Annotated in this window: 58 protein-coding genes and 1 riboswitch (2 of these 59 cut by a window edge); of the genes, 22 read left to right on the top strand and 36 right to left on the bottom strand. The window is 71.2% G+C overall.

Annotation, left to right across the window (positions count from 1 at the left end; genetic code table 11):
• The 5 genes from HS041_RS27090 to HS041_RS27070 all read right to left on the bottom strand — a co-directional run.
• Positions 1 to 141, bottom strand: partial view of an acyl-CoA dehydrogenase family protein gene (locus HS041_RS27090; protein WP_196443681.1) — the 5' portion only. 1,011 nt of this gene lie to the left of the window's left edge; the window shows 141 of its 1,152 coding nt (coding positions 1–141); it begins with the start codon at positions 139 to 141; its stop codon lies beyond the left edge, outside the window.
• A complete protein-coding gene (locus HS041_RS27085) occupies positions 138 to 3,251 on the bottom strand; it encodes a non-ribosomal peptide synthetase (protein WP_196443680.1) in 3,114 nt (1,037 codons plus the stop codon). Before HS041_RS27085 ends, HS041_RS27090 begins: the two co-directional genes overlap by 4 nt.
• Positions 3,252 to 3,339: 88 nt before the next feature.
• The gene (locus HS041_RS27080) at positions 3,340 to 4,584 is read right to left on the bottom strand and encodes a condensation domain-containing protein (protein ID WP_196443679.1); all 1,245 of its coding nucleotides are present in this window, start codon (positions 4,582 to 4,584) and stop codon (positions 3,340 to 3,342) included.
• Between the two features lie 32 nt (positions 4,585 to 4,616).
• Positions 4,617 to 5,900 (bottom strand): MFS transporter, encoded by a 1,284-nt coding sequence (locus HS041_RS27075; protein WP_307845487.1) that lies wholly within the window; start codon positions 5,898 to 5,900, stop codon positions 4,617 to 4,619.
• A 660-nt stretch (positions 5,901 to 6,560) separates the two neighbouring features.
• A complete protein-coding gene (locus HS041_RS27070; protein ID WP_196443677.1) occupies positions 6,561 to 7,442 on the bottom strand; it encodes a helix-turn-helix transcriptional regulator in 882 nt (293 codons plus the stop codon).
• 124 nt (positions 7,443 to 7,566) lie between these two features.
• Here HS041_RS27070 and HS041_RS27065 point away from each other — a divergent pair, with 124 nt between their 5' ends.
• Complete coding sequence (locus HS041_RS27065) at positions 7,567 to 8,988, top strand: MFS transporter (protein ID WP_230879814.1); 1,422 nt, start codon at positions 7,567 to 7,569, stop codon at positions 8,986 to 8,988.
• 304 nt (positions 8,989 to 9,292) lie between these two features.
• Here the strand turns inward: HS041_RS27065 and HS041_RS27060 are convergent, their stop codons facing one another.
• Entirely contained in the window at positions 9,293 to 9,658 is a 366-nt protein-coding gene (locus tag HS041_RS27060) for a cupin domain-containing protein (protein ID WP_196443676.1), read from the bottom strand.
• Between the two features lie 205 nt (positions 9,659 to 9,863).
• On the opposite strand from HS041_RS27060, the gene HS041_RS27055 reads away from it, so the two are divergent.
• A complete protein-coding gene (locus tag HS041_RS27055) occupies positions 9,864 to 10,505 on the top strand; it encodes a response regulator transcription factor (protein WP_196443675.1) in 642 nt (213 codons plus the stop codon).
• On the opposite strand, the gene HS041_RS27050 is transcribed toward HS041_RS27055, so the two are convergent.
• Entirely contained in the window at positions 10,475 to 11,374 is a 900-nt protein-coding gene (locus HS041_RS27050; protein WP_196443674.1) for a DUF2268 domain-containing putative Zn-dependent protease, read from the bottom strand. The genes HS041_RS27055 and HS041_RS27050 overlap by 31 nt on opposite strands.
• A gap of 92 nt (positions 11,375 to 11,466) precedes the next feature.
• Positions 11,467 to 12,228 carry a hypothetical protein gene (locus tag HS041_RS27045; protein WP_196443673.1) on the bottom strand — a complete coding sequence of 254 codons (762 nt, stop codon included), beginning with the start codon at positions 12,226 to 12,228 and terminating at the stop codon, positions 11,467 to 11,469.
• A gap of 104 nt (positions 12,229 to 12,332) precedes the next feature.
• On the opposite strand from HS041_RS27045, the gene HS041_RS27040 reads away from it, so the two are divergent.
• The 6 genes from HS041_RS27040 to HS041_RS27015 all read left to right on the top strand — a co-directional run bounded on the left by HS041_RS27040 (position 12,333) and on the right by HS041_RS27015 (position 17,525).
• Positions 12,333 to 13,337: an AAA family ATPase gene (locus tag HS041_RS27040; protein ID WP_196443672.1), complete on the top strand. Its 1,005-nt coding sequence runs from the start codon at positions 12,333 to 12,335 to the stop codon at positions 13,335 to 13,337.
• Entirely contained in the window at positions 13,334 to 14,323 is a 990-nt protein-coding gene (locus tag HS041_RS27035) for a DUF58 domain-containing protein (RefSeq protein ID WP_196443671.1), read from the top strand. The genes HS041_RS27040 and HS041_RS27035 overlap by 4 nt, the downstream gene beginning before the upstream one ends.
• Positions 14,320 to 15,267 (top strand): VWA domain-containing protein, encoded by a 948-nt coding sequence (locus tag HS041_RS27030; protein ID WP_196443670.1) that lies wholly within the window; start codon positions 14,320 to 14,322, stop codon positions 15,265 to 15,267. The genes HS041_RS27035 and HS041_RS27030 overlap by 4 nt, the downstream gene beginning before the upstream one ends.
• 217 nt (positions 15,268 to 15,484) lie before the next feature.
• Positions 15,485 to 16,096 carry a class I SAM-dependent methyltransferase gene (locus tag HS041_RS27025; protein WP_196443669.1) on the top strand — a complete coding sequence of 204 codons (612 nt, stop codon included), beginning with the start codon at positions 15,485 to 15,487 and terminating at the stop codon, positions 16,094 to 16,096.
• A gap of 70 nt (positions 16,097 to 16,166) precedes the next feature.
• Positions 16,167 to 16,736, top strand: a complete 570-nt coding sequence (locus HS041_RS27020) for a TrmH family RNA methyltransferase (protein ID WP_196443668.1) — start codon at positions 16,167 to 16,169, stop codon at positions 16,734 to 16,736.
• 24 nt (positions 16,737 to 16,760) lie between these two features.
• Positions 16,761 to 17,525 carry a methyltransferase domain-containing protein gene (locus HS041_RS27015; RefSeq protein WP_196443667.1) on the top strand — a complete coding sequence of 255 codons (765 nt, stop codon included), beginning with the start codon at positions 16,761 to 16,763 and terminating at the stop codon, positions 17,523 to 17,525.
• 32 nt (positions 17,526 to 17,557) lie between these two features.
• Here the strand turns inward: HS041_RS27015 and HS041_RS27010 are convergent, their stop codons facing one another.
• Both HS041_RS27010 and HS041_RS27005 read right to left on the bottom strand, forming a co-directional pair.
• Complete coding sequence (locus HS041_RS27010) at positions 17,558 to 17,731, bottom strand: hypothetical protein (RefSeq protein ID WP_196443666.1); 174 nt, start codon at positions 17,729 to 17,731, stop codon at positions 17,558 to 17,560.
• A gap of 138 nt (positions 17,732 to 17,869) precedes the next feature.
• Positions 17,870 to 18,748: a LysR family transcriptional regulator gene (locus HS041_RS27005; protein ID WP_230879813.1), complete on the bottom strand. Its 879-nt coding sequence runs from the start codon at positions 18,746 to 18,748 to the stop codon at positions 17,870 to 17,872.
• A 143-nt stretch (positions 18,749 to 18,891) separates the two neighbouring features.
• On the opposite strand from HS041_RS27005, the gene HS041_RS27000 reads away from it, so the two are divergent.
• Positions 18,892 to 19,674 (top strand): amidohydrolase family protein, encoded by a 783-nt coding sequence (locus HS041_RS27000; RefSeq protein WP_196443664.1) that lies wholly within the window; start codon positions 18,892 to 18,894, stop codon positions 19,672 to 19,674.
• Here the strand turns inward: HS041_RS27000 and HS041_RS26995 are convergent.
• From HS041_RS26995 to HS041_RS26970, 6 genes are all read right to left on the bottom strand, one after another.
• Complete coding sequence (locus tag HS041_RS26995) at positions 19,667 to 20,230, bottom strand: hypothetical protein (protein WP_196443663.1); 564 nt, start codon at positions 20,228 to 20,230, stop codon at positions 19,667 to 19,669. The genes HS041_RS27000 and HS041_RS26995 overlap by 8 nt on opposite strands.
• 55 nt (positions 20,231 to 20,285) lie before the next feature.
• Complete coding sequence (locus HS041_RS40175; RefSeq protein WP_196443662.1) at positions 20,286 to 21,533, bottom strand: DUF58 domain-containing protein; 1,248 nt, start codon at positions 21,531 to 21,533, stop codon at positions 20,286 to 20,288.
• Positions 21,530 to 22,510: an AAA family ATPase gene (locus HS041_RS26985; RefSeq protein ID WP_196443661.1), complete on the bottom strand. Its 981-nt coding sequence runs from the start codon at positions 22,508 to 22,510 to the stop codon at positions 21,530 to 21,532. Before HS041_RS26985 ends, HS041_RS40175 begins: the two co-directional genes overlap by 4 nt.
• Positions 22,511 to 22,512: 2 nt before the next feature.
• Positions 22,513 to 22,905 (bottom strand): hypothetical protein, encoded by a 393-nt coding sequence (locus HS041_RS26980; RefSeq protein ID WP_196443660.1) that lies wholly within the window; start codon positions 22,903 to 22,905, stop codon positions 22,513 to 22,515.
• A complete protein-coding gene (locus HS041_RS26975; protein ID WP_196443659.1) occupies positions 22,902 to 23,657 on the bottom strand; it encodes a DUF4129 domain-containing protein in 756 nt (251 codons plus the stop codon). The genes HS041_RS26980 and HS041_RS26975 overlap by 4 nt, the downstream gene beginning before the upstream one ends.
• 149 nt (positions 23,658 to 23,806) lie before the next feature.
• Positions 23,807 to 25,810 carry a Xaa-Pro dipeptidyl-peptidase gene (locus tag HS041_RS26970; RefSeq protein WP_196443658.1) on the bottom strand — a complete coding sequence of 668 codons (2,004 nt, stop codon included), beginning with the start codon at positions 25,808 to 25,810 and terminating at the stop codon, positions 23,807 to 23,809.
• 336 nt (positions 25,811 to 26,146) lie between these two features.
• Here HS041_RS26970 and HS041_RS26965 point away from each other — a divergent pair, with 336 nt between their 5' ends.
• Complete coding sequence (locus HS041_RS26965) at positions 26,147 to 26,974, top strand: hypothetical protein (RefSeq protein WP_196443657.1); 828 nt, start codon at positions 26,147 to 26,149, stop codon at positions 26,972 to 26,974.
• Positions 26,975 to 27,063: 89 nt separating this feature from the next.
• Here HS041_RS26965 and HS041_RS26960 read toward each other — a convergent pair whose 3' ends face one another.
• Complete coding sequence (locus HS041_RS26960) at positions 27,064 to 27,297, bottom strand: hypothetical protein (RefSeq protein WP_196443656.1); 234 nt, start codon at positions 27,295 to 27,297, stop codon at positions 27,064 to 27,066.
• Positions 27,298 to 27,537: 240 nt separating this feature from the next.
• Here HS041_RS26960 and HS041_RS26955 point away from each other — a divergent pair, with 240 nt between their 5' ends.
• Together HS041_RS26955 and HS041_RS26950 are read left to right on the top strand one after the other, a co-directional pair.
• Entirely contained in the window at positions 27,538 to 28,494 is a 957-nt protein-coding gene (locus HS041_RS26955) for a cyclase family protein (RefSeq protein ID WP_230879812.1), read from the top strand.
• 510 nt (positions 28,495 to 29,004) lie between these two features.
• Positions 29,005 to 30,252 (top strand): GAF domain-containing sensor histidine kinase, encoded by a 1,248-nt coding sequence (locus tag HS041_RS26950; protein ID WP_196443655.1) that lies wholly within the window; start codon positions 29,005 to 29,007, stop codon positions 30,250 to 30,252.
• A gap of 112 nt (positions 30,253 to 30,364) precedes the next feature.
• On the opposite strand, the gene HS041_RS26945 is transcribed toward HS041_RS26950, so the two are convergent.
• Positions 30,365 to 31,039 carry a TetR/AcrR family transcriptional regulator gene (locus HS041_RS26945; protein ID WP_196443654.1) on the bottom strand — a complete coding sequence of 225 codons (675 nt, stop codon included), beginning with the start codon at positions 31,037 to 31,039 and terminating at the stop codon, positions 30,365 to 30,367.
• A gap of 139 nt (positions 31,040 to 31,178) precedes the next feature.
• On the opposite strand from HS041_RS26945, the gene HS041_RS26940 reads away from it, so the two are divergent.
• Complete coding sequence (locus HS041_RS26940; protein ID WP_196443653.1) at positions 31,179 to 31,883, top strand: DUF4386 domain-containing protein; 705 nt, start codon at positions 31,179 to 31,181, stop codon at positions 31,881 to 31,883.
• 60 nt (positions 31,884 to 31,943) lie between these two features.
• Here the strand turns inward: HS041_RS26940 and HS041_RS26935 are convergent, their stop codons facing one another.
• The 4 genes from HS041_RS26935 to HS041_RS26920 form a co-directional block, all read right to left on the bottom strand.
• A complete protein-coding gene (locus tag HS041_RS26935; RefSeq protein WP_196443652.1) occupies positions 31,944 to 32,402 on the bottom strand; it encodes a TSCPD domain-containing protein in 459 nt (152 codons plus the stop codon).
• 216 nt (positions 32,403 to 32,618) lie between these two features.
• Complete coding sequence (locus HS041_RS26930; RefSeq protein ID WP_196443651.1) at positions 32,619 to 33,212, bottom strand: dihydrofolate reductase family protein; 594 nt, start codon at positions 33,210 to 33,212, stop codon at positions 32,619 to 32,621.
• 369 nt (positions 33,213 to 33,581) lie between these two features.
• Positions 33,582 to 34,118 carry a hypothetical protein gene (locus HS041_RS26925; protein WP_196443650.1) on the bottom strand — a complete coding sequence of 179 codons (537 nt, stop codon included), beginning with the start codon at positions 34,116 to 34,118 and terminating at the stop codon, positions 33,582 to 33,584.
• Between the two features lie 187 nt (positions 34,119 to 34,305).
• Positions 34,306 to 34,638 carry an ArsR/SmtB family transcription factor gene (locus tag HS041_RS26920; protein ID WP_196443649.1) on the bottom strand — a complete coding sequence of 111 codons (333 nt, stop codon included), beginning with the start codon at positions 34,636 to 34,638 and terminating at the stop codon, positions 34,306 to 34,308.
• A 65-nt stretch (positions 34,639 to 34,703) separates the two neighbouring features.
• On the opposite strand from HS041_RS26920, the gene HS041_RS26915 reads away from it, so the two are divergent.
• Positions 34,704 to 35,789 (top strand): flavin-containing monooxygenase, encoded by a 1,086-nt coding sequence (locus HS041_RS26915; RefSeq protein WP_196443648.1) that lies wholly within the window; start codon positions 34,704 to 34,706, stop codon positions 35,787 to 35,789.
• Positions 35,790 to 35,949: 160 nt separating this feature from the next.
• On the opposite strand, the gene HS041_RS26910 is transcribed toward HS041_RS26915, so the two are convergent.
• Entirely contained in the window at positions 35,950 to 36,549 is a 600-nt protein-coding gene (locus HS041_RS26910; protein ID WP_196443647.1) for a phosphoribosylanthranilate isomerase, read from the bottom strand.
• Between the two features lie 247 nt (positions 36,550 to 36,796).
• Here HS041_RS26910 and HS041_RS26905 point away from each other — a divergent pair, with 247 nt between their 5' ends.
• Complete coding sequence (locus HS041_RS26905) at positions 36,797 to 37,741, top strand: adenylate/guanylate cyclase domain-containing protein (RefSeq protein WP_196443646.1); 945 nt, start codon at positions 36,797 to 36,799, stop codon at positions 37,739 to 37,741.
• A gap of 81 nt (positions 37,742 to 37,822) precedes the next feature.
• Here the strand turns inward: HS041_RS26905 and HS041_RS26900 are convergent, their stop codons facing one another.
• On the bottom strand, positions 37,823 to 38,164 hold the full coding sequence (locus tag HS041_RS26900) for a cupin domain-containing protein (protein ID WP_196443645.1): 342 nt from the start codon (positions 38,162 to 38,164) through the stop codon (positions 37,823 to 37,825).
• Positions 38,165 to 38,482: 318 nt separating this feature from the next.
• Between HS041_RS26900 and HS041_RS26895 the strand changes: the two genes are divergently transcribed.
• The gene (locus tag HS041_RS26895) at positions 38,483 to 38,623 is read left to right on the top strand and encodes a hypothetical protein (protein ID WP_196443644.1); all 141 of its coding nucleotides are present in this window, start codon (positions 38,483 to 38,485) and stop codon (positions 38,621 to 38,623) included.
• Between the two features lie 127 nt (positions 38,624 to 38,750).
• Positions 38,751 to 40,922, top strand: a complete 2,172-nt coding sequence (locus tag HS041_RS26890) for a hypothetical protein (RefSeq protein ID WP_196443643.1) — start codon at positions 38,751 to 38,753, stop codon at positions 40,920 to 40,922.
• A gap of 226 nt (positions 40,923 to 41,148) precedes the next feature.
• On the opposite strand, the gene HS041_RS26885 is transcribed toward HS041_RS26890, so the two are convergent.
• The 3 genes from HS041_RS26885 to HS041_RS26875 form a co-directional block, all read right to left on the bottom strand.
• A complete protein-coding gene (locus HS041_RS26885; protein ID WP_196443642.1) occupies positions 41,149 to 42,063 on the bottom strand; it encodes an MBL fold metallo-hydrolase in 915 nt (304 codons plus the stop codon).
• 11 nt (positions 42,064 to 42,074) lie between these two features.
• Positions 42,075 to 42,142: riboswitch (guanidine-III (ykkC-III) riboswitch) on the bottom strand.
• A gap of 138 nt (positions 42,143 to 42,280) precedes the next feature.
• Entirely contained in the window at positions 42,281 to 42,649 is a 369-nt protein-coding gene (locus tag HS041_RS26880; RefSeq protein ID WP_196443641.1) for an Mth938-like domain-containing protein, read from the bottom strand.
• A 752-nt stretch (positions 42,650 to 43,401) separates the two neighbouring features.
• Positions 43,402 to 43,692 (bottom strand): hypothetical protein, encoded by a 291-nt coding sequence (locus HS041_RS26875; RefSeq protein ID WP_196443640.1) that lies wholly within the window; start codon positions 43,690 to 43,692, stop codon positions 43,402 to 43,404.
• A 595-nt stretch (positions 43,693 to 44,287) separates the two neighbouring features.
• Between HS041_RS26875 and HS041_RS26870 the strand changes: the two genes are divergently transcribed.
• Complete coding sequence (locus tag HS041_RS26870) at positions 44,288 to 45,070, top strand: transposase family protein (protein WP_196440820.1); 783 nt, start codon at positions 44,288 to 44,290, stop codon at positions 45,068 to 45,070.
• A 139-nt stretch (positions 45,071 to 45,209) separates the two neighbouring features.
• On the opposite strand, the gene HS041_RS26865 is transcribed toward HS041_RS26870, so the two are convergent.
• Complete coding sequence (locus HS041_RS26865; protein WP_196443639.1) at positions 45,210 to 45,554, bottom strand: hypothetical protein; 345 nt, start codon at positions 45,552 to 45,554, stop codon at positions 45,210 to 45,212.
• Positions 45,555 to 45,628: 74 nt separating this feature from the next.
• Complete coding sequence (locus tag HS041_RS26860) at positions 45,629 to 46,273, bottom strand: serine hydrolase domain-containing protein (RefSeq protein ID WP_196444333.1); 645 nt, start codon at positions 46,271 to 46,273, stop codon at positions 45,629 to 45,631.
• Between the two features lie 708 nt (positions 46,274 to 46,981).
• On the opposite strand from HS041_RS26860, the gene HS041_RS26855 reads away from it, so the two are divergent.
• Positions 46,982 to 47,332: a cupin domain-containing protein gene (locus HS041_RS26855; RefSeq protein ID WP_196443638.1), complete on the top strand. Its 351-nt coding sequence runs from the start codon at positions 46,982 to 46,984 to the stop codon at positions 47,330 to 47,332.
• Between the two features lie 981 nt (positions 47,333 to 48,313).
• Here HS041_RS26855 and HS041_RS26850 read toward each other — a convergent pair.
• Positions 48,314 to 48,664: a MerR family transcriptional regulator gene (locus HS041_RS26850; protein ID WP_196443637.1), complete on the bottom strand. Its 351-nt coding sequence runs from the start codon at positions 48,662 to 48,664 to the stop codon at positions 48,314 to 48,316.
• A 60-nt stretch (positions 48,665 to 48,724) separates the two neighbouring features.
• Between HS041_RS26850 and HS041_RS26845 the strand changes: the two genes are divergently transcribed.
• The gene (locus tag HS041_RS26845) at positions 48,725 to 49,507 is read left to right on the top strand and encodes an alpha/beta fold hydrolase (protein WP_196443636.1); all 783 of its coding nucleotides are present in this window, start codon (positions 48,725 to 48,727) and stop codon (positions 49,505 to 49,507) included.
• A gap of 106 nt (positions 49,508 to 49,613) precedes the next feature.
• Here HS041_RS26845 and HS041_RS26840 read toward each other — a convergent pair whose 3' ends face one another.
• Positions 49,614 to 50,591, bottom strand: coding sequence for a LysR family transcriptional regulator (locus HS041_RS26840; protein WP_196443635.1), 978 nt, complete (start codon positions 50,589 to 50,591; stop codon positions 49,614 to 49,616).
• Positions 50,592 to 50,661: 70 nt separating this feature from the next.
• Here HS041_RS26840 and HS041_RS26835 point away from each other — a divergent pair, with 70 nt between their 5' ends.
• Entirely contained in the window at positions 50,662 to 51,261 is a 600-nt protein-coding gene (locus tag HS041_RS26835) for a short chain dehydrogenase (protein WP_196443634.1), read from the top strand.
• Positions 51,262 to 51,318: 57 nt separating this feature from the next.
• On the opposite strand, the gene HS041_RS26830 is transcribed toward HS041_RS26835, so the two are convergent.
• The gene (locus HS041_RS26830; RefSeq protein WP_307845485.1) at positions 51,319 to 51,660 is read right to left on the bottom strand and encodes a hypothetical protein; all 342 of its coding nucleotides are present in this window, start codon (positions 51,658 to 51,660) and stop codon (positions 51,319 to 51,321) included.
• Between the two features lie 108 nt (positions 51,661 to 51,768).
• Positions 51,769 to 52,095: a helix-turn-helix transcriptional regulator gene (locus HS041_RS26825; protein WP_196443633.1), complete on the bottom strand. Its 327-nt coding sequence runs from the start codon at positions 52,093 to 52,095 to the stop codon at positions 51,769 to 51,771.
• Positions 52,096 to 52,432: 337 nt separating this feature from the next.
• On the opposite strand from HS041_RS26825, the gene HS041_RS26820 reads away from it, so the two are divergent.
• Entirely contained in the window at positions 52,433 to 52,798 is a 366-nt protein-coding gene (locus HS041_RS26820) for an STAS domain-containing protein (protein ID WP_196443632.1), read from the top strand.
• Between the two features lie 102 nt (positions 52,799 to 52,900).
• Here HS041_RS26820 and HS041_RS26815 read toward each other — a convergent pair whose 3' ends face one another.
• The 3 genes from HS041_RS26815 to HS041_RS26805 all read right to left on the bottom strand — a co-directional run.
• Positions 52,901 to 53,866, bottom strand: coding sequence for an RNA polymerase sigma-70 factor (locus HS041_RS26815; RefSeq protein WP_196443631.1), 966 nt, complete (start codon positions 53,864 to 53,866; stop codon positions 52,901 to 52,903).
• Between the two features lie 157 nt (positions 53,867 to 54,023).
• Complete coding sequence (locus HS041_RS26810; RefSeq protein ID WP_196443630.1) at positions 54,024 to 54,497, bottom strand: carboxymuconolactone decarboxylase family protein; 474 nt, start codon at positions 54,495 to 54,497, stop codon at positions 54,024 to 54,026.
• Between the two features lie 123 nt (positions 54,498 to 54,620).
• On the bottom strand, positions 54,621 to 54,925 hold the end of the coding sequence (locus HS041_RS26805) for a hypothetical protein (RefSeq protein ID WP_196443629.1). It continues 331 nt past the right edge of the window; the window shows 305 of its 636 coding nt (coding positions 332–636); its start codon lies beyond the right edge, outside the window — the gene reads right to left on this strand; the stop codon is at positions 54,621 to 54,623.

Here is a 54,925-nt window from a genome sequence, read left to right as displayed (position 1 = left end):
GTCGCGCAGGTCCGCCGGAGGCAGGTCCGTGGTCTCGCCGAGGTCGGCCGCCAGCGGCACCAGCTCCCGCCGGACGAACGTCTCGAAGGCGTCGACCAGTTCGCCGTACCCGGTTTCGAGGACAGCCGAAGGCGCCGTCATGCCGGCACCTCCGGCGCCTGCGCGGTCTGCGCCAGGGCGCGGGCCTGGTCGGCCAGGACGGGATTCTGGAACAGCAGGCGCAGCGGCGGCCGGTGCCCCAGGCGGGACTCCAGCCACGCGGCGAGCTGGGCGGCCAGCAACGAGTGCCCGCCCACCTGGAAGAAGTGGGAGTCGGAGCTGACCCGGTCGTGCCCGAGCACGTCCTTCCAGCCTTCCATCAGCACGGCCACGGCCGGGTCGTCCGCCTCGGCCGCCGCGTCGTGGCCGGTCTGCGGCAGCTCGCCCGCGGCGCGCGCCAGGGCCGCGCGGTCGGGCTTGCCGCCGGGCAGCGTCGGCATCGCCTCGAGCCGCACCCAGCGGCCGGGCACGAGCGCGGCGGGCAACCGCCTGGACAGGGCCATATGCAGTTCCCGCTGGTCGAGGGGGACGGGCGACTGCGTGAACCCGACGAGGTGCGGGCCGGCCGGGGCGTTCGGGACGACCACGACGGCGCACGGCCGGCCGCCCAGCTCGGCCGAGGCCGCGGCCTCGATCTCCTCCAGTTCGATGCGGTGACCGCGGAGCTTGACCTGGTTGTCGCGGCGGCCGAGGAACCACAGCCGCCCTGTCGCGTCCCGGTAGCCGAGGTCACCGGTCAGGTAGACGCGCTCGCCGCAGGCGTGGACGAACCGGGCGGCGGTGGCTTCTTCGTTGCCGACGTACCCGTCGGCGAGACCGGAGCCGCCGATGGCCAGCTCGCCGACCGCACCGGCCGGCAGCGGGCGCAGTCCCGCGTCCAGGACGTGCACCCGCACGCCCGCGAGTTCCGTACCGAGGGGGATCTCCGCGCCGTCGGCGAGGTCGTCGCGGGTGACGGTGTGCGCGGTGGAGGTGATGGCGGCCTCGGTGACGCCGTAGGCGTTGACCAGGGTCGCGCCCGCGTTCTCCAGGTCGTCCAGCAGTCCCGCCACGGTGTCGGCGGGCAGCCGCTCGCCGCCGACCACGATCAGCCGGGGCGACCAGCGGCCGTCGCGCAGCGCCTGGCCCAGCTCGTCGCGGACTGCCAGGAAGTAGCTGGTCGGCAGGTTGGCGACGGTGACGCGGCGGGCCGCGAGCACGGCGACGAGCTCCGTGCCCGCCGGCACGTCGACCTGGGGGGCGGTCAGGCACGCTCCGGCGGCCAGCGAGGCCAGCATCTCCTCCAGCGCCACGTCGAAGGCCGGCTGGGCGAAGAGCAGCACGCGGTCGTCGGCGACCAGCCCGTAGCGCTCGACGACGGCCGAGACGTGGTTGGCGAGGGCGGCCCGGCCGACGAGGACCGGCTTGGGCACCCCGGTGGATCCGGAGGTGTGGATGATGTAGGCCGCACCGTCGAAGCGCCGGGCCGGGGCCGCCGCGGGAAAGCCTGCCCGGTCGAGCAGCGCCGGTGGCAGGCCGTGGGCGGGCAGGGACAGGGCGCTGTTCGCGGTGGCCAGCACGAGAGCCGGACCGAGCCCGCTCAGCAGTGCCTCCAGGCGGGCGGGCGGGTCGTTGGGCGACAGCGGGCAGTACACGGCACCGGTGCGCAGGCAGGCGAGCAAGGCGACGACGGAGTCCAGGCCGCGCGGCAGGACCGCGGCGACGGGCTGTCCCGCGCCCACTCCCGCCCTTCTCAGCCGGTCGGCGAGTTCCGCGACGCGCCGTTCCAGATCCCCGTAGGTCAGTCGCTCGGCGCCACTGATGACCGCGGGCCGTGCCGGGTCGTGCCCGGCGAGGACGTCCAGCGCCTCCTCGGAGACCGGGGCGCAGGCGCGCACCGCAGGCGCCGGGGCCGGGGCCAGTGCGCCGAGGCGGTCCGCGGGAGCGTCCACGTACGCTTCGATCAGTGTCGCGAAGCGATCGGCGAGCAGGTGGACGGTCCCCTCCTCGAACAGGTCGGCGTCGTAGTCCCACACCAGCGTCATGCCCGCCGGGCCGCGCCGCGGGCCGACCCCGCGCCGGTCGTCGGGGAGCAGCACCAGGTCGAGGTCGAAACGGGTGGTTCCGGTGTTGAACCCCTCATGCAGCGACACCTCCAGCCCCGGCGTCTCGATCTGCGGCAGGGCCGCGTCGTGCGCGCTGAACATCACGCTGAACAGCGGGTTGTCCGCGCCGCCGGTGTGCAGGCCCAGGGCGGAGGTCAGCTCCTGGACGGGCACCTCCTGGTGCGGCAGCGCGCGGATGAGCGTGTCGGTGACCTCGTCCATCGTCTCCGTCGCGGCGGCGGCGGGGTCGAGCCGCAGCCGCAGGGGGATGGTGTTGACGAACATGCCGAGGGTCTGCTCGAAACCCTGCGGGCGGTTGCCGACCGCGGTGCCGACGACCAGGTCGGTGCGGCCGCTGTGGCGGCGCATGAGCTCGGCGAACAGGCCGAGCAGGGTGGAGAACGGCGTGTGCCCCGCCGCCTGCGCGTGGGCGCGCAACCGTCCGGCCAGGCCGGCGTCGATGGACCGGCGGATCTGCCCGCCGTTGTGCCGGCGTGTGGCGCCGGGTCTGACCAGGCCGGGCAGCGGCAGGTCGAACGCGGCGCCGCGCAGTTCCCCGGCCCAGTAGGCGAGGCTTTGCCCGCGATCGCGTGCCGCGGCGGCATGCACGTGCTCGGCGTAGGAGCGCGCCTCGGGCAGGCTCACCTGCTCGCCCCGCACGTGGGCCCCGTAGACCGTGAACACGTCTTTGAGCAGGATCGCGAAGGAGTGACCGTCGTGGATCAGGTGGTGCTCCACGTGGATGAGGCGGTGGTGGTCGTCGGCCAGCCGCACCAGGCACCAGCGCAGCAGCGGCGCCTGGCAGGTGTCGAGGGGTTGTTCGGCCTCGGCCCGCAGCAGCGCGGCGAAGGCGGCCTCCGGGTCGGCGTCGCCGGAGAGGTCCTCGATGCGGTACCGCGGCGCGCAGTGCTCGCGCACCCGCTGCATGGGCGGGCTGCCCGAACCGGCGACGAGTTCCAGCCGCAGGCCCGGATGCCGGTCCACGACCGCGGCGAGCCCGGCGCGCAGCGCCGCCTCGTCGAGCGGGCCGCGCAGGTCCAGCGTCGCGGTGAAGTTGTAGGCCCGGCTGCCGGGCAGCATTTCCTCGTGCAGCCAGACGATCTGCTGTGAGGCGGACAGTTCGAACATGACCAACCCTTCGGTGGTGGGTTTCGTGGCAGGCGGCATCGCGGCGTGGTGGATGCCCGCCGGGTGAGGCCGTCGGTCGGACGGCGGATCAGGAGTGGAGGACGACCTCGACGAGTTCGGCGAACGCCTCCCCGGCCGTTTCGTCGGACAGCGCCTGCCGGTTCCAGGTCATCCGGATGAGCAGGTCGGCGCCGTAGGAGACGGAGACGGCGAACGGTGCCCGTACCGGGCGTCCGTCGATGTGGACCTCCCGGCCTTCGGTCGTGCCCAGCAGCAGGGGCGGGCGGCGGTGCAGGTCTTCGAAGGTGAGAAGCCCGTCGAGGTCGCCCTGCCACGGTGCGCCTGAGGCGCGGGCCGCCCTGACCACTTCGTCGAAGGGGACGTCGGCGTGGTCGAGGTCGTCCCACCAGGCGGCCGCGGGGTCATTGCAGGCGTCGGCGGGAAAGGCGACGGTGTTGAGGAAGCAGCCGAGCACCGGTGGCGCCGCCAGGGGTCTGCCGCCCCACGGGTAGCCCAGCGGGGACACGCGATCCTCGCCGTACAGCAGGCGCGCCGCGGCCGAGCACGCCCGCAGCAGGGCGGGGAAGGCCCCGGCCCTGCTCTCGACGACGGAGGCCGGGAGCCGCCGCTGGATCGTCCCGGCCGGGCCCGCGGCGGGCGCCGCCGGCGCGGCGGGCCGCAGCCCCGCGAGCCGCGTTCCCCAGTAGGCCGCGGCCGCCGGGGTGGAGGCGCGCGCCTCGGCGTCGAGTTGCATGCGGACGGCCTCGCGATAGGCCTGCACCTCCTCCCGCACCCGGTGCGGCGGGACGTCCGCCGCGTCGTGGCCGGCCTGGTAGGCGTCGGAGAGCTCCCCGAGGATGCGGCCGATGGACTGCTCGTCGCAGGCGACGTGGTCCATGACGACGGCGAGTGTCTCCTCCTGCGCGCCTTCGGCGAGCAACAGGCGCAAGGGCGCCCCCTGCGTGCTCCAGGCTGACAGGGCACGGCGCAGGGCCTCGGCCGGGTCCTCGTCGTGGCGCACCTGCACCCGGTCCACCGGGACGGCGGGGTCGTGCGTCCGCAGCACGGGTGTGCCGCGCACCACCTCGGGGCGGGCCCGCAGCACCGGATGCGTCGCGGCCAGGTGGTTGGCGGCCGCCACGAGGCGGCGAGTGTCCACCGCGCCGCGCGGGAAGGCGAAGAAGAGCGGGACGAGGTCGGGCCTGGACCGGCGGTCGAGCCTCCGCAGAAGGAGGAACCGTCGCTGGGCGCCGGTCACGGGGAGCAGTTCCTTCGCCTCCTCGCCGAGACCGCGGAATCTGTCGAGGTACTGGCTGGTGATGCTGGGGTGCACGATTTCCTCCTTCCGCGTGCGTCCGTACGCGCTCACCGGTCGGCCGTGCCGGAGGGGAGATCACGCAACCCTCGCAGCGGTGAGAGCAGCAGCGGCAGCGGGACGGACAGGAAGCCGACGGCGCAGACCCAGACGGCGGTGCGTGCACCGAAGGACTGGGCGAGCAGCCCGCCGGTCAGTGCGCCGAGCGGCATGGCGCCCCAGGCCAGGAAGCGCATCGTGGCGTTCATCCGGCCGAGCAGCCGGGGAGGGCAGAGCGTCTGGCGGAAACTGACCTGGGCGATGTTGTAGACCACGGCGCCGAAGAAGACGACCGCGGAACCGAGGGCGAACAGCGCGGCGGCCGGACCTGTTCCGGCCAGTGGCCACAGGAGCGCGAACGGCCCTGTGACCAGGGTGGAGAGCCAGATGATGCGGGCCTGGCCGACGCCTGTGGCGATCCGCCCTGCGGCCAGTGCCCCGAGGATGCCGCCGGCGGCCGCCGCCGACAGGGTCAGGCCGATGGCACCGGGCGCCAGGCCCAGCACTCTGACCAGGAAGACCGTCTGCACCGACAGCAGGAGGGCCGAGAAGAAGTTCGCCGTTCCCGTGCTGAGGGCGATCATCCGCAGCAGCGGGTGCCGCAGCACGAACGTCAGGCCCTCGCCGATCTCGGCGCGCAGCGAGCGGCGTTCGGCGCCGGCGGCCGGGCTGGTCTCGACGGTGCGGATGCGCCGGAGGAAAAGGGCGGAGACGGTGTAGCTGGCCGCGTCGGCCAGGATCGCGAGCGGGGCGCCGACCAGCTGCACCAGTCCTCCGGCCAGGCCGGGACCGGCCACCTGCGCGCAGGAGTGCACCGTCTCCAGCGCCCCGTTCCCCGACACCAACCGGTCCTTGGGCAGCAGGGCGGGCAGGTAGCTCTGGTGCGCGACGTCGAAGAAAACGGTCGCGACGCCGGTGACCAGTGCGACCAGGTAGAGCTGGGCCATGGTCAGCGTGCCCGTCACCGCCGCCAGCGGCACGCTGGCCATCACCAGGGCGCGTACCGCATCGGTGCTGATGAGCACCGGCAGGCGCCGCATCCGGTCGACCCATGCTCCCGCGGGCAGGCCGACGAGCAGGAACGCGGCGGTCTCCGCCGCGGTGAGCAGGCCGGTCTCGAAGGCCGAGGCCTTCAACCCGAGGACGGCCACCAGCGGCAGCGCCACCAGTGTGACTTGCGTCCCGATCTGGCTCGCCGCGGCCCCGGACAGCAGGAGCCTGAAGTCGCGGTGCCGGAACAGAGTTGTCTCGTCTTCACGAGCGCCTTTGCTTGGAAGTGAGAACGATCTTGTCACATGAGCGATGGTAAGCATATTTCGTTAACCATCACAAAATCCCCGAATCGGACTGTAGTGCATAGACATCTATATGTTCACCGAAACGGGGCGTCAGCGTTTCCCTCCCCTGCCGCCACGACCTGGCCGTCCGTAAATTTTCCAGAACTATCTACGGTTGCTGTGATCTGTAACCGGAAAGCTTCCCTCCGTCAGCTTGCGGTACGAAAAAATCTAATGTTTATTAAGGGAGGGCTCAGCGATCACCGAGCCGTAATCCGCTGTTTCTCCGACCGTGCGACAATCGCTGACGAGAAAGCAGAACGGCGGGGCCGGCGCCTTGTGCCGCGAACCGGTTCAGGACCGAATACGCGGGCGTAAAACGCCCGGTGAAAGTGACGGACCTTCGTTCGCCCTGTCCGAGCCGCCCGGCGGCGGCTTCAGCAACAGGTGCCCGCGGCGGACATCCGCTGCGACGGTTTACGGACGGTCCCGACATGCAGGAGACAGCAGAACGGCCACCGCGGCCAGCGGGCAGTCAGGCGCGGCGGACCAGAACATCCGGGCGACCCGCCCGAACGGACGGTCGCCGACCTGTGAGCTCTCCCGGTGCACCATGCCTGCCAACATCGGTGACCAGGGGAACTCCTGCGGAGAAGATGCACGGGACAGGTCTTAGCCCTATCGCCGGGAGGGTGAGACGGGCGCCGTCTCGCCGGAACCGCCGGACGAACCGGAGGCGGCGAGGTCGAGGAGCGTCATCGCGTCGTGGTCCGGGCTGCCGGGCTGCGCCATGTAGACGATGAGGCGCTGGCCTTGTGCGCGGTTCAGGGACAGCCCTTCGTGCGAGAGCGTCATCGTGCCGACCTCCGGGTGCCGGAGCGTCTTCTCGCCGTCGCCGATCGTGCGCACCTCGTACCGCTCCCAGAGCCGGTTGAAATCGGGACTCTTGACGATCAGCTCACCTACGAGCGAGGCGAGATCAGGGGCATCCGGATCGCTGCCGGCGATCGCCCGCAACTGGGCGACGCACCCCTTGGCCTTCTGCTCCCAGTCCGCCCACAGCTCGCGGGCAGCCGGGTGCAGAAAGGTGTACCGGACGGTGTTCCGCTGCCGCTCCGGCCAGTCGGCGATGCCGTGGAGCAGCCGCAGCCCGCCGGGATTGGCCGCCAGCAGGTCGTTGGTGCGGCTCACGACGTACGCCGGGTTGGGCCGGAGCGTCTCCAGAAGCTGCGTGACGGTCGGACGGACCCGCCGCGACGGCAGGGGACGGGGCTCGGGCGCACGCCGCGCCGCCCGCGTCGCCAGCTCGCGCAGGAAGCCGCGCTCCTCCTCGTCGAGGCGGAGCGCGTCGGCCAGCGCCTCGACCACGGAAGGGCTCGGACGGGTCTCCTTGCCGCGTTCCAGACGTACGTAGTAGTCGATGCTCACACCGGCCAGCGCCGCCAGTTCCTCCCGGCGCAGACCCGGCGTACGGCGTGTGCCGGTTCCGGCGGGCAGCCCGACGTCTGCCGGGCGTATACCGCCGCGGCGAGCCAGCAGAAACTTCCCGAACTCGGTCATGTCGTCATTTTGCCAGCGTATGGTCACGGGTCCGGCCCGGAGCCTGGCCCTGTCACACCCCCTATGGCGCACCCCGGAAGATCACGGCCTGCCCCGCCCCCGCGGGCCTCACCAGCCTGGACGGATGACCGCTCTTCCACCGGCCCGTGCGTCACAGGATGCCCGGCAGCGCACGGCCGCACCGAAGCTGATCCTGGCGACCACGTTCATGGGCATCTTTCTGCTCAACCTCGACGCCATGGCGATGAACGTGGCGCTGCCCGGGATCGGGCGGGCCCTCGGCGGCGGTACGGCGGGACTGCAATGGATCGTGAACGCCTACACGCTGATGTTCGCCGCGCTCCTGCTTTCCGCGGGCGCACTCTCCGATCGCATCGGGGCGAGCCGCGCGTTCGGCGCCGGCGTCGCGCTTTTCACGGTCGCCTCGGCGGCCTGCGCACTGGCGCCGGGGCTGGGCGAGCTGATCGCCGCCCGCCTGATCCAGGGCAGCGCGGCGGCGATCATGCTGCCCTCCTCGCTGGCCCTCGTCAGGCAGGCATTCCCGGACGCGGCCGCACGGGCACGGGCCATCGCGCTGTGGACCGCTGGCGGAGCCGTCGCGGTTGCCGCCGGCCCGGTGGCCGGCGGGGTGCTGTCCAGCTCCCTGGGCTGGCGGGCGATCTTCGTCGTCAACCTGCCCGTCGGCATCGCCACCCTCGCGGTGCTGACCCGAGCGGAGCGCTCGCCGCGCCGTAACACGCCGCTCGATCCGTACGGCCAGCTCACGGCGATCGTCGCGCTCGCGGCGCTCACCTTCGGGGTGATCGACGGAGGGGAGAACGGCTTCGGCGGGCCCGTGGTGCTGGGCTGCCTGGGGCTCGCGGCGGTGGCGACGGCCGTGTTCATCATGATCGAGGCACGTACCGCCGCGCCGATGGTCCCGCCCGGCCTCTTCCGTTCGCGCACGGTGACGGTTTCGGTCGTGATCGGCTTCGCCGTCAATGCCGCGTTCTACGGGCTGGTGTTCGTGCTGAGCCTGTTCTTCCAGGACGTTCTGAACCTGTCCGTCATGGCCGCGGGGCTGATGTTCCTGCCGATGATGACCGTGATCGCCGGGGCCAACCTGGCCTCGGCCAGGGCTGCGGCACGCTTCGGACCGCGGATGCCGATCGCCGCAGGACAAGCGATCTTCGCGCTGGCGATGTCCGGCCTGCTCTGGATGGACGAGGGAACCAGCAGACCAGTGATCGCGGCGATGCTCATCCCGGCCGGCCTCGGCCTAGGTTTCGCCGTACCTCCCCTGACCGCCATCCTGCTGAACGGCATCGCCGCGGACCGGGCCGGAACGGCCGCCGGGATCCTGAACTCCTTCCGGCAGACGGGCGGCGCGCTCGCCGTGGCCGTCTTCGGAGCCTTGGTCGCGGACCGAGGCGAGTTCATCGTGGGCCTGCGGGTCGCCTTGTGCGTCGCGGCTGTGATGCTGGTGGCCACCACGGCCGCGGCCCTCATGCTGCCGCCCGGCCGTAGCGGACGGGACGGGGATGTCCGGCGGGACGCGGGGCGGTGACAGGCCGGGAGCAGGGCTGGAGGGGCGTGCCCGTCGCGCTGCCCGTCGGGAAAGACCCCGATCACCGGGAGCCGCCGACCCTGCCGCTGAAGCAGGCCGGCTTCCGGATGCACGCCGTAGGTGACGCGGGCGTGCAGTGGTTCAACCAAGACTGCGGCGAGGCTGCGCAGGTCGTCGGGGCGGGCGGTGTTTTCCGGGGATGCGCCGGGATTGCGATGGATCAGGCCGCCTACGGCCCGTCAGGCATGCCGCAGCCACGGGAGCAGCATGCGGCCGACAGATCGGGGTGCTGCGGGACCCGAGGTCACCCCATCTGCGATTTGACGTGGTCGATGACTTCGTTGAACTCCTTCGTCGGGGAGAAGTCCATGTACTCGCAGTCCTCGAGGGCTTCCGGTGCGTGGCCCGGCGCCCAGTAGAACGCCTGCCCCGCCTCGTAGATCTCGTCTCCGTGCTTCGTCCTCATCTTCAGCCGCCCCTTGAACAGGTATCCCCAGTGGGGGCACTGACACAGATCGCCGGGTAGACCCTTGACGGCCGGCGCCAGGTCCGTGCCCTTGGGAAGCCGCGCGAACGCGACGGTCATGTCTCCCCCGACCTCCTGCATGCGCAGTTCCACACCGCCGCCTTCGATCGCGACAGGAGCGTCGTTCCGCGTCGTAGCAACCATGGTCCCTCCTCATCGGTTCCGCTGCGGAAACTGGAAAACTCCTTCCTCTCCAGCCTGGCCCTGACGGCCGCGGTGCGCAACCTCCGGGAGCCGGACCACCCGTCCTCCCGACGGCGAGCCGGCCACCGCTCCGAACGTCTGGCCGAAACCCCCGGGCCGCGGGAGCGGTTTCCGGGCGCGGCAGGGAGCCCTCTATGGTCGGGCCATGACGCTGCGCGTGGTGATCGCCGACGACGAGGACCTGATCCGGGCCGGGCTCAGAATCATCATCGACTCCGAGCCCGACCTCGCCGTGGTGGGCGAGGCGGCCGACGGGGCCGCCGTCATATCCGTCGTGCGCGAGCACCGGCCGGACGTGGTGCTGATGGACGTGCGGATGCCCGCGGTGGACGGCATCCAGGCGACCCGGCGGCTGGCCGCCCTGCCGGAGCCGCCCAAGGTCGTGGTGGTGACCACCTTCGAGAACGACGACTACGTCTACGAGGCGCTGCGCGCCGGGGCGAGCGGCTTCCTGCTCAAGCGCACCCGTCCCGACGACCTCGTCCAGGCCGTCCGCACCGTGGCCGGAGGCGACTCGCTGCTGTTCCCCTCGGCCATCCGCGCCCTCGCCGCCCGGCACGGGGCCACCCGGCCCTCCGCCGGCATCGAGCGGCTGACCGCGCGGGAGGGCGACGTGCTGCGCCTGATGGCCCGGGGGCTGTCCAACGGGGAGATCGCCGCCGACCTGGTCGTCAGCACCGAGACGGTCAAGACCCATGTCGGCAACGTGCTGGCCAAGCTAGAGGCCCGAGACCGCACCCAGGCCGTCATCGCCGCCTACGAGTCGGGGTTCGTCTCCCCCCGCTGAACCCCCGCCGAGCGCAGGATCTCCGCGCCGGACAGCACGGTGCTCTGCGCCGCGGTCAGGCCGGAGGCGGCCAGGTGAGCGTCGACGATGCGCAGGCCCACGCCGTAGCCGGCCATGTCGGGGACGCCGACGGGCTCCTGGCCGAACCGGCGCGCGGCCGAGTCGCCCAGCACGTAGGCCGGGGTGTTCGCCATCCCGGCCAGCCCGGCGGCCGCGACGATCTTGTCGTAGGCCCGGTCGAACTCCGCACCGGTCACCATCGCCGACCACGGGCCCATCGCCTCCCGCCCGGACAGCTCCCGCACGAACGCCTCGGCCAGCCCCTCGCCCACCACGTGCTCGCCGACCGTCACCGTCGCCGGGTTCCACCCCACGTTGTGGTAGCGCACCTGGTGGTGGAACTCGTGCACCGCGCAGTGCGCGATCCGTCCGATGACGTCATCGGACGGCCAGGCCAGCAGGTAGAGCCAGCCCGGTGAGCCGCCCATGCCGAAGTAGCCGCCGACGGTGTCCATCAGGTACGCGTCGTCGGGGTCTCCGAGAACGAGCATGACCTGCAGGGTGTCCGGCCCCTTGATGTCCGGGACCGCGCCGGAGAGCCTTTCCCAGGCGGCCGCCAGCATGCGTTCGATCTGCCCGCGGACGTCCTCCTCGACGAGCCGGCGCAGAGCGGGCGCGTAGCGGGCGTCCTCGCGGTCCACCCGGAAGCCGCTGCCCTGGTTGTGGAGGATGTCGACGATGTCGCCGGGCATCGGGACGGCCTCGCGCATCGGGGCGAGCATGGCACGCAGCGCGTCCGCCCGCCTGTCGAGGGGGAGCCCCACCAGCTCCAGCATGGCCCGGGGAGTGTCGTGAACGATGATTTCCATGAGCCCGACGTTAGGAACTCACGTTACGTGAGGCTCAAGCCGTTTTCCGTCCGGCCTCGCGGACCGCACGGCTCCGGTCTCACCGGCCCGCCTCAGATCGCACCGGCCGAGTCGTCCTCGCCCTCTTCCGGGCCCGGCGTGCCCGTCCCGCTCTCGGAGGGCGACGGGGAGGGCGTGGGCTGCCGGGGATCCGGCGTCGCCGGGACCGGAGGCGGAGTCGGCTCGAACGACGTCCCCGGCAACGACGGGGGGAACCGCCCGCCCTCCTCGATCGGACGGAGCAGCAACCAGAGCATCACGGCCAGCAGCACCAGCAGGACGGTCAGCGCCACCCCGGCGATGATCACCGATCGACGCGTCTCGGTGGCCGGCGGGGCGCTCACGGGCGGGGCGGGCAGCGCGGGCAACCGGTCGCCCACCCAGTGCGGCGCGAAGTCGGGGCCGTGCCGCTCGCCGATCAGCGTGCCGCGCACCAGGACCGGCTCCAGGAACCGCTCGGCCCCCGCCCGGTCCGGTTCGTACGGCGTGGCGACCCACGGCGCGGTCCCGTCCCCCATGGCGATCACCGGCGGGGCCGCGTCGGCCAGGGCCGTACGGCCCCGCGTGGCCCTGGCCATCCACCCCCGGACCCTGCTGCGGCCCGCCGCCTCCTGGATGCCGGTGACGAAGCGGTCGCGGGCCGCCGGGTCCTGCGCGGCGCCCCTGGTCAGCACCGCGACCGAGACGGCCCGGCCGTCGGGGCCCTGCCCCAGGTAGACCAGGCCCGCCGGCCCCACCCGCAGGCGGGCCTGCAGGACGAAGGGCCCGAGCCGGGGCGGGTCACCGTACTGGAGCGGACTGGCCACGTCTGCCATGAAAGCACATGACGGTGATCACACCTCCCCTCCCGTGGGTACTAACAGGAAATCCGGATCCGACCAGCCGCGTCAGGCGGCGTCTTGTTTGGTGGAATATCAGCATGACCGTCGCCGAAGAACTGCCGGGCGAGACCGACACCGGGCTGCTGCGCGAGACGCTGGCCGAGGTCCGGCGCGTCATCGTGGGCCAGGAGCACATGGTGGAGCGATTGCTCGTCGCCCTGCTCGCCCGGGGTCACTGCCTGCTGGAGGGCGTGCCCGGAGTCGCCAAGACCCTGGCGGCCTCCACCCTGGCCACCGTGGTGGGCGGCACCTTCTCCCGCATCCAGTTCACTCCCGACCTGGTGCCCAGCGACATCGTGGGCACCAGGGTCTACCACCCCTCCCGCGAGGCCTTCGACATCGAGCTCGGGCCGGTGTTCGTCAACTTCCTGCTCGCCGACGAGATCAACCGCGCCCCCGCCAAGGTGCAGTCGGCGCTGCTGGAGGTCATGGCCGAGCGTCAGGTGACCCTGGCCGGGCAGACCCACCCGCTGCCGAAGCCGTTCGTCGTGCTGGCCACCCAGAACCCCATCGAGTCCGAGGGCGTCTACCCCCTGCCGGAGGTGCAGCGTGACCGGTTCCTGTTCCGGGTCCGCGTCACCCACCCCAGCGCCCACGAGGAACTGGAGATCCTGCACCGGATGAGCGTCGCCCCGCCCACCCCCAGACCCGTCCTCGACCCGCCCCGGCTGGCCGCCCTGCAGAATCTCGCCGACCAGGTCTCGGTTCACCAGCTCGTCGCCGACTACGTCGTCCGCCTGGTGATGGCCACCCGCTCCCCGGCCGAGTACGGCATGGTCGAGCTGGAGGACAGCATCGAGGTCGGCGTCAGCCCCCGCGCCACGCTCGGCCTGGTCGCCGCCGGACGCGGCCTGGCCCTGCTGCGGGGCCGCGACTACCTGCTCCCCGACGACATCCGCGACGTGGCCGTGGACGTGATGTCCCACCGGCTCATGCTCACTTTCGACGCCCTCGCCGACGGACTCGACCCCGACGACGTGGTCCGCCGGATCCTCGCCGCCGTACCGCCGCCCCTGGTGGTCTGGAACCAGGGCTCCCGGTGACCGCCGGCCACCGGCCACCGGGCCGCGTCCCCGGCGGGCACACCGCCGCCGAGCAGGCGCTCCGGCGGCTGGAGCTGACCGTCGTGCGGCGGCTGGACGGGCTGCTGCACGGTTCCTACCAGGGACTGCTGCCCGGCCCGGGCAGCGAGGCGGGCGACAGCCGGGTCTATGTCCCTGGCGAGGACGACATCCGCCGGATGGACTGGGCGGTGACCGCCCGCACGTCCGTCCCGCACGTCCGGGATCTGGTCGCCGACCGGGAGCTGGAGACCTGGGTGCTGGCCGACCTGTCGCCCAGCATGGACTTCGGCACCGCCGGCGTGGAGAAGCGGGACCTGGTGGTGGCCGCCGTCGCCGCGATCGGCTTCCTGGCCGGGCGGACCGGCAACCGGTTCGGCGCCTACGTCCTGCACGACGAGTACATCCACCGGATGCCCGCCCGTGGCGGCCGCACCGCCCTGTACGGCCTGCTGCACTCGCTGATGGAGGCGCCGCGCGGTCGCGCCGTGGCCGACGCCCCCGACCTGGCCGAGGCGATCGAGGTGCTGGCGGCGGCGCGGCGGCGGCGCGGCCTGCGCGTGGTCGTCTCCGACTTCCTGAGCGCGGAGCCCAGTCTGGACCCCGGCCTGGAGTTGCCCTGGGAGCGGCCGATGCGCCGCCTGGCCGCCCGCCACCAGGTGCTGGCGGTGGAGGTGATCGACCCGCGCGAGCTGGAGCTGCCGCCGGTGGGCCTGATCAGCCTGACCGACCCCGAGTCGGGCCGGAGCCACCAGGTCCGGCTCACCGCGAAGGTCCGCGCGGCCTACGCCGAGGCGGCGGCCGTACAGCGGGAGATCACCCGGGCGGCGCTGCGCCACTGCGGCGTCGCCCACCTGGTCCTGCGCACCGACCGCGACTGGGTCGCCGACATCGCGCAGTTCGTGCTGAAGCAGCGGCGCACGGCCCACCTGACGCACCGGCACCCGACGGCAGGAGTGATCCGGTGACCTTCCTCTCCCCCTCCTGGCTCTGGCTGTTCGCCGCGCTCGCGGCCGTCGCCGGCGGGTACGTGGCCACCCAGTTCGCCCGGCGCCGCTACGCGGTGCGCTTCACCAACCTGCCGTTGCTGAACCTGGTGGCCCCGTCCGGCCCCGGCTGGCGCCGGCACGTCGCCCCCGCGCTGTTCTTCCTGATGATGAGCCTGATGATCGTCGCCACCGCCCGGCCCGCCGACTCGGTGCGGGTCCCCCGCGACCGGGCGACCATCATCATCGCGCTGGACGTCTCGCTGTCGATGGAGGCCGCCGACGTCGCGCCCACCCGGCTCGCCGCAGCCAAGGAGGCCGCCCAGAAGTTCGTCACGGACCTGCCGGAGCGCTTCAACGTCGGCCTGGTCGCCTTCGCGCGCTCGGCCGGGGTCGTCGTCTCCCCGACCACCGATCACCAGGCCGTGGCCACCTCGCTGGCCAACCTCAGCACCCGGGCGGGCACCGCCATCGGGGAGGCGGTCTTCAGCTCCATCGACTCCATCCGCTCCTTCGACCAGCAGGCGGTCACCGACCCGCCGCCCGCCGCGATCGTCCTGCTGTCCGACGGCGACAACACCTCCGGCCGCTCGGTGGCCGAGGCGATCGAGTCGGCGCTGAACGCCCGCGTACCGGTCTCCACCATCGCCTACGGCACCCAGGACGGCACCGTCTCCATCGACGGCCGCGAGGTGAACGTCCCGGTGAACAAGGCCACCCTGCAGACCCTCTCCCAGGGCACCGGGGGCCGGGCCTACGAGGCGGAGTCGGGCAGCGAGCTGCGAGAGGTCTACGAGCAGATCGGCTCCTCGCTGGGGTACCGGACGGTCAGCCAGGAGATCGGCCAGTGGTTCGTCGTGGCGGCGGTCCTGACCGGCCTGCTGGTCGCCGCCGCGGCGATGCTGCTGGGGACGCGTCTCCCCTGAGCGGACGGCCGGGGGCGAGCGCGGTCTCGCCACGGGAACGGCCGCCGGTACCCGGGCGTCCGCAGCGTCGTACCGCAGGCGCGACAGCGAGCGGTTTTCCGGAGGACGCCCCGGCGAGCCAACCGAGAAGCGCCCGCAGCGAAGCGAGGACGCGACGAGGACGGCCGCCGGTACCCGGGCGTCCGCAGCGTCGCGCCGCAGGCGCGACAATAAGCAGGTGGCACATTACTTCGAGGAGCGCCCTGAGACCGCCAGCCGTCCCGGCTCGGTCACGCTGGTCCTCCCCGACCTGCACCTGAAGCTGGAGACCGACAGCGGGGTGTTCTCCCCGGAGCGGGTCGACCAGGGCACCCGGATCCTGCTGGAGAGCGTCCCCCCTCCCCCGCCGGAGGGGAACCTGCTGGATCTGGGCTGCGGCTACGGGCCGATCGCCCTGACCATGGCCTCCCGGGCTCCCGGCGCGACCGTCTGGGCGGTGGACGTCAACCGCCGCTCCCTGGAGCTGTGCGCCAGGAACGCCCAAGCCGCCGGCCTTGACAAAGTAAGGTCAGCGCATGTCGACGAGGTCCCGTCCGAGGTCAGGTTCAGCGCCATCTGGTCCAATCCGGCCATCCGCATCGGCAAGGCCGCCCTACACGAGATGCTGGCCCGCTGGTTGTCACGCCTGACCCCCGACGGCACAGCCCACCTCGTGGTCCAGAAGCACCTGGGATCCGACTCCCTGCACCGCTGGCTGAACGAGCGGGGATGGCCCACCACCCGTACCGCCTCCCGCTCGTCCTACCGGATCCTCCAGGTGCGGGCGCGGGAGACGGACCCGGTGCCGTGAGCGCGGCGGGCCCCGCACCCCGCCGGACGACGAGGACGCACAAGGACGATCAAGGAACGGTGAAGCAACGATGACCGCCAACCCGCGCAGGCAGCTGCGGCCGACCGACGTCAAGCGGCTCAACCGCACCTGGCGCAGGAACACCGAGGGCCGGCTCGCGTTGATCGTCGAGTCGGTGACCGGGCCGTTCAACATCGGCTCGATCTTCCGTACGGCCGCCGCCTTCGGCGTGGAGCGCATCTGGCTGGCCGGCAACGCCACTCCCCCGACCAACCCCAAGGCGCAGAAGACCGCGCTGGGCACCGACCGGCTGGTCGCCTGGGAGGAGCCGGTCCCCGTCACCGAGGCCGTGCACGCGGCCAAGGCCGACGGCTTCCGGGTGGTCGCGGTGGAGCTGACCGGCGACGCCGTACCGCTGCACGAGGCGAAGCTGGCCGGCGACGTGTGCCTGGTGGTGGGCAGCGAGGACCACGGCTGCTCCCCCGCCCTGCTGGAGGCCGCCGACGCCGTCTGTTACATTCCGCAGGTCGGACGAGTCGGATCTTTCAACGTCGCGGTGGCGACCGCCATCGCCGTGGCCGAGGCCCGCCGGCAGGAGTGGGCGGGCCTGGAGCCGGCCGCCTCCCTGGAAGAGCGATAGCCGACGGCAGAAGAGGGGGCGCCCGTGTCCTTCGCCCACGTGGACGCCAGCGCCGATCCGGCGGCTCTCGCCGCCTACCTGGACCGTCACGCGTGCGGGCCGATGGCCGGGGTCAAGGCCCGGCTGCTGGCCATGCTGGAGGTGCGCCCCGGCGAGCGGGTGCTGGACGTGGGCTGCGGGACCGGCCACGATCTGGAGCTGCTGGCCCGGGCCGGTGCCGTCCCGGTGGGGGTCGACGCCAGCGCCGAGATGGCCGTGCGCAGCCGAGCCCGCTGCGCGGCGGTCGTCCAGGCCGACGCGTCGCGGCTGCCGTTCCCGGCCGGCAGCTTCGACGGCTGCCGGATCGAGCGCGTGCTGCTGCACGTCGCCGACCCGGCGGGCGTGGCCGCCGAGGTTCACCGGGTGTTGCGGTCCGGTGGGCGGCTGGTCGTGTTCGAGCCCGTCTGGGCCTCGCTGAGCATCGACTCCGCCGAACCGGCTGTCAGCCGGGCCGTGGTCCGGGCCGTCGCCGAGGGCATCAGCCAGCCGCTGATCGGCCATCAGGCGGCATCGCTGCTGGCCGGGGCCGGCTTCACCGAGGTCACCAGGGTCGACGAGCCCGGTGAGTTCGCCACCTGGGCCGAGCTGCGCCGGACCATCGACCTCGACAAGGCCGTCGGCCGGGCGTTGTCACGCGCGAAGCTCTCCGCGGAAGCCGCCGCCCGATGGCGGGCGGAGATGCACTCCCGCTCGGCGGACGGCTCCTTCCACGCCACCCTCACCCGCACGTTCCTCACCGCGCGCGCCTGAGTACGGGCGCGCGCGGCCTCCCGGGTGGCGCGTCAGTCCCTGACGCTGGGAGAGCGGCGGAAGAGCCTGCTCGCGAACATGACCACCACGGCGATCAGCCCGAGGATCAGCGCCCACTTGAACAGCCCGACGAGGAAGCTCAGCACCCAGCCGAGCACGATGAAGGCGATCACCACGGCCGCCACGATCAGCAGAATTCGTCCCATGGCTCCACGGTATGCGCCCGCGGGGCGCTGCGGCGGGCGTGCGGGCCGAAGTCAGGGACAAGCCAGGGTCGCCCCTCAGGGTCGGGCCGCCGGTGACGATCCCGACCGCGGGGCCGCTCCGCCGCCCCCTGGACATCTCTAGATCACTCTGGTCGCGAGCCCGGCGAAGGCGTGGATCCTCGCGTTCTCGGCTGCGGTGCGCCAGGTCAGCACGGCGCGGGCCGCAGGCATGTCGACGATGGGCAACCAGGTCACCCCCGGGTACCGGCGGAAGCGGGTGGTGCCGCTGTCGGTGGGAAGCACGATCCGGCCCCGGGCGATGAGGTGGAGGGCCTCGCGGTAGGTGCCGTTCACCGTGATCCGGGTGATGGGCCGGCCGCTCGGCGTGCGGGTGGGCCAGTAGGAGTCGTGGAGCGCCGAGGGGATGCCGGGGGGCATGGCGGGCAGGTGGTAGTCGGCCAGATCCTCCAGCCGCACCCGTCCAGCGGCGGTCAGAGGGTGGTCGTCGGCCACGGCGAGCAGCCGCTCGTAGGTTCCGAGGGCGGGGCCGACGGTGAGACCGGGCTCGTCGACGGGGAGCAGGGTGGCCTGGATGTCCACCTCGCCGCTCCACGCCCTGGTCAGCTCCGTCATCGTGATCTGCCGCAGGGTGACGGCGCAGCCGGGGTGAGCGCGGCGGAAGGCGTCGGCGATGTCGGTGAGCGGAGCGCCGCCGAGGCTGGGAAGGTACCCGACGCGCAGTTCGCCGCTCATGGTCCGGGAGGTTTCCCGTGCCCTGGCCAACGCGTCGTGCAGGCCTTCGTAGGCGGGTGCGGCGTTCTCGCGCAACTGCTCGCCCAGCGCGGTGAGCGCGACCCGCCGGCTGGTGCGTTCGAAGAGCGGTCCCCCCGCTCGCCGTTCCAGGGATCTGATGAGCTGGCTGACTCGTGACTGCGACACGTGCAACCGCGTCGCGGTGCGTCCGAAGTGCAGCTCTTCGGCCAGGGTGAGGAACGCCTCGATCTCGCCCAGCTCCATGACGTCTCCGATCGATGAGTCACAGTGCACGATAGCCGTCGTTTCCGGCGTTGATCACCGGGAGCGGGGTGGTGCACGGTGAATCCGTGATAGTTGACGTCTGGGCACAGCCCACACTCGGAGGGCGCCCCGGCCGGCTGCCCATGCCTGAGATCACCCGGCTGTTCGAGAGGTCGGGGAGCGCCGAGCTGATCGACAAGCCCGTCGGCCCCGACGAGCTCGTCGAGCTGATGGACCAGGCGGCGGTGGATGTGCTGCTGTTGTCGGCCTGGCACCGACCGGGCGGATGGGTGATCAGCAACGACGACGTGGCGGACTTCGTCCGGGCCCATCCTGACCGGTTCGCCGGAGTGGCCTCGGTGGATCTGGCCGATCCGGTCGGGGCCGTCCGGGAGTTGCGCCGCGCGGTGGAGGAGCTCGGTTTCGTCGGGCTGCGGGTGGTTCCCTGGTTGTGGGAGCTGCCGCCCGACCACCGGCTCTACTATCCGCTCTACACCACCTGCGTCGAGCTCGGCGTTCCGTTCTGCACGCAGGTCGGCCACACCGGTCCCCTGAAGCCTTCCGAGACCGGGCGGCCCGTGCCCTACCTGGACAGGGTGGCGCTGGACCTCCCCGAGCTGGTGATCGTCGGCGGCCACATCGGGCATCCGTGGACGGACGAGATGATCGGCGTCGCGTGGAAGCACCACAACGTCTACATCGACACCTCCGCCTACCTGCCTCGCTACTACCCGCCGCAGTTGGTGCACTTCATGAACACCTACGGTCGCGGAAAGGTCATGTTCGGTACCAACTGGCCGCAGCTTCCGCACGACCGTGCTCTCGCGCAGATCGAGCGGCTCGCTTTGACGGACGAGGCCCGGGCCGACTTCCTGGGGGGAGCCGCCCGGCGCGTCTTCCGGCTGCCCGCCGGGCGGGCTATGTGATCCCCCGCCGTCGGCCGTCTCCGCGTTCCGGGCCCCGGCCCGCGTCGCGCAGGACGCGGGCCACGGCCAGCGCTCCGGCGGCCCCCAGGACGACCGCCGCCGCGGCCGGGACGGCGGCGCCCGCCGTCCCGGTGAGCCCGGTGAGGAGCAGGCACACGGCGGCCGAGGCCGCGCTCACCACCCCGGTCCTGGCCAGCCAACCGGCCAGGATTTCCGCCGGGATGCGGGACGAGGGCGGCACCTGCGCCGCGATGGCGGCCATGCCGTGGTGCAGGTAGAGCAGCAGGCCGATGAGCAGGCCCATGACCGGCGACGGGGCGTAGCCGTACCCGACGGTGGTGAGCAGCCAGGCCGCCACCGTGGTCACCTGCGCCGCCAGCACCCAGCCGCCGTCCGGTTCGGCGGCCGTCAGCAGGCCGAGCAGCGCGGCCAGCAGCGGCATCACCGGCCCGGCGCGGTAGTCCGGCGGCATCGCGACGAGCAGGGCGGCCGTCCCCGCGGCCCAGACCAGCGACCGCCAGGCCAGCGAATGAAGCGGCGGGAGCGTCTTCGTCACCGCCGCCTCCCGGGCCGGGGAGCGATCGCGCCGCCGCGCTCCGGGCCGGGGAGGCTCATCGGAGTACCGCAGCGACCCGGGCCGCGTCGCGCAGGACCGCGTCCAGGCTCCCCGAGCCCCGCCAGGCCTCGACGGGCACACCGGCCTCGCGCAGGCGGCCGACGGTGTTCTCGCGCTCCAGCCGCCAGATGCGCCCGGCCAGCTCCGACCACTCGCCGCCGGAGTCCTGCGGCAGGCCGTCGGGCAGGGTGTCGACCGCGACGAGGGGGCGCCGGGCCCGCGCGAGGACGGCCAGGGCGGTGGCGCTGCGCGCGTCCAGCAGCGGGGTGAGCATGACGACCAGCGCGCTCGAGGAGAGCGTCCCGGCGGCCAGCAGCCGGTCGCCGAGCAGGTCCTGACCGCCGGGCATCGGCCTGACCTCGGCCAGCCAGGCGAGCTGGGCCAGGTGGTGGCGGCGGCCGGTGCCGGCCCTCAGCCGGCGCAGCCGGGGACCGAGCTCGGCCAGCGCGACCCGGTCACCCTGGCGCGTGTAGTGCTCGGCGATCGACGCGGCCGCCCGGACCGTGACGTCCAGCACGCTGGGCGTGCCCTCCCCGCCGGCGTCCCGGAGCACGTCGAGGAGGATCACGATCTCGGCGTCGCGGTCGGGCTGGGTGGCGTTCACGTACGGCTCGCGGGCACGCAGGGTGGTCCTCCAGTCGATGCGGCGCAGCCGGTCACCCGGCTGGTAGGGCCGGACCCCGGCCAGCTCGCCCCCGTCGCCCGCCCGGCGGGAGCGGTGGATCCCGGACATCCCGGCGGCCCGGGGCACGGAGCTCCGGGAGGAGTACGGCTCCGCGTCGGGAAGGGCCCGCACGTTCTTCGGCGGCAGCACCCGCTCACGGCATTCCAGCAGCCCGTCGCAGGCGAACGACCGGACCCGGACGGGCCCGAACGCGTGCACGCCCCAGCGCCGCGCCGTACCGGCCAGCGGCACGGTGGCGGGGACCCGGACCACCCGGGGCCGGGAATCGTGGCCGAGCCCGGCGGAAGCGGCCGGGACGACCACGCAGGCCGTCTCCGGGTCGCCGTCCACGCTGACCGAGGCGGTGACCGTGCCGCCCTCGGTGACGGCCTCGTCGTCCAGCCGCAGCACGGCCACCGGCTCCCGGCCCGGGCGCGAGCGCAGCGACAGGACCGTGCCCAGCACGAACGGGACCGCGACGGCCAGCAGGTCCACCCGGCCCAGGGCGACCGCCGCCAGGCAGAGGCCGGCCGTCAGGACGGCCGCCCGGCGGAACGCCGCGGTCGTGAACCAGGTCACGAAGGGCTCCCGGTGTAGGTGGGCAGGTCGCCGGAGGCGGGCACGGGCGTGCGGGCGCAGATCTCCTCGACGATCGCCACCGGGTCGACGCGGCGCAGCCACATCTCCGGGCGGAGGCTGAGCCGGTGGGCCAGGGCCGCCGGGGCGACCCGCTTGACGTCCTCGGGGACGACGTAGTCGCGGCCGTCGAGGGCCGCGCGGGCCCGGGCGGCCAGCAGCAGGGCGAGCGAACCGCGCGGGGATGCGCCGACCTGCACCTGGGGGTGGTCTCGGGTGGCGGAGGCCAGGTCGACGATGTAGCGGCCGACCGAGTCCTCGACGGCCACGTCCTCCAGCGCGTGCTGCATGGCGGTCAGGGCCGCGGCGTCGACCACGGGTTCCAGCACGGCCTCCTCGGTCCGGCGGGTCATCCGGCGGCGGAGCATCGCCTGCTCCTCCTCGGCCGAGGGGTAGCCGAAGGAGACGCGGAGCAGGAACCGGTCGAGCTGCGCCTCCGGCAGCGGATAGGTGCCCTCGTACTCGATCGGGTTGGCCGTGGCCAGCACGTGGAAGGGGGCCGTCAGCCGGTGGGTGACGCCCTCGACGCTGACCTGGCGTTCCTGCATGGCCTCCAGCAGCGCCGCCTGGGTCTTCGGCGGGGTGCGGTTGATCTCGTCGGCGAGCAGCAGGTCGGTGAAGACCGGCCCCGGGCGGAAGACGAAGTCACCGTCGCGCTGGTTGTACAGGAACGAGCCCGTGACGTCGGCGGGGAGCAGGTCGGGGGTGAACTGCAGCCTGGCGAAGTCCAGGCCCAGGGTCTGCGCGAAGCAGCGGGCGGTGAGGGTCTTGGCGAGGCCGGGGAAGTCCTCCAGCAGGACGTGCCCGCCCGCCAGGATCCCGGCCAGCACCAGCTCCAGCGCGTCGCGTTTGCCGACCACGACGGTGTTGACCCGGTCGAGCACCTCGCGCGCGTGCCTGCCGACCTCGGCGAGCTCCATGGCTATATCTCCTCGATGCGCGCGACCAGGCGGGCCAGCTCGGCGCGGGTCGGGACCTCCGCCCCGGGGGCGGTGATCAGCTGGTGGAGGTCGTCTCCGAGGATCTCCCTCGCGCGGGCCGGATCGCTCACCCCGTGCCGCAGGCGCAGCCGTTCGGCCGCCAGGTCGGCGAGCCGGTCGCGGACCAGGGAGGAGTACTTGCCCGGGTCGTCCCACGCGGAGGCGAGCCGCCGTTCCCACCAGCGGATCTCGGTGAACGCCTGCTCGGGCGACCAGGGCGGCTCCGGCTCGGAGGCGGGTGTCCGCGGCGCGCCGGCCGGGATCCGCCGCAGCAGGAGGAAGGCCGCGATCCCGGCGGCCGCCAGCACGGCGGCGTGCCACAGCAGCCCGATCACGGCCCCGTATCCGTCCCCGTGGTGTGCCGCCGTGGCCCGGTTGCCCCGTCGGCGCCCGTGGAGTGCCGCGACGGCCCCGACGACAGCTCCGCGTCCACCTCGGCCAGCGCCCGCCGGGCCGCCTCCCGCAAGGGTCCGTCCACCTCGCGCGGGCTGTAGCGGGCCCGGCGGTAGGCGGAGGCGAGCCGGTCCAGCGCGTCCCGCCCGACCCGCTGCGCGGCCAGCAGCCGGGCGACCAGGTCGGCGGGGGTGTCGGCGGCCGCGCGCGCGGCCCCGGCCTCGGCGGCGGCGCGTTCCAGCCGGAGCCAGCAGGCGATCACGGCGCGGCGCGGATCGTCCCCGGCGTCGAGGTCCGCCAGCCCCGCCCTGATGGCCTCGTGTGCCTCCCCCGCCGGCCCCGCCGCCTCCGGCTCACCCGCGGACGGCGGTACGGCCGTCCGCGCCGCAGCGCCGTCCCGGGCACGGAGGATCGTCCTGACCAGCATGACGATCACCGGCGCGGCGATCACGGCCCCGGCGACGATCACGGTCCAGAAGGAGAACCGCCCGAACGCGTCGTCGCGGGGCAGGGACGGAGCGGTCGTGGAGTCGCCGGCCTCGGGTGGGGCGGGGCGCCCAAGGCCGGGATCGAAGCCGAGCGCGTCGCCCAGGCCGAACCCGCCGCCGTGGTCGACCCCGCTCGCGGCGAGCCCGACGGCGAGCAGCCCGCCGACGGCCAGCGCGAGCGGACTCCAGCTGCGCCGACGCTCCATCGTCCAACCTCCAAGACGGCGCATACAGCGGCTCACTACATCAGCGTGCCGACGCGGTCGTCAAGCCGCCGGGCAGCGCCGTGGCCGGCGGTGCGGGGCCGGGCGGCACCGCGTACGCCCACGGTGCCGCCCGGGCCTCCACCCCGCCGTCAGCCGAGGGCTGAGCGCCCGCCGACCAGCGGGAGCGTGACCGAGCTATCGCCCGGCTCGACCGAGACGTTCGTCCCCGCGGGCAGGCGGAGGGTGAAGTCGTAGTCGGTGGAGATGAGCACGACGCCGATGCGGTGCCCCGCCTTGACGACGTAGTCGCCGGGCTGGAGGTCGAAGTCGAAGTCGTAGAACCGGCCCTCACGCAGCAACTGGGTGCGGGAGTCGGAGTGGCGGTTGCGGACGTCCAGCCAGCCCCTGGTGATGATCTTGAAGGGGGCGGTGACCGTGACGTGCTCGGCCAGGCGGGCGCAGCCGGTGTCTCCGGGGACGCCCTGCCCGTAGCAGACCGGGGTGGCGCCGTAGGCGACCCGGCCGTAGGCGCGGGCGTCGGTGCCGTAGTCGACCAGCAGCGCCGTGAGGTACGGCGAGCGGCCGTTCCCGAAGGCCGCCTTGACCGAGACCTTCGGGGTTCCGGAGAGGCGGACGTCCCTGCTCAGCGGCTCCGTCAGGTAGGCCAGGCGGTTCGGGTCGGTGGCGGCGGCGTTCTCGGCGAGCTGCTCGGCGGTGCGCGTGTTCTGGTCGGTGAAGGACTCCACGCCGTGGCCGTGGCGGCGGTGCGGGCTCAGGGTGCCGTTCTGCCCGGCGGAGCCGGCGGCCAGGCGGAGCCGCACGTCCCGGGTGCCGGGCAGCGGCCAGGTCGCGTGCTGGGCCCACTGGCCGGGACCGTGCTCCACGTCGGCCTGCGGCTCGTCGAGGATGCCGTTGCGCAGGCCGTACAGGTGGAAGTCGAACCAGCGGTGCAGCTGGCGCAGCCACTCGGCGTTGCGCTGGGCGAAGGAGAACGGGTTGAAGTGTGCGCCCTGGTGCAGCCAGATCTTGCGCGGCACCCCCCGCTTGGCCAGCGCGTCCCACCACTGCACGGCCTGCTTGGTCTTGACGTTCCAGTCGTTGAGGCCGTGCACCAGGAAGACGCTGGCCCGGACCTTGCGCACGTCGGGCAGGTAGTTGCGCTCGTGCCAGAAGCGCGAGTAGTCGCCGGTGACGCGGTCCTGGTCCCGCTCGATCTCCTCCATCAGCGCCCCGCAGACCTCCTGGCCGTTCTCCCTGGTCAGGACGTAGCGGGCGAGCACGTCGGCGTCCTCTCCCTGGTAGCCGCCGGGGGCGACGACGCCGCCGTTCGCACGGTAGTAGTCGTACCAGGAGGAGATGGCCGCGATCGGCACGATGGTCTTCAGGCCCTCGACCCCGGTCGCGGCGACGGCGTTGGGCAGGGTGCCGTTGTAGGAGACGCCGATCATGCCGACGTTCCCGGTGGACCAGCCGGCCGTGACCTCGTTGCCGGCCGCGTCGAAGCCCTTCGCCCGCCCGTTGAGCCAGTCGATCGCGGCCTTGGGCCCGGCGGTCTCGTTGGGCAGACCGGTCGTCGGGCAGCCGGTGGCCCGGCCGGAGCCGACGTTCTCCACCAGTGCGATCGCGTAACCGCGCGGCAGGAAGTAGTTGTCGTAGTAGCCCGGGAAGGGGCCGGCTGCGGCGGAGCGGGCGGCGGCCGGGTCCTCGGCCTGGCCGAACATCTCCTCACGCAGGTCGTTGAACTTGTTGCGGCGGTACTCCATGCCGGCCGGGTCGGAGCCGTCGAGGTCGACGACGTGGTTGGCCACGTCGTTGCCGCCCGCGTAGTAGGGGCTGGCCTCCATGATGACCGGGACCTTCAGTCCCTCGGCGGTCTCCTTGGGCCGCATGATGTCGACGGCGACCCGGTCGGGGCGGCCGTCGGCGTCGCTGTCGGTCCCGGCGACCTCGACGAAGACGGTCTCGGTCAGCGCGTCGGCCCGGGAGTAGACGGGCTGGGTCTCGCCGTTCTCGACCGGTGCGGATGACGCGGCCGGCGTGGACGGCGGGGCGGGCGTGGATGACGCCGACGCGGCGGGCGCGGCCGCCGCGGGCAGGGCGCCCGCGGGTACGGCCACCGCCAGGGCGAGCAGGATGGTCTTCCATCTGGTCATGAGGGTCGCTCCGAAAGCCGATGGAGATCTGACAACTGCCGTCAATCTCCTCGGCTGGATCTTCTCCCGCAAGATCCGGGATGTAACGAATCGAACGTTACTCGGCGTTTCGCAGCGTTCTGAGTGCCCATGAGATCCACGAGCCTCCACAGCGGGACAGGCGAGGCGAAGCTGCGGGGGCAGCCACCGTGCCACCGGCCATTCCAGCCCTACGGACTCGCGTCAGGCCCCGTTTCGGACGTCTCTTACCGGAAAACTGTGTGCTCACAGCCATCTGGGACGTACGTTTTGCTGACACAACCGTCACTGGAACGGTCCGACGGAAGGCTGACGCCGATGTCGATGGCAATGGAGCCCTACCAGTTCTTCACTGACGCCCCCGCCGCGCATGACCGTGACACGGTCATGAAGTGGTTCCGCCGGAGGAAGGGCCAGGTCGCCGCTCTCGACGACAACTACACCCCGAAGTCAGGCTTCGACCGGGACGCGATGGGCACCCTGCGAAACAAACTGAACAACTACGAGAGCGCGATCGCCACGGATCGGACGACCCCCGCCGACGCGGTCACCAGCTTCCAGAAGTGGCTGGCCGACGGCTACGACAACGGCGCCTGGGACGCCTATGTCAAGAACCAGACCGCGAAGGACACGGTTGAGCGTAAGCGCCAGGAGGAGGCGTCCGCGCTGAAAGAGGTCAACGACGCCAAGGCTGCGGCCACGCAGACCGCCATGAACATCTGCAGACGCCACAGCGGTGGCCTGCTGAGCAACCGGCCGGGTGATGACCCGGTGGGCCGGGTGGTCTGCGGCCTGGCCGTGATCGGTTCCCCCGGCGTGACGTTCGAGGGCTACAGCGGCCAGGACATGCACCTGCACCCGACCTCCGCCCTCATCGGGGAGCTGGTCCGCGGCATCACCCGGTCGGAGAAGTGGCCGCCGGAGGCGTGCGCCGAGGTGGACGCCCTCAAGCGCTGGCTGAACGGCCCCGGCGCGCACATCGCCTCGATCGAACAGATTCCCAAGGACGCGCTCGTCTTCCACGCCCGGGTGTGGCATCCCGGAGGCAAGTGGAACGGCAAACAGACCAGTCCGGGCTGGCAGGACCGCGGCGCCTGCGTCTACTGCAAGAACTGGCTGAAGCGCATCGGCGCCGTCAACGCCTGACCCCGGACCGCGGGGGGCGCCCGGCTCTGGAACCGGGTCCGGCACATCTGCCGGCCGCCGATGAACCGGAAGGCGGCCGGCGGACTGGATCATGAGCTCACATGCGCCCTGAACCGCTCGTGAGCGCTCTGCTTGGAGATTCCCATCGCCTCCCCTATCTGCGCCCAGGAGGCACCGGTCTCCCGGGCCCCGGCGACGGCCTGGTCGAGCAGGGTGCGCTGCCAGCTCTCCACCTGAGACAGCAGGGCGAGGGCGGCCAGAGGACGTTCGGCGGCGAGCTTGACGATCCGCTCGCGCAGGAGGTTCGACTTGGTCACCAGCATGACCGATGAGACCGCCTCACCCCCGGCGAGACAGGACAGCGGTCACTGAACCTTCCCCGTACCCGCCCACGGCGGTACGCGATCGCCTTACACGGTCCGTCCGCACTCCAGTTGAAGCAGGACGAGGGCCGCGACGGCGATCCGGGCGATCCGGCCCCGGCGAGGTCCTGTCGAAAGGAGAGGGCGGGATACCCTGCCTGCGGTGCCTCGAACCACGTGACCGGAGGAGTCGATGCTGGGATGACGGCAGCGCGACCGATGCCCACACAGGACGACGTGCTCGAGTACTTCAACACGCTGTCGAACTGGGGACGGTGGGGCGACGACGACGAGCTCGGCACGTTGAACCACATCACCGACGACGTCCGGCTGGCGGCGGCGCGGGCCGTGCGCCACGGCAGGAGCGTGTCGTGCGCATGGGAGGTCGCCGCACCGGAAGACATGGAGCGGTCGACGACGACGTGCCCGTGCGCCGCCGACATGCCGGGTGCCGAGGACATGCCGGTGCCCGGATTCCGCGACGACCGGCGCTGGGGCTTTTCGTCCGAGCGGCTCGGCATCACGTTCCACGGCAACACCCTCACCCACGTCGACTCGCCGTGCCACATCTTCTGGGACGGCACGATGTACAACGGGCGGTCGCACTCGTCGGTCGACGCCGCAACGGGATCGGCGTGGGCGGCCGTCACGGCGGCGGCGAACGGGATCATCACGCGTGGTGTCCTGCTGGACATTGCGGGGGTCCGCGATGTGCCGTGGCTGGAACCGGGGCAGGGTGTGTTCCCCGACGATCTCGAGGAGGCCGAGCGTCGCCAGGGTGTGCGGGTGCGATCCGGCGATGCGGTACTCCTGCGGACCGGCTATGGCCGCGTCCGGCACGAGACCGGTGCGGCCAGCGGCTTCACGCAGGCCGGCTGGCACGCGTCCTGCCTGCCGTGGCTGCACGAACGGGAGGTCGCGCTGATCGGCGCTGACACCCCCCAGGATGTCCAGCCATCGGGGTACGAAGACGTGTTGATGCCGGTTCACGCCGTGAGCCTCGTCGCCATGGGCCTGTGGATGCTCGACAACTGCGACCTGGAGGCGTGCGCGACGACGGCTGCCGAGCTCGGCCAGTGGGATTTCCACCTCGCAGTCGCCCCTGTCCGCTTCGCCGGTACGTCCGGCAGTCCGGTCAACCCGATCGCCACATTCTGACCGCGGTTCACGAGGGGTGCCGACGCCAGGAAGGACCCGGCCCGCACCTGGAACGCGGTCGTGGTCGGCGAGGACACGCCACGCCGTACACGCTGGCGCAACCGCCACACCCCCGACGAGCGCCTGCGCAGGATCGTCAAGAGGGCGAATGCGGCCTGACGCGGCACCGATCAGCAGGGCTTCACGCGTGCCTGCAGCCTGGATGCGAGGCCCGCCCGGGGCTACCCGGCGTGATCAAGGCTCACCGGGAAAGGTTCACCGAGGGATCCCGCGAGGGCGGGAGACGACCGATGAGGCGACGGGCAATGCCGGCCGTTGCCGTATCCTGCCCGGAACAAGAGGTGAAATACCCGTTTCACGGCATAGGGTCTAATTGCTGGGTTACTGCAGGGTCATCCGATACTGCCGGTGTTCTGGTACCGCGGTCATGGCCCGGCGGGGAGACGGTCAGGGCCGGCGGAACGGGCCGTGTCCGGCCCGTCAAACCCCGCGGAAAGCCGGTGACCAGCGATGGCGGCAGGAATCGCAGACCACGACCACAGCGAGGCCACGCGCCTGCGTGAACTCGACGACCTCGACGCCCTGAACGTCCTGGTCGAACCGACCTTCCAGGCCATCGCCGAGCTGGCCGCGCACATCTGCCGGGCACCGATCGCGCTGGTCAACCTGATCGGCGCCGACCGGCAGTACTTCAAGGGCCACGTCGGCACCACCGCTGCCCACATGAGCCGGCGGGTGGAGTTCTGTCCCCACACCTTGGAGACCCGCCAGGTGGTGGAGGTGGCCGACGCGCTGGCCGAGCCGCGTTTCCGCGACGACCCGGTAGTGGCCGGCGAGCCGTACGTGCGCGCCTACCTGGGCGCGCCGATGATCACCAGCCATGACGTGCCGGTCGGGGTGGTGTGCGTCTTCGACCACCGGCCGCGCCGTTGGGAGCCCTCCTGCCACCGGGCGATGGCCACCTTGGCCTCCTGTGCCACCGGTCTGCTGGAACTGCGCCACCACCACCGCCAGGCCGAGGAGGTCATCGCCCGCCTGCGCGAGGCCGAGGAGCTGAAGAACGCCTTCCTGCGCACCGTCAACCACGAGCTGCGCACCCCGCTGACCTCCATCACCAGCTACCTGCAGCTGATGCAGGACGGTGACCTGCCGCCCGCCACCGAACAACAGTTCATGCAGGTCGTCACCCGCAACAGCCAGCGGCTGCGCACCCTGCTGGACGAGCTGCTGCTGCTGTCCAGCCTCAACGCCCAGACGCTGGCCTTCACCCCGGACGGCGAGGACCTGGTGACCATCACCCGCGCCGCGGTCGACGACATCGCCGAAACCGCCTGCGCGGGCGGCCAGACTCTCACCCTGCACGCCCCCGTCCGCGCACCGATCCACGCCGACGCCGGGCGGTTGCAGCACGCGCTGTGGCAGGTCCTCGACAACGCGGTCAAGTTCACCCCGCCCGGCGGGAGCATCGACGTCACCGTCACCGTCGACCCCGCCCCGGCTGTGGAGGTCCGCGACAACGGCATCGGCATCGAACCGGATGATCTGCAGCGCGTCTTCGACGACTTCTACCGCACCCGTACCGCCGAGGACCAGGGCATCGGCGGCACCGGCGTGGGGCTGCCCATCGTGGAGAAGATCATGCGCATACACGGCGGCAGCGTGCACATCGACAGCCGCCCGGGTGAGGGCACCCGGGTCCGGCTGGCCCTTCCCGCACCGGCACCAGCACCGGCAGGGGAAAGAGAACCGGGACACTGACACGAGGCCGCGGTGCCCGCACCGGCCGGGTGCGCTGCGACCGGATCTCCACAACCGCCCGGTCGAACACGCGCGGCCCACGCCCCCCGTCACCGCAACCCGGTCTCGGGGGTCATCGGCCCGGGTGCGACCGAGCCAGGGCGTCGAGGATCACACCGAGCCCGAACTCGAACTCGTCACCGAAGTCGTACCCGGGCCGGAGGATGTGCTCGGTCGCCATCTCCACGAGATGGGGATATTCGTCGGCGGAGAACCCCCGCATTATCGGCCGGGTGACGTCGGCGGCGCCGTCCGGGCCGTGAAAGGGCAAAGCGGCCTCCTGCAGCGCGAAGCCGTACACGTAGCTGTCGATCAGGGCATACGCGTGGGCGGTCATCTCCACCGAGAAACCCGCCCGGCGCAGGACGCCGACGACCGCGTCGTGGTGCCGCAGCGTGGCGGGACCGGGGGCGGTCCGCGACTCCAAGAGCCCCAGCGCCCAGGGGTGGCGCCGCAGCACGCGACGGGCCGAGGCCGAGCGCCGGCTTATCTCCGATCGCCAGTCACCGTCGGCCGAGGGCAGGTCGATCTCACCGAAGACGAGATCCACGATGCCGTCGAGGATCTCCTCCTTGTTGGCGACGTAGTGGTAGACCGACATCGGCTTGACGCCGAGTTCCTGGGCGAGCGAGCGGATCGTCAACGACCCGACCCCTCCCGCGTCGGCGACCGCGACCGCGGTGCGCAGCACCCGTTCCCGGCTGAGCGGAGCACGCTCCTCAGAACCGCCGCTGACCGTCTTCGACACTTCATCTCCCGGGCGATGGCCATTTCGTACTTAGTACGATACCGTCCCGTACTAAGTACGAAGAGGGTTTCGTCATGGCGGAAGGAAACCGGTTCGCGCACGACCGCGCCCCGCCACCTCTCACGCAGAAAGAAGAGCCATGTCAGAAAGAACCATCGGACGGGCCGTAGGCGCCCTGCTCCTGCTGGCGTTCGTCGGTTACGGCGGGGGCAGCGCCCTGGTCGAGTCCGGCTCGGGCGCCGTGGGCACTCTGTCCGGCGTGCTCGACCATCAGGTACGGATATCGGCGGGAGCGCTGCTGATGCTGATCAACTCCGTCGCGGTGGCCGGCATCGGAGTGCTGGCCTTCCCCGTGCTGAAGTCGCGCCACGAGATCTCCGCCTATGCGTACCTGATGGGCAGGGCGATCGAGGCCGTGATGCTGGCCGCAGGAGTCGTCTTCCTGCTGCTTGTGGTGCCACTCGCCCGGGAGTGGGCCGATGCCGGCGCCCCCGACGCCTCCGTCCTGGAGGCGCTGGGACGGGTGGCGAAGGAGGGCAACCGCTACAGCTACCAGATCGCCATGATCGCGCTGGGGATCACCGGCCTGCTGTTCTGCCGCGTCCTGTTGCGCGAACGGCTGGTGCCCGCGTTCATGGCGCTGTGGGGGCTGGCCGGCTACGCCGTCTTCCTGGCCGGGGCGATCGCCGAGGTCCTCGGTTACGGCATCGGCCTGGCTCTGTCGGTTCCGGGCGGACTGTTCGAGGTCGCGCTGGGGGTGATGCTCATCGCGAGAGGGTTTCCCGCGGGACGGAGCCTCGACCGCGACGGACCGGCCGGCGACGCGTCACCGGCGCTACGATGAGCGGCCGCTGATCATCCAGGGGTGTTCGCGGTGGCCTCCGGGGTGCTGGGCGTGCACGCCTCACACGATGACCGGCGCCGTAGCGCTCTGCCGCGGAACCGCCCGGCCCGCGGTCGCGAGGGTGTCCTGCTCGTCGGGTGTCAGCACGCCGAGGGCGAGGCGCTCCGGGTAGGGAACGAAGTCCAGGGTGAGGCGGCGCGCCACGTAGTCGGTGATGGACGAGGCCGTCCGCACCTCGGGGTCGTTGGTCATGCCGCGCGGCTCGTAGGCGGTCTCCAGCATCGGCTGGACGATGTCGGCGATGGGCGCGCCGTACCGCAACCCGACGTTGATCATGTTGTAGAGGGCGTCCGACAGCCCCATCAGCGTCGAGCCGTGCTTGCCGAGCCGCACCACCACCTCGGCGAGACTGCCGTCGGCGGCCGTCGCGGTGATCAGGTAGCCCTGCGCTCCGCCGACCTCGAACCTGCGGGTCGTGCCGTGCCGGCCGTTGGGGCGGGGTGCGAGCACGGGTGACATGGCGGGGCCTCCTGGGGCGGTCGGGGATGTGCTCGCCGCATCATGCCGCACACCGGCCCCGCCTGTTCGGTGTTCACCATTTCTTGCGGCCCGGACCAGCCCCTGCGGCCGGAGCCGGGCAGCGCCTCGGCGGGCGGCGATTCCCGCAAGGAGGAGTGGGAGAGGAGGCGGGTGCCCGCCGACACGAAGAGAGCACAGGGCTCCGACCAGTGGTGATCAGCGGGGCTCCCCGCCTGCCCCGCTGATCACGGCGGGGTCCTGGTAGCGGAGAAGGACGACGCCGTTGCCGAAGGTCCGGGTCTCGACGAGCCGGAGACCACGCCTGGCATCGGACGGCTGGAACAGCGGCTTGCCGCGCCCGATGACGACCGGGTGGACATACAGCCGGTACTCGTCGATCAGACCGAGCCGCATGAAGGTCGCGGCGAGTTCGGCTCCGCCGAGCGCCAGGTCTCCGCCGGGCTGCGCCTTGAGTTCCAGGATCTCCTCGGCGACGACGTCCCGGACCACGGTGGTGTTCCCGTCGGCCTTCTCCAGGGTCCGAGAAAAAACGATCTTCGGCATGTCCCGCCAGATGCGGGCGAACTCGACCATGGGCCGGGTGCTCTCGGGGTCGGCGTCGGCCGTCGGCCAGAACTCGGCCATCAGCTCATAGCTGCGGCGTCCGTCCATGAAGGCGCCCATCGCGCCGAGCCACTCGTTGAAGTGGTCGTGCAGTTCGTCGTCGACCAGATGCCAGTCCAGCTCGTGGTCCGGCCCTTCGAAGAAGCCGTCGAGGGACACCGACATCGCAAAAATGATCTTCCTCACCGTGTTCTCCTCCGACGTTCTCCAGGGCCGGGCCCGCTGATCGCGCCCTCCGTGCCCCGTCCCTCCGGCAGCCAGGATTCCGAGAGAGATCAGGAACGGGCGCGCCCGCTTTGTCCATATCACTCGGGTCCGGCAGTCCTTGCTTCCTGCCCGTCTTCGAGGACCCTGCCCAGAACCGGAATCCTCACCTCTGGACAACCGTGAGCAGAGAGCGGCTTCGCTCCGGAATGATCTGGATGCGTTTCCTCGCCGGAGGAGGACGACGGGGATGTTCTGCCGCTTCCGCGCGCGGTGGGGCCCTTCGGGCGCATGGGCGGCCGGCGCCCGGCCTGCCGTCGACGACCGCCGCAACCGGCCGACGAAGCATTACTAGGGGGTCGGCTCCGGCGCCGGCCGGCGAGTCCGTTCCGGCCCGGCCTCATCCGGGACGGTGATGGTGTACTCCGCGGACAGGCCGCAGGTGTCCGCCAGCTCGGCCGCCGCGGCCACGAGCGTGCGGGCGTGGGCGTGGGCGGCCGCACTGCCCGCCCGGGCGCTCCTGTAGGCCTCCAACGCCGTGATGCCCTGCTGGATGTGCTCCAGAGTCGGCCCGGCGGCGGCCGGGGCGGCGTCGCGCAGCACGGTGAGCCACTCGCGGAACGGCGCGTCGGTGTCCAGGCCGCTCTCACTCGAATGCGTCGCGATCTCGCGAAGGAAGGTGCGCACGTCCTCGTCATGGCAGACCGATCCCGGGCCCGTGGTCGGGACCGGGGCGGGCGACGGCAACGAGCCCAAGCCGGAGGTCTGCGGAGAGGCGGCGGGAGTGCCCGCACCCGGCGTCCCGGCCGAGGTGTCCGGGATGGGCGGGGTGCCGGAGCAGGCCGCCGCGACAAGGACTGCGGCGACGGCGATGACCATTCTCCACATGTTCACTCCTAGCTACTGACTTATAGCAGAGAGTAAACATGCTTGACGGACGACTCACGTCATTGTCGTCCCGCAGGCAGCCCGCGCCCCCGCCCGCATCAGGCGCCGCCGGGTCTCCGCACCGTCTCCGACTCAGCGATCGACGCGGTGAGCACATCCGCCGGACCCCGGCCGGGGAGCCCCGTTCTCAGGTGCAGGTGTCCGGCGAGCAGTCGGCGGGCGGGCAGCAGGCGTGCAGGCACGCCTGCAGGTCGCCCAGCGCCCTGCCGATGCGGCCGGGGTCGGCCCGGTAGTAGACGGTCTTCCATTCCCGCCGGGAGGCCAGCACCCCGCCGTCGCGCAGGGTGGCCAGGTGGGTGGAGGCCGCCGACTGAGCGAGGTTCATCCGCTCGGCGACCTGGTTGACGGTCAGCTCGATCCCGCCGGAAAACAGCATGAGGATCTGCTGGCGGGTGTCGCTGGCCAGCGCCTTGAGCAGCCCGCGCGCCGCGTCCGTCAACTCGATCCCGTTGGTGTCCATGGTCATAGCATCACCCCACCCACATCATATTGTCATTTCTAGATTTGACGATACGATCTGGAGGCATGAGCACTTCCGCCTTCGATGTCGCCGTCATCGGCGCCGGCCAGTCCGGCCTGGCCGCGGCCCACGCCCTGCGAGGCGCGGGCCTGCGGCCGCTGGTGCTGGAGGCCGGCCTGCGCGCCGCCGGTTCCTGGCCCGCCTACTACGACAGCCTCACCCTGTTCTCCCCGGCCCGCTACAGCGCCCTGCCCGGCCTTGCCTTCGACGGCGACCCGGATCGCTACCCGCACCGCGACGAGGTCACCGCCTACCTGGAGCGCTACGCCGCCCGGCTGGACGCTGAGATCCGTACCGGCGCCCGCGTGAGGCAGGTGCGGGCCGACGGCGGCGGCTTCACCGTCGAGCTCGCCGACGGCACCGCCCTGCCCGCGCCTGCGGTGATCGCCGCCAGCGGCTCCTTCGGCAACCCGTACCTGCCGGCACTCCCCGGCCGGGAGGGCTTCACCGGGGAGATCCTGCACGCGGCCGCCTATCGCGCCCCTGCCCCGTACGCCGGACGGCGCATCGTGGTGGTCGGCGCCGGCAACTCCGCCGTCCAGATCGCCCACGACCTCGCCGACACCGCCACGGTCACCCTCGCCACCCGCGCCCCGATCCGCTTCGTCGACCAGCGCCCTCTCGGACGCGACCTGCACTTCTGGTTCACCGTGACCGGTCTCGACCGCCTCCCGGCCCGACTGGTCGGCTCTCCGCCCGGGGTGCCGGTGCTCGACGACGGCCGCTACCGGCGCGCCCTGGCCTCCGGCCGCATGGAGCGGAAGGAGATGTTCACCGGCTTCGCCGACGAGGGGGTGGTCTGGGCCGACGGATCCCGCGAACACGTCGACGTGGTCATCTTCGCCACGGGGTACCGGCCCCACCTTCCCTACCTGGACGGGCTCGACGCCCTGGACGAGACCGGCCGGCCCCGCCAGCGCGGCGGCCTGTCCGTCTCCCGCCCCGGGCTGGCCTTCCTGGGTCTGGAGTGGCAGCGCAGCCCCTCCTCCAACACCTTGCGCGGCGTCGGCCGCGACGCCGCGTACCTGGTCCGGCACCTGTCCCGCCGTCTCCGGATCCGCCGCGGCGGGCGCAGCCGGGCCCGGGTGTGAGGGGCGGGCACCCGTCGAGCCCCGGCTGTTCGAACCTGCGGCACCCGCTTGGGCGGTGGCCGTGTGATCGGCCCGGGACCTCCTCGATGGCCCGGTGAGGGCCCCGCCGCCCCGGGCCGCTTCCGCTCTCGCCGCTCCTGCCTCCGGAGGGCATCCGGGGTCACCCCGCGGCGGCCTCGCGGGCCGCTGCGACGAAGTCCCCGATGAGCCCGGCGTCCTTGACGCCGGGCGCGGTCTCCACCCCGCTCGACACGTCCACGCCCCAGGGGCGGGCCGCGGCGATCGCCCCGGCCGCGTTCGACGGGTCGAGACCCCCGGCGAGCATCCAGCGGCCCGACGGGCGCCCGCGCACCGCCGCCCAGTCCCACGGCTCACCCGAGCCGGGCCGGGGCGCGTCGACGATGAGCAGGTCCTCGCCGAAGGCGCCGCAGCGCAGGTCCACGCCCGCGGCCCCGGCGCGCACCAGCGTGACGCCGAGGTCGCGCAGCGCGGTGAAGTCCCCGTGCGGGTGGTCGCCGTGCAGCTGGACGGCGCGTACTCCCGAGGCCAGCGTGGCCGCCCGCACCTGCTCGGGGGTCTCCCCGGCGAACACCGCCACGGTCAGCACGTGCGGGGGCACCGCCGAGGCCAGCTCACGCGCCCGCTCGGGGGTGACCCGCCGGGGGCTTCGGGTGAGGACGAAACCGACCGCGTCCGCACCCGCCTCGACGGCGGCCGCCACATGCTCGGGCTCGCGCAGCCCGCAGATCTTCACGTACACCCTGCGCAGGGTAGCGGCAATGCCCTGCCTGGCGGGAGGGGAGGGCACCGGGGCGGCCGCCAGGCCGTGGCGCCCTCTGCGACGGCGTGGCGGCCGCGGGAGGCCGGGACCCGCGGTGGGACGGGGATTTCCACCCTGCGCAGACCGACCGGACGGTTCTGTTCTGGCATCCGGCGTCCCGCAGGATGTATGGTGCGATTCCCCTCACGGGGCCGGAGGGGCAGAGCTGACGACGGTCGAGGATACGGTGACCGACGAACTGGTGGGGGCATTCCTCCGACAGCACCGCCGCTACACAAGCCGCCAGGTGGCCGCGATGGCCGGCATACCGATGTACCGCGCGCGGCGGTTCTGGCGTGCCTTCGGCTTCGCCAACGTCGCCGACGACGCGGTGGAGTTCACCGACTCCGACGTCGAGGCGCTCCAGATGCTGGTCGGCCTGGTGCGCGACGGGATCTACGACGAGGAGCACGCGCTCCTGGTGACCCGGTCGCTGGGCAGGGCCACCGCCCGGCTCGCGGAGTCGCAGGCCGTACTCGGCATCGAGACGCTCGACCAGGCCGGGGTCCCCCGCGAGGAACGCGCGGGCGCCTGGCGCACGCGAGCCGACCGGGTGGTGCCGGACCTGGAGCGGTTGCTGGTCTACGCCTGGCGCCGGCAGCTGGCCGCCGCCGCGGGGCGCGTCGTCGACCAGGAGACGGGCACCGTACGGCTGGCCGTGGGCTTCGCCGACCTGGTCGGGTTCACCCGGCTGAGCCGCCAGATCTCCGAGAAGGAACTGGCCGGTCTCGTCGAGCGGTTCGAGAGCCGCTCGACCGACGTCGTCACCTCCTCGCAGGGCCGGGTGGTGAAGACGCTCGGCGACTCGGTGCTGTTCGTCGCCGACACCGCGGCCGCGGCGGCCGACATCGCCCTGCGGCTCGTGGAGGTCCACGCCCGGTCCAGGAGCATGCCCGCGCTGCGGGTGGGGCTCGCGATCGGCCAGGTGATCGGCCGCATGGGCGACGTGTTCGGCACCACGGTCAACCTGGCCAGCAGGCTCACCTCCCTCGCCGCCGCCGGAACCGTGCTGGTGGATCCCGCGATGGCGGAGGAGCTGACGGGCGACGACGCGTTCGCGCTCCGGCCGGTGGACCGTCTCACCGTGCGGGGACTGGGCGAGCTGGCGCCCTCCACCGTCACCAGGAGCTGACCGGGCCGCAGCGCGGGCACGTCCGGCCGCCGGGATGAGCCAGGATGCCCCTCTCGGCAAGCCGCGTTCGCGGGATACGGATCAGCGTCGCGAGTCCGCGCGCGAGCCGTAGGCCGGGCCGAACACGACCAGCAGCGCCAGGTCCTCGGTGACGTCCGCGAAGCGGTGCTCCTCACCCGCCGGGACGAAGATCACCGCGCCGGGGCCGACCTCCGCCTCACCGCTCGCCGTCACGATCCGGGCCCGGCCCGCGGTCACCACATAGATCTCGTCCTCGGTGTGCGGGCTCTGGTCGTCGGCCCCGCCCGCCGGGATGCAGTACGTCCCAACGGACAGGTCGGGGACCTTGAGATGCTCGACCCAGTCGTTGGCAGCCCCGGCAGCCGGCTGCACCCACTCCCCCGCGCCCTTGATGATCTGCATGGCGACGACCATACCGGCAAGGCCGGCCCGGCAGGCAGCGGGGCACGGCCGCCGGGACATCCCGGCGAGCGCGACCGCAGGGCCGCGCAGGAGGGTTGATCGGAGCCCGCAGGCATCTGCGGAATGCCGCCCTCACAGCGGCGCCCGCGGGCCCCGAGGCGGAAGCGGCCTTCCCTGCCGCCCCTTCACCCTGCATGCCGGGTACCTGCCCTCAGGGCCGCCGGAGTAACACTTTCCAAGAAGGCATTACTCCCTCTACATCCCTATAAGCACTTGTTTTCCTCTGTCAGCAAGGCATACGAAGGCAAAACACCATGCATGCCCCCACCGCCTGGCGTCGCCGGGGTCCGCGACGGCATTCGCAGCCACGTCATGCGCCCCGACGGCGTTCCGGACGACCTGCGCACCATCACCCCGTCGAGGAGATCTGCCGCCGGCTCGACGACCGTCTCCGGGTGAAGGGACGTCGAGGTCACTCCGTAATGGAGCGCTCCAAAGACCGTATCGCCTGATTTCGACGTTAAGTCTTGTGCAGTGGCAGGTGAGGGAGGAGAAGTGAGGTCTGCCACTCATGGGAGGGGGCGCGATGAAGCGCGCCAGGAAAGACGACGAGATCTCGATGGAGGAAGATGCGGGCATGCGGGCCCGTGAGCACGGAGGGCTGCCGGCGGTGCACCTGCGTCCAGCGGTGCTCCTGGCCGGCAACAGCGTCCGGCGGGTGCAGATCAGCCCGAGCCCGCGCACGCCGTCGCCGTACGGAAGCAGGATGGGCGATCACACGGTCGCCTGGGCGGTGCATCTGGACGTCATCAAGGCCGAGCTGTACGGCATGCCGATCGAGGATGCGGTCGTGTGGCTGCAGAAGACCCACAACGAGGCCACCCGGTGGATGGCCGACGCCACCAGCACGCAGATGAAGATGCTGGAATGGCTGAGCGACTACGAGGCGCGGGTGCTGAGGCTGGAGGACTCCGACTTCCGCACGCGCACGCACATCGACGAGGCGCTGAAGGGCATGGTGGCGGGGCGGGCCGACGAGATGACGGCGGCGCTCGGTCCGGCGCTGGCCCATCACCTGGCATATGTGAACTACACGCCCTACGCCACCGTGCGCAATCTCAAGGATCGTTCGACCGGTTCGGCGGAGGCGCACTACCGCAAGATCATCATGCAGTGCGAGCGCTACTACGTCACCCAGGCCGCCAAGCGCGAGGAGATGGAGACCGAACAGGCCCCCACCCAGCCCGTGCAGCCGGGCAAGGCGACGCTGACCCGGACCGGGACGGTCATCCTGCAACCGGAGCCGCCTGCCCCGGCGCCGCCGGATCCGGCGACGGTCAAGGCGGCGCTGTGGCGGATGTTCTCCTTCGACGCGGCACTGCGGGAGACGGGTCTGAACTACGCGCTCAGCCAGGACGCGGCGCTGCAGCCCCGCAAGGACAGCCGGACACTGGGGATGCTGGCCGTACAGCTGATGAAACACCTGAACCAGCGCAAGTCCTTCGTGCTGGACCAGGCCGGGATCGAGCAGCAGGCCAAGGCGATCAGCGAACGGCTGCGCGGAGCCGGATCTCAGCAGCATCTGTTCAAAGCGGCGCAGACCATCAAGAACGTCGCCGCCAACATGGTGTTCGCCGAAGCCGACACCATCGAGTACTACAAGAACCAGATCAACAAGTATCTGGCGCTGTCGAAGGCCGAGACTCAGAGCGAGACGACCAAGGCCAACGACTCCGCCGAACGCTTCGTCAAGATCACGTCGCATCTGCTGCACGAACACCAGCGGCTGTGCTCGATCGCCTACCCGATGAGCGTGGCCGGCTCCGGGTTCCTGGCGCCCTCCCCCGCCGAGGCGGCGATGGAGCAGCTGACGGCGCAGATCGCGGTGCTGTACCCGAAGCTCAAGCCCAAGCTCAGCATGGAGGCAGGGGTCAAGCTGCTGGCGGCGCTGAAGGCGGAGCTGGACAAGATGCCGAAGCTGCCCGCGGTGGACCAGCCGAAGGGGTGGGTCACCGACGACACCTGCGACCCGCTGGTGGTCACCTTCACCGCGGGCAAGGGCGCCGACGTCAACGGCCGCCCGCCCGCCCCGGCGGGGGTGGCGGGCATGGGCTGCCACACCACCGCATGGGTGATCCAGAGCACGGCGGTCAAGAAGCTGCTGCGCGGCAAAGCCACCGACGAGGACGGGCTGGACGGGCTGGAGGCGGCGGTGGAGAGCGACCTGGCCTCCGACCTCGTCAAGCTCGACAGATACCTGCCGCTGGCGCAGCTGGAGGGCGGCCAGCTCAAGGCGATGTTCCAGGCGGCCTTCGACACGCTCACCGACGCGACGACGGGTGAGTCGGCGGCCTCCTACCTCACCTTCCGCAACCTGCTGCCCTTCGCCACGGTGGACGCGGGCGACCGCGGCGGCCATGGCGAGAGCCTGGAGGCGGGCATGGAGCAGACCTTCGACGCCAAGGCCCTGGGCACCACTCTGGAACTGCTGACCGAGGAGCGCCGGCGGGCGCGCAGGCAGATCGCGGCGCGGCTGCGCACGGTGGCCGACGAGTTGGAGGAGGAGCTCACCTGCGAGGGCACCGACCGCTGGAGAGCGGACTACCGCATCACCGCGGCGGTGGAGGACTCGGTGGACCGGCTGCGGGAGGAGGCCGACCTGCTGACGGCCCAGCCGGCGGGTGACGTGACACCGCTGATCAAGAAAGTGCGTGAGGCCGAGCACCGGCGGCTGTATCTGGAGGCGCACAAGGCCTGACCGTCCGCGCCCGGCAGGGCGCTCCTGGGGTCCGCTCGGCCTGCCGGCCGGTCTCGGTGCTCTGCCGGGCCGAGACCGACCGCGGCGCCTCGCGTTTGCCGGGCGAGCGCCCACGGTGTTCCGGCACCCGCGGTGTCTCCTCGCCGCGCGAACCCTCCAGGCCGATCGCGGAGGAGGCGAAAGAGACGGCCGGCTCGGTGATGCCGGGAAACACTGCCGGCGGGGGTCAGCCGGCGGCGTCGGAACCGTACGCGGTGTCCCGGCGGCAGATGATGAAGTCGGGGAAGACGTGCCGACCGGGCCGGTCGCCGACGGCGCCGATCGCCCGGCGGAGGTCGCGCAGCTGGTCCACGGTCATCTGCAGGGGAGGCTCGTCCGGCTGGTAGGTGGTGAGGACGGGGTAGTCCACCCCCGGCTCGCGGGTCATCTCGATGTGGCAGCCGAGGACGTGGGTGACAGGCCGGGTGCCGGCGAACTCGATCAGGCGGTCGATCGTCCTGCCGAAGGCGGCCCAGTCCTGCACGTAGAGCCGTCCCGGGTAGACCGTGTCGCCGGTGAGCAGGAACCCGGTGCGGGAGTCGTAGAACGTGACGGCGGCCTCATGGTGGCCGGGGGTGGCCAGGCACTCCAGCACCCGGCCCCCGAGGTCGACCCGGGCCACCCGCTCGGGGTCGTCGGCGAACCCGAAATGCTCCCAGGCGCTCTCCCTGTCGGCCCCTATGACGACGGTGCCGGGGCGCCCGGCGAACTGGGCGTCGGCGGCGACGTGGTCGTGGTGGGCGTGGGTGTGCAGGACGAGCAGCTCGTAGCCGTCGCGGGGGTGCGCGGCCAGCCACCGGCCGACCAGGTCGTCGACGACCCGGCGCAGCGGGAAGAACTCGGCGGATGCGGTGGCTCCGGTGTCGACGAGCACGGCCCGGGCGTCGCCGAACATCAGGAACATGAACGGCGCCTCGTAGTGGACCGCCATGTTCTGCCGCAGGATGAACGTGTGCTCGTCGTAGGCGTGCACCTGGATGTCGGGATCGGTGTTGTGCTTGGCCGACGGTGATCCGTGGATCCAGCAGACGTCCAGCGGGCGGGTCTCCGGCACCCCGGGCGTCTCGGATGTGGAACCGGCCTGCTGCGCGTTCGTACCCATGACGTCTCCTCGGAGCGTCGTCTTTGCGTGCCGGGTACGGCGCTCGTCTCGTCCGGGGCAGGCGCTCATGTGCCTCCGGGTGGAGAGGTTACACAGAGGGACCGGGCCGCTGTCAACGAGAGGCCCCGGCAGCACTCGCCGGCTCGTCAGTCCTTGAGGTGCTCCGAGAACCGCACCCTGTCGCCGTGGCCGGCGAGCCGGTGTTCAGAGGCACCGTTCAGCACGTCGAGTGAAAGAGCCCGCCCACAGCCGTGGTCTCCGCCAGCCGGTTGTAGCGCTCGACGGCCGCCGTGGTCTCCTCGACGAAGACCTCGATGTCTTTCTCCTTCAGCATGGCCAGCGTCTCGGGACAGGTCTGGAGGACGAGCCGCATCCCCCGGGAGAGCACGATCACCTGGCTGCCTCGGTCGAGGAGCTCCTCGACGTCGGCGGGCTGGATCCCGGGCGTGTGCCGGGTGCCGGTCTCGTTCCAGTCCCAGGCGCGCCCGCCCCCCGGATAGAGCTTGAAGTCCTTGCCGTCGCCCATTCCCTCGACGACCATGCGGCCCCAGGAGACGTGGGTGATCAGCGGGGATCGAACGTCCATGACAGCCTCCGGTTGCCCGTCTGAGATCAGAGGCTACTGCGCGGACGGTGTCTCCGCGTACGGCCCGCGTACGGCCCGCGTGCGAGCGGGGAGAGCGGGCGCCCGCGCCGTCCTGGGTCCTCCTCGACGCGCACCGAAGACGTCGCGAGCCGGTCACCACGAGGAGACCCCGGCTCTGACGAGAACATCGCGCTCGCGAGCGGATCGCGCTGAAGGTCACGCCTTCCGCGGTATGCGTTCGGGGGGCGTGCCGGGCCCGATCCTGGCCTGGATCTCGGCCGGGCCGTCCACGCGACCGCAGTGGGCGCGCACACCGTCTGCTGGGTGATCCCGCGAGCCGCGATCAGTTCTGCGGCGTCCGGAGGTCGCGCCGTTGAACCGTTACCGAGGAGGCCTTCCGATGCGCAGCGTGACCTACTCGATGGCCGTGTCGCTGGACGGCTACGTCGTCAGGCCGGACGGCTCCTTCGACTGGACGGCACCGCCCACTGAGCCGAACCGCACACCGCCGCAGGGATCGGTTCGCCGAGAAAACCTCACTGACCGTCGAGGCGTTCGAGGACCCGGCGGCGGCACCGGGTTCGTCAGTGTGTCGCCGTTCCCCTCGGTCGGGGGCCGCGACGGCTGGATTCCGACGGGCATGGACAGGGGCGGGCGCGAGCCGGTGGACCTGCTCGACGACCTGATCAAGGAGCAGCGATGCCCTACGGCGTGGTCCGGCCCGGCGAACGGCTGGAGTTCACGCTGCGTTTCTACGGCTGAAGGACGACGCTCGGCGGCAGACGGTTCAGCACGGTCGCGTCACCTTGGGAGACCTGCGGGCTGACCGATGAAAACGCGTGCAGCAAGGTGATGATCGCCAGGGCGAGCGTGACCGTTCCAGCGAACGTGCTGGCTCCCCACGTGAGCACCGTGGGGCGGGTGCCGCCGGCCCACTGAGACAGGATGCCCGCGACGAGTGCGGCGATGATGCCCAGGAGCACGGCGATGACAACCCACAGGGCGGGAGCAGCGGCCGAGGTGGCGATGAACGAGGACTGCATAGAGGACCTCCCGGTTTCCGGGGGCTCTATCGTGTGACACAACCCCCGGAACTTGCCATCAGCGACAAATCCACCGAATCACGTATAAGGCACGATCCGGTTTTTGAACGCCAGCTCGTCCCCTTCTGGCGTTCTGGGGGTTCACCTGCGAAACGGCCGCCGCTTGGGTATCACGCGACTGGATTGCGCGCGAGCCCCTGCAGTAGTTACTACGCAGGCGTTACTGTAGTAATGATTCCTCTCCCTTTGGTTGCGTAAACCCCATACGTAACTCGATAGTGGTTGATGTCGAGGCGTGACGAGTGCGACCACGACCTGGCACAGCCCTGGATCGCCGGCCCCGGTCGGGGCCTGGCGGCTTACAGAACGCCAGGAACAGCCATCGGAGACGTCCTCAAGGAGCTCCTCACACCTCTCCGCGAACTCCTCGGCGTTCTTCCTGTTCGTCGAACACACTGAACCCATTTCATCCCTGAGGGCCGGGCCGCTGGTCACGGCATGATCGCGAGTTGACGGTTCGTCCTCGGAAGTAGAGAAGCTCCTGGTAGACGGGTTGATCACCACAACCAACGCCCGCTACAACCAGGAGCTTCGGGTGCTGTTCTACCGTGCTGCCGTCGATTTGTCGCGTTCAACGCTGAACTACGTCGCCGGGCTCATCCGCCGCCACCGCAAGGCCATCGGATCGATCTGGCGGCGACTCAACCCCGGCCAGCAGGCCCTGATGGTGCTGATCCACCTGCGCAAAGATGAGACGTTCGCCGAGATCAGCGCGGGATTCGGCGTGTCGGCGACGACGGCCTGGCGGTACGTGCAGGAGACCGTCATGCTGCTGTCAGCACGCTCGCCCAAGCTCACCCAGGCCTTACGCAAAGCCAAGCAGGACGGGCTGACCCACCTCATCTTGGACGGCACGCTCATCCACACCGACCGCGTGCGGGCCGACCGTCCCTACTTCTCCGGCAAGCATCGAATCCACGGCATGAACGTGCAGGTGATCGCGGGCCCGGACGGGACGATCCTGTGGACCTCCGGCGCGATGCCGGGCAGCATGCACGACCTGACCGCGGCCAGAGTATGGGGCATCCTGCGCGAACTGGAGAAGGCAGGGATCCTCACCTTGGCCGATAAGGGCTACCAGGGGGCCGAGGCCACCGTCGTCATCACCCCGTACAAAGGCCGCAACAAGCCGCAGTCCCAGAAGCAGGCCAACCGATCACACGCCAAGCTCCGCGGACCCGGCGAGCGCGCGAACGCGCAGCTCAAGTCATGGAGAATCCTCCGGAAGCTGCGCTGCAGCCCCAGCAAAGCCGGCCACCTCGTCAAGGCCATCGCCGTCCTACAGAACCACCGTGTTGCTCAGGGCGCCCGAGGATGAAATGCATTCACTGAGTCTTTTCATCCTGCCGCCGGCGGTTGTCCAGCAGGCGCTCCGGCCCCGCCTCATCCCCATGGACGTGGGATGACACTTCCCGGCCTGCCATTCCACAAGGGTCGGTACGGATCTCGGGCGGGAGCTACTCGCCCTTCTTGATGCGGACGTTGCTGATCACGGTATAGCGCTCGCCCCGGAACCTGCCGTGTTTGTCGATGGCGGCCGTGGCGGTGAAGGTCCGGCCCTCCTCCAGGTCCCATATCCAGGCGCCGGTGGTGAAGGTCTTGAGCTTGGCGCCGGTGCGCTGCTCGGTCATGTCCACCAGGTACGTGCTCCGGTGGACGAGCTCGGTGCGCTTGTCGAAGGTGGCGGTGATGGTGGCTGTGGCGCCGACCGTACCGAAGTGGCAGCTCGCGGCCTTGTCCCGAGCGAACCGGGCCTGCCGCTCGGTCGCCGTGACCCGCTTTCTTGTGGATTCGCTCCGCATTTCCACTACTTGCCTGACCGATCCTGCTTCATGGCCAGAATCCGATGGCAGTCCATCGGCTCCCAGTTCTCCCGTCATACCCGAGGAGCGTAGGAGCCTTCACCGACAAAAGAAGCCGGTGCGGTGTCGTCCGGCCTCTGCGCGACGCCAAATCCTGGATCGTTTACGGGCGGCTGGGTGGTTGAACCCTTTCGTCCCCGGGCGGCGGCTCTCCGGTCACAGCGTGATCGAGAGTCGGACGTTCGTCTGACGACGTGGAGAAGCTCCCGGTGGATGGGTTGATCACCACGACCAGACCCATCCCAGCCAGGAGCTTCGGGTGCTGTTCTACCGTGCCGCAGCCGATCGGTCTGGCAGTACTCCCAGCTCGCACCGGGCTGAAACGAGGCCGGATGGGACATCGCGACCTGGACGAGCTGCCGGGGGGTGGGGCTTTCGTAACGGTTGACCGCCTCCTGGTCACGCAGGTAGTCGGCTATCCCGCTGGTATGGCCGAGCAGCCGCCGAATGGTGATCTTGCTGCCGTCGTGAGCGTTGCCGTGAACCAGGCCGGGAAGCCGCTCCTCCGCGGTGTCGTCCAGGCTCGGCACGTGCTCGGCGGCGAGTTGCAACATCACGGTGACCACGAACGTCTTGGTGGCACTCCCGATGCGGAACCGGTCGGCGGCAGCCGCACCCTCCCGGTCGCGGTGTCGGCCACGCCCGCCGAGCCGAACCAGCGCCTTTCACCGTCGCACTTCCCGGCAAGGCCGCGCACGTGGCTGACGAGCGGAAACCGCCGACGACGCGCTGACCGTGCCGGCCGCGCTCGTGCACGCGGGCAAGCCGCTCACCGCAGATCAACTGGCCACCGCCCTGGGCTGGCCCATGAACCGTGTGACCGGTGCTCTGCACATGCCGAGCGCTGTCCGGACATCACCGATCCGCTCGCGCTCCGGAACGACGAAGCCGGTGCCTACACCATCGCCGCCCGCCCCGGCCGGCTGACCACGACACAGTACGAGGCCCCCGGCCGTTGCTGACGCCGAAAAACCGTCCGATTCCCTCCGGGGTCGATCTGTGCGAAAGCCGCCGAGACTCGTCCTGCCCAGTGGACACCCCGTCGGCACAGCGCAAGAAGCACTCGACTGTGCCTGTGGCGTCTATCTCGACGACCACCGCCTTGCACCAACGACCTGCGGGAAACCAACGGGCGCGATCATCGGTTACGCACCCTGATCCGCGGCCGTCTACGGCCTCACCGGCTCAGGTCTGTTACGGCCGCGGGCTTCTCACACTGCGCTGAGCCGTGAAGCCAAGGCGTGAGGTGTCCGGCCACCCGGAGTCGACGCGGTTTTCCCGGTGTGCTCGGCCTGCTCTCAGCGTGTGATCCGGCGGGTGCTACCTTCAACCAGATAATTGACACCATTCGGGTTGGAATTCGACGTATGACTCACAGCTTCCGCGTGCACATCCCCGACGCCGACCTGGAGCCGGATCCCCTCCACCCGGATCAGATCGTCTCCGGCGTTCCCCAGGTCTCCGGCAAGACGCTGTGGGAATCCGCCGACGGACGGCAAATCCGCGGGATCTGGCAGATCACACCCGGCGTGGTCACCGACACCGAAGCCGACGAGCTCTTCGTCGTCATCAGCGGCCGCGCCACCATCGAGATCGAAGACGGGCCGACGCTCCAGGTCGGACCGGGAGATCTCGTCGTCCTGCGTGAGGGCGACCGTACCACCTGGACGGTGCACGAGACGCTGCGCAAGGCGTACTCGATCAATCTGCCGCGCTGACGCATCAGCAAGGCGCCTGGGCCGGGGCACTCTCGGAGGCCCCGTTCAGGTTGCCCGGTTCCGGTGCGGCGGTCCGCGGGTCGGCCGGACGCGCCGGCACGCACGTCCCGTTCACAAAATCCGCAGCAGAGGACGATCCATGAATGAACGGACTCCCAACTGATGATCGCATGATTAGCAGCCGGTACGGAGGGAAAGCGACTGAAGCAGACATAACTCGGCGCGAGTAAATTCCCACGGTGCGCTCAGCAGGCGTCAGACCGGCCTCGTCGGCGGCCGCCGCTGTCGGTGGCATCGGGTCCGGCCGGTGCCGCCGTGGGCGCACAGGGTCGAGCCCGTCTACCGCCGACGCGGCCCGCGCGGCGGCACCGACCGCAGGAGGTGACTTCCCATTCTCGCGATCCTGGGCATTCCGTTGCTGGCGTTGATCGGCCTGATGGTCATGCAGTGGCTGGAAAGCGCACTCCTGCCGTCCTCAGCCGCGTCCCCGCCGCAGTCCCCCGGCCTTCCGGGTGGACGCGTGGCCCGCAGGCAGGGTCGTCACCGCGCTTCCTCCCGCCCTTCACCGGTGCGCGAGGCCCTGCCCAGCTGAACGAGTGGGTCCGAGAGGTCTGGTCACACCCGGTGGTCACAGGCGATCAGAGACCGCCTGGCCGATGACCGGTCTCGTCATCGTGTGAGATCGCGGCGTCACCGCAAGAAGCCGGATCAGGATCCGGACGGCGGCTCCCGTCGGGGGCGGCCGCCGTGTCGTTCCAGGCGAGCCGACCCTTGGGAGGGCCGCTCCCGGACATGATGAGCCGGGATTTAACACACCCCGATACCCGGATATGTCGCTCGATATCAGCATCACACTGCCGGCCCTTCACGTGAAACAGCGACTGCTTACCGGCATACAGATCACGTGGGGCGATCCCGGGTACGGCTCCCGCCGTACGCGCCGTGAAGCGGCGCGATCACGAGCACGCGGTACGGCGCTCCTCAGCCTGAGCGCAGAGCGGCGGTGTAGACGGTCAGGGCCTCGTAGCGGCGTTGGAGCTCGGCGATGTCCCGGGCGAGGCGGGAGCGATGGGAGTCCAGCATGTCGGTGTAGCGGGCGCAGCCGGAAGGCCCCGGCCCGTTCTCGGCGCAGGGCAGGAAATCGCGGATCGTGGTGGTGGGAAGGCCTGCGGCGAGCAGTTCGCGGATGCGCCCGACCCGCTCGACGGACTCGGGCCGGTAGCGGCGGTAGCCGTTGCCGTCCCGCTCGGGGTGGAGAAGACCCTGCTCCTCGTAGTAGCGCAGCAAACGGGTGCTGACCCCGGTCCGTCGGGACAGCTCGCCGATCCGCATCACATTCCCTCCATAGAGGACTTGACCTTCACACCGATGTGAAGCCTCAACCTCTTGGGCATGAAGAAGATTCCTGATCTCGCCACCACCGTCATCGGCTCTGGACCCGGCATCCTGCTGGCACACGGCGCAAGCGGCAGCGTGGCTGATAACTACGGGACGCTGCTGCCTGTCCTGGCCGAGGACCACACCGTCGTCGGCCCCGACTACCCGGGGTCGGGCGCCACTCCCCGGGCGGCCGCAGGCTTCACCCTGGACGAGCTGGCCGACGCGGTGGTGTCCTGCGCGATCAACGCCGGGGTGGAGACCTTCACCGTGATCGGCTTCTCCCTGGGCACCACCGTCGCTGTGCGGGCCGCGGCCCGTCACCCGGAACGGGTACATGGACTCGTGCTGACGGCGGGCTTCGCCAAGGCCGACAACCAGATCGACCTGTCGCTGGGGCTCTGGGAGCACCTGCTGAACCGCGGCGACGCCGAGGGCTTCGCCAGGATGCGCACGGTCAACGGCTTCAGCGTCGAGTTCCTCAATGGACTGCCCGAAGAGCAGTTCGCCGAACTGCTGGACCTGGGCCCCGCCGGGCTGCCGCTCGGGGTGGTGGAGCAGGCGGCCCTGGGCCGGTCCGCCGACACGCGGCAGGACCTGGCCGGGATCACGGTGCCGACGCTGGTCATCGCGGCGACCCGCGACATCCTGGTCGACCCGGCCAACTCCCGCTACCTGGCGGACCATATCCCCGGGGCGCGTTACGCCGAGGTGGACGCAGGGCACGTGGTGATGGCCGAGCAGCCCGCCGAGTGGCAGGGGCTGATTGAGAAGTTCCTGGTCGAGCACGGGCTCTGAGGAAGCGGGGAGATCCCGTCGCGGGTCGTCGACCCGCGACGTGCGGCACCCGGGAGGGCGCCGAAGGGACAGAACGCGGCTCGGCATCGGGTCGGCGGGGTCCTCTCTACGCCTGGTGGAGAGGACCCCGCCGTGCACCGGAGATCGTCTCCGTGCCACTGCGGCGAGCAGGTGTCTCACACGGGCCTGCGGGACCTCCTCCGTCGGCGTCGGCGGTCGTCGCCGGTGCGGCCGCCAGGTGCTGGCGCACCAGCCGGCGGAAGTCGTCGGTCGCGGGGTGACCCGGACTCTTGGGCCACACCAGGTGAACGGTGACGGGAGCGGCGTCGGCGAGGGGCAGGTAGCGGACGCCGGGGTGGGGGTGGCTGTAGCCGGTGGCCGCGGTGGTCACGCCGACGGCCTCCCCGGTGGCGATGGCGGTCAGCCACTCGTCCACACCCGGCACCTGGAAGGTTCGGGGGCGCCGCGCCCGGGGCCACAGGTCGGCACCGGTGGTGGCGGCGGTGGAGCACAGGACGACGGGCCGGTCGGTGAGGTCGGCCAGGCGCACAGCCTCGCGCTCGGCGAGCGGGTCGGTCTCGGGCACGGCCGCCAGGCGTCCCTCGCTGGTGACAGCGGCGTACGCCAATGTGGGGTCACCGGTGGGCGCGGTGCGCAGAAAGGCCACGTCGGCCTCGCCTCGCCGCAGGGTGGCCTCGGGATCGTCCACCCGTCGCACCTGTGCCGGGGTCTCGGGGTGCCGGTCACGCCAGGCGCGCAGCAGAGGTACGGTGTGGCGGCCGAGAGCCGCCCAGGCGAAGGCGACACGCAGCGGTCGCGACGCCCCGGTGACCGCTTCGTCCAGCGCCGCGTCCACCTGGGCGAGGATGCGGTGGGCGTGTTCCCACAGGCGGCGCCCGGCCTCGGTGAGCGCGAGGCGGCGGGTGGTGCGCTCGACCAGACGGACGCCCAGGCGGCTCTCCAACTGCTCCAGGGTGCGCGAGAGAGCGGGCTGGCTGACGTGCAGGGCGGTCGCGGCGTCGGTGATACTGCCCTCGTCTCCGATCGTTGCCAGGGCTCGCAGGTGACGCAGCTCCACATTCATGAGTGCCAAGCATAGATGCCGCCTGAAAGGCATTTCCCTCTGCCCGAGAGGGCACCATAGGGTCGCGAGTATGAAGATCCTTCTGATCGGGGCCGGCGGGAAGCTCGGCACAGTCCTGCATGAGACGCTGGCCGGGCGCGGCCACGAAGTCCTCACGGTCGGCCGCCGCGGCGGCGACCTGCGCCACGACATCGCCGATCCGACGCAGATCACGGCCCTGTACGCCGCGGCGGGAACGGTGGACGCGGTGGTCAGCGCCGCCGGCGACGTCCCGTGGAAGCCGCTCGAGCAGATGACGCCCCAGGACTACCAGGACGCCTTCCAGGGCAAGGTGCTCAGCCAGATCGAGCTGGTGCGCCAGGGCGTCTCCCATGTCGCCGAACGCGGCTCCTTCACCCTGATCACCGGTGTGCTGGCACGCGATCCCGTCGTCACGGGGAGCGCCGCCTCCATGGCCAACGGCGCGGTGGAGGCGTTCGTGCGGGCGGCCGCCATCGAGATCGCCCCGCAACGTGTCAATGCGGTCAGTCCCACGATCTTCACCGAGAGCCTCAAGGAGTACGGCAGCTATTTCCCCGGCTTCCTGCCGGTAGACCTCGCCGACGTCACCGCGGCCTACGTCCGCTCGATCGAAGGCGCACAGACCGGCCAGGTCTATACGCTTCCGTAGGAAAAACCTTCGCGGCGAACCAGCGGCACGGAGCGGCGTGCATCGGCACGCAGCGCTTCAGAGATCCGGCCAGGCATGGTACGGAGAGCGTCCGGTGACAAACCAATTCTGGATGTCGCGGAGGCGCTCCAATGCTGCTTCGTAGTACTCGGTCGGCTCCGGACGAGGAAAGTCCGGGTGGCCGGTCCAGTCCGGAACGAAGTCGGCCATATACCAGTAGCCTTCGACCAGCCATCGATCAAGTCGGTCTTCGGTCTCCTGCTGAGCGCAGACTCGGCGCATTGTCTTCTCCAGGCGGCTGAACGCCTGTCGATCCCAGTGGAGGTCCGATCGGAGCTGGAGAAGGAAGGAGCCGTCTTCCGCGTCGAATTCCCGCCGGAGCGGTTCGAGATCGTCCACATGACTCAGCATGCCATCGCGCCCGAGCGCTGGGCGTAGCGGTCCCACGAGGGAGCAAGCGTCAGGCCGTCGGGACCGGCAGCCGGGGCCGAGCCGTCAGGCGGCCGGTTACGGGCGCGGCCAGTGGCTTTCCTTCGTCTCCCGGTGGGTGAAGATGTCGATCAGGGCACCGATCGGGGTATCGGCCTCGGCGGGGTGCCGGAACCGCTGGTCGGGGTTGACGTGGTAGTGGTTGCGGCGTCCGACCCGGTCGCGGGTCAGGTAGCCGGCCTCTTCCAGGTCGGTCACGATGCCCTGGGCGGCGCGTTCGGTGATGCCGATGGCGGCGGCAATGTCACGCAGTCGCGCCTGGGGGTCGCGGGCGATCTCCAGCAGGACGCGGGCATGGTTGGTCAGGAACGTCCACCGGGAGCGGGTGTCGTCCGTGCCGGTCATCGCGGACACCTTCACTGTCTTGTCGAGCTGATCCGCTGGTCAGGCTAACGCATCCAGTCGGTCATCCTGCAAGAAGACCCTAAGCGGAAAAGTATTTCCTGTAACATGTTTCCTGCTTAGGATTGCCGTGTCGGCGCCCGCCGCCGACGTCACGACCGAGAACATCTGAGGGGACACGATGATCGCTACCACGTCCGCCGTCGTCATGCGCCCCGCCTCCAGCACGGAAGCGGCTGCACCCCACCACCACGGCGCATAAGACGCCCTTCCCGTGATCCCGCCGGTGAACCAGACTCCGCCACACGGCCAACCCGCCCCGCAAGCGGCCGAACCAGCCGTGACCGACCAGGTGTTGTACGCCGACACCCAGTTGTGCATCGTCTGCCGGATATCGGCAGGACGGTCGATCATCCGGCTCATCGGTGAGATCGACGCCTGCAACACCGAGAGGGTGGCCCAGACGCTGGTCCAGGCCGCACGGATCGATGAGTCCTTCGTCATCGACGGCAGCGCTCTGACCTTCATCGACGTGGCCGGCACGCGAGCCCTGATCAGGACCGTGGGCGCGGACCGGACGCGTCTGCAGGCCCCGCCCCGACCACTGCAGCACATCCTGGACATCGTCTACCCGCTCCCAGCCGACACCGGCGCGACCACGCCCCAGCGGCCTACGGCGGGTCAGACGGCGGAGCCGGCAGCATGACATGCGCGCAGGCGCCCCTGCCCGGGTTGCCGGTCGTCTGCACGCTCCCGCCGTACAGAGCGATGATCTTCTTGAGGTCGTTTCGGCGGCGGAGAGGCGAGTTCACCGCGGTCGTCCGCACGCTCCGGACCGAGCCGGTGACCCCGGGAGGGGGGGCCGGCGCGCCTGTCTCACTTCGCGGTCGATCGCCCAGGCGTCCGCCACCGGGCCCACGTGCCCGAGCTTGTCGGGGTTGATCACTGAGCGGATCGTCTGGATCTGCCCGTCGAGTACATCGAGCACCAGGGTGTGGAGCACCTTGCCGTCCCGATCACGGAAGATCGCGCCCGGCTGGCCGTTGACCTCGTGCGGCTCGAACGTCACATCGATCCGGGCCAGCTGGGGGAAGACGGAGGCAAGCAGCCGGGCCACTTTCCCGGCGCCGATGACGACCCTGGCCAGCTGCGGGGCCTTGCCGCCGCCGTCGCCGACCATCGATACGTCGGCGGCGAGCAGTTCCTGCAGGCCGGCGACGTTGCCTTCGCGGAGGGCGTCGAAGAACCTCGACGCCAGTTCCTCCCGCTCTTTGCGGACCGCTTCGAAGCGCGGCCGCCCGGCCTCCATGTGCCGCCGCGCCCTCACCAGCAACTGCCGGCACGCCGCCTCCGAACGCTCCACCGCCGACGCGACCTCGTCGAACCCGAAGCCGAATACCTCCCGCAGCACAAACACCGCCCGCTCCAGCGGGCTGAGCCGCTCCAGCAGCAGCAGCGCCGCCATCGACACCGAGTCGGCCAGCTCCACCGACCGCGCCGGATCCTGATACGGATCGCTCAGCAGCGGCTCGGGAAACCACGGGCCCACGTATTCCTCTCGCCGCACCCGCGCAGAACGCAGCACATCGATCGAGATCCGCGTCACCGCGGCCGACAGAAAAGCCTTGGTCGACGTGGGCCGGGTCGCCGAGCCGTCAAAGCGCAGCCACGTCTCCTGCACCGCGTCCTCGGCCTCACCCACACTGCCCAGAATCCGATAGGCAATCGAAAACAGCAGCGGCCGCAGCTCCTCGAACTCCTCGACCTTGCTCACGCCGACTCCCCTGCCCTTGAAGCCCTCCCACGCGGCCGTGCTCGCCGGCGCAGACATCTTCTGATGATCATCCGGACCACCGGGAGGCCAGAGTAACGCCCCCGAGCCCGGGGTTCCGGTGCCCGCACCGGACCCCGAGCCGGTTGCTCGGTGCCGTTCAGTGGAACTGGCCGGGCTCGTAGTTGCCGGCCGGCTGCCGGGTGATGATGTTCAGCCGGTTCGCCGTGTTCATGAAGGAGACCAGGACCACCAGGGCGGTGAGCTGCTCGTCGTCGTAGTGCTTGGCGGCACGCGCCCACACCTCGTCGCTGACCCCGCCGGCCGCATCCGCGACCCGGGTCCCCTCCTCCGCCAGCTCCAGCGCGGCACGCTCGGCCTCGGTGAAGACCGCGGCCTCCCGCCACGCCGCCACCAGGTTCAGCCGTACCGAGGTCTCTCCGGAGGCGGCGGCCTCCTTGGTGTGCATGTCGATGCAGACGGCGCAGCCGTTGATCTGACTGACGCGAAGCGCCACCAGCTCCTGCGTCGCGGCGGGCAGCGGCGAGTCCTTGAGCGCCTTGCCCGCCGACATGAAGTGCTTGAGGACCTTGCCGGCGGTCGGGGAGGTGAAGTAGTCCAGTCGCGCATCCATGGTGTGCTCCTCTGTCGTCAGTGGCTACACCCCCTGAGACGAGGTAGCCCGACCCCCTGTGACATGGAGGAATGTGACCTGCGTCTCCCGGCCGTCGGCGCACGTCAGCCGACGGATCCGGCGTCAGCGGCGCTGGGAAGGGAGCGCGCCCACGGGTGCGACGGTGTGCGCTCCGGCGCCCGCGCAGCGCCAGACGGCCGCGCCGTGTTCCAGCTCGGCGTGCAGGCCCAGGTGGTGCACCGGGCAGGCCGGCCAGACCGTCCAGATCAGCTCCATGATCGTTTCTTGGGCGGCGTCGGCGACGCTCGCGAGCGCCCCCTGGAGATCTCTTCCCTCGACGGGCCAGACGCCGTTGCCGTGATGGCCGCCCCGGAATTCCGCCCAGGCCCGACCGCTGTCGTCCCAGTCCGGAGTGACCAGCCGGAGCG

The organism is Planomonospora sp. ID67723, assembly GCF_015711605.1.
GTDB lineage: Bacteria > Actinomycetota > Actinomycetes > Streptosporangiales > Streptosporangiaceae > Planomonospora_A.
Note: the sequence above shows the minus strand (reverse complement) of the source record. Positions and strands in the feature narration are given on the sequence as shown.

What these genes read in the sequence shown, in the direction of transcription:
- HS041_RS27085 (WP_196443680.1), bottom strand. Translation starts at nt 3,251, where the DNA reads ATGTTCGAACTGTCCGCCTCACAGCAGATCGTCTGGCTGCACGAGGAA.
- HS041_RS27070 (WP_196443677.1), bottom strand. Translation starts at nt 7,442, where the DNA reads ATGACCGAGTTCGGGAAGTTTCTGCTGGCTCGCCGCGGCGGTATACGC.
- HS041_RS27065 (WP_230879814.1), top strand. Translation starts at nt 7,567, where the DNA reads ATGACCGCTCTTCCACCGGCCCGTGCGTCACAGGATGCCCGGCAGCGC.
- HS041_RS27060 (WP_196443676.1), bottom strand. Translation starts at nt 9,658, where the DNA reads ATGGTTGCTACGACGCGGAACGACGCTCCTGTCGCGATCGAAGGCGGC.
- HS041_RS27055 (WP_196443675.1), top strand. Translation starts at nt 9,864, where the DNA reads ATGACGCTGCGCGTGGTGATCGCCGACGACGAGGACCTGATCCGGGCC.
- HS041_RS27050 (WP_196443674.1), bottom strand. Translation starts at nt 11,374, where the DNA reads ATGGAAATCATCGTTCACGACACTCCCCGGGCCATGCTGGAGCTGGTG.
- HS041_RS27045 (WP_196443673.1), bottom strand. Translation starts at nt 12,228, where the DNA reads ATGGCAGACGTGGCCAGTCCGCTCCAGTACGGTGACCCGCCCCGGCTC.
- HS041_RS27040 (WP_196443672.1), top strand. Translation starts at nt 12,333, where the DNA reads ATGACCGTCGCCGAAGAACTGCCGGGCGAGACCGACACCGGGCTGCTG.
- HS041_RS27020 (WP_196443668.1), top strand. Translation starts at nt 16,167, where the DNA reads ATGACCGCCAACCCGCGCAGGCAGCTGCGGCCGACCGACGTCAAGCGG.
- HS041_RS27010 (WP_196443666.1), bottom strand. Translation starts at nt 17,731, where the DNA reads ATGGGACGAATTCTGCTGATCGTGGCGGCCGTGGTGATCGCCTTCATC.
- HS041_RS27005 (WP_230879813.1), bottom strand. Translation starts at nt 18,748, where the DNA reads ATGGAGCTGGGCGAGATCGAGGCGTTCCTCACCCTGGCCGAAGAGCTG.
- HS041_RS27000 (WP_196443664.1), top strand. Translation starts at nt 18,892, where the DNA reads ATGCCTGAGATCACCCGGCTGTTCGAGAGGTCGGGGAGCGCCGAGCTG.
- HS041_RS26985 (WP_196443661.1), bottom strand. Translation starts at nt 22,510, where the DNA reads ATGGAGCTCGCCGAGGTCGGCAGGCACGCGCGCGAGGTGCTCGACCGG.
- HS041_RS26975 (WP_196443659.1), bottom strand. Translation starts at nt 23,657, where the DNA reads ATGGAGCGTCGGCGCAGCTGGAGTCCGCTCGCGCTGGCCGTCGGCGGG.
- HS041_RS26970 (WP_196443658.1), bottom strand. Translation starts at nt 25,810, where the DNA reads ATGACCAGATGGAAGACCATCCTGCTCGCCCTGGCGGTGGCCGTACCC.
- HS041_RS26965 (WP_196443657.1), top strand. Translation starts at nt 26,147, where the DNA reads ATGTCGATGGCAATGGAGCCCTACCAGTTCTTCACTGACGCCCCCGCC.
- HS041_RS26960 (WP_196443656.1), bottom strand. Translation starts at nt 27,297, where the DNA reads ATGCTGGTGACCAAGTCGAACCTCCTGCGCGAGCGGATCGTCAAGCTC.
- HS041_RS26955 (WP_230879812.1), top strand. Translation starts at nt 27,538, where the DNA reads ATGACGGCAGCGCGACCGATGCCCACACAGGACGACGTGCTCGAGTAC.
- HS041_RS26950 (WP_196443655.1), top strand. Translation starts at nt 29,005, where the DNA reads ATGGCGGCAGGAATCGCAGACCACGACCACAGCGAGGCCACGCGCCTG.
- HS041_RS26940 (WP_196443653.1), top strand. Translation starts at nt 31,179, where the DNA reads ATGTCAGAAAGAACCATCGGACGGGCCGTAGGCGCCCTGCTCCTGCTG.
- HS041_RS26935 (WP_196443652.1), bottom strand. Translation starts at nt 32,402, where the DNA reads ATGTCACCCGTGCTCGCACCCCGCCCCAACGGCCGGCACGGCACGACC.
- HS041_RS26925 (WP_196443650.1), bottom strand. Translation starts at nt 34,118, where the DNA reads ATGTGGAGAATGGTCATCGCCGTCGCCGCAGTCCTTGTCGCGGCGGCC.
- HS041_RS26920 (WP_196443649.1), bottom strand. Translation starts at nt 34,638, where the DNA reads ATGGACACCAACGGGATCGAGTTGACGGACGCGGCGCGCGGGCTGCTC.
- HS041_RS26915 (WP_196443648.1), top strand. Translation starts at nt 34,704, where the DNA reads ATGAGCACTTCCGCCTTCGATGTCGCCGTCATCGGCGCCGGCCAGTCC.
- HS041_RS26900 (WP_196443645.1), bottom strand. Translation starts at nt 38,164, where the DNA reads ATGCAGATCATCAAGGGCGCGGGGGAGTGGGTGCAGCCGGCTGCCGGG.
- HS041_RS26895 (WP_196443644.1), top strand. Translation starts at nt 38,483, where the DNA reads ATGCCCCCACCGCCTGGCGTCGCCGGGGTCCGCGACGGCATTCGCAGC.
- HS041_RS26890 (WP_196443643.1), top strand. Translation starts at nt 38,751, where the DNA reads ATGAAGCGCGCCAGGAAAGACGACGAGATCTCGATGGAGGAAGATGCG.
- HS041_RS26885 (WP_196443642.1), bottom strand. Translation starts at nt 42,063, where the DNA reads ATGGGTACGAACGCGCAGCAGGCCGGTTCCACATCCGAGACGCCCGGG.
- HS041_RS26880 (WP_196443641.1), bottom strand. Translation starts at nt 42,649, where the DNA reads ATGGACGTTCGATCCCCGCTGATCACCCACGTCTCCTGGGGCCGCATG.
- HS041_RS26875 (WP_196443640.1), bottom strand. Translation starts at nt 43,692, where the DNA reads ATGCAGTCCTCGTTCATCGCCACCTCGGCCGCTGCTCCCGCCCTGTGG.
- HS041_RS26865 (WP_196443639.1), bottom strand. Translation starts at nt 45,554, where the DNA reads ATGCGGAGCGAATCCACAAGAAAGCGGGTCACGGCGACCGAGCGGCAG.
- HS041_RS26855 (WP_196443638.1), top strand. Translation starts at nt 46,982, where the DNA reads ATGACTCACAGCTTCCGCGTGCACATCCCCGACGCCGACCTGGAGCCG.
- HS041_RS26850 (WP_196443637.1), bottom strand. Translation starts at nt 48,664, where the DNA reads ATGCGGATCGGCGAGCTGTCCCGACGGACCGGGGTCAGCACCCGTTTG.
- HS041_RS26845 (WP_196443636.1), top strand. Translation starts at nt 48,725, where the DNA reads ATGAAGAAGATTCCTGATCTCGCCACCACCGTCATCGGCTCTGGACCC.
- HS041_RS26840 (WP_196443635.1), bottom strand. Translation starts at nt 50,591, where the DNA reads ATGAATGTGGAGCTGCGTCACCTGCGAGCCCTGGCAACGATCGGAGAC.
- HS041_RS26835 (WP_196443634.1), top strand. Translation starts at nt 50,662, where the DNA reads ATGAAGATCCTTCTGATCGGGGCCGGCGGGAAGCTCGGCACAGTCCTG.
- HS041_RS26825 (WP_196443633.1), bottom strand. Translation starts at nt 52,095, where the DNA reads ATGACCGGCACGGACGACACCCGCTCCCGGTGGACGTTCCTGACCAAC.
- HS041_RS26810 (WP_196443630.1), bottom strand. Translation starts at nt 54,497, where the DNA reads ATGGATGCGCGACTGGACTACTTCACCTCCCCGACCGCCGGCAAGGTC.